The organism is Serratia sp. C2(1) (assembly GCF_036352655.1).
GTDB lineage: Bacteria > Pseudomonadota > Gammaproteobacteria > Enterobacterales > Enterobacteriaceae > Serratia > Serratia inhibens.
Genome location: NZ_JAZFBA010000001.1, coordinates 2,526,292 through 2,583,962 on the forward strand (window position 1 = coordinate 2,526,292; position 57,671 = coordinate 2,583,962).

General features: G+C 56.0%; 50 protein-coding genes and 1 pseudogene (2 of these 51 only partly in view). 25 read left to right on the top strand and 26 right to left on the bottom strand.

Annotated features, from left to right (window positions below; genetic code table 11):
* Positions 1-125, bottom strand: partial view of an iron-sulfur cluster carrier protein ApbC gene (gene apbC, locus V2S86_RS11785; RefSeq protein WP_330762551.1) — the 5' end (the start) only. The gene continues 988 nt to the left of window position 1, outside the view; 125 of the gene's 1,113 nt are visible here — the first part of the coding sequence; its start codon is at positions 123-125; its stop codon lies beyond the left edge, outside the window.
* 160 nt (positions 126-285) lie between these two features.
* On the opposite strand from apbC, the gene metG reads away from it, so the two are divergent.
* From metG to sanA, 8 genes are all read left to right on the top strand, one after another.
* Positions 286-2,313: a methionine--tRNA ligase gene (gene metG, locus V2S86_RS11790; RefSeq protein WP_330762552.1), complete on the top strand. Its 2,028-nt coding sequence runs from the start codon at positions 286-288 to the stop codon at positions 2,311-2,313.
* Between the two features lie 224 nt (positions 2,314-2,537).
* The gene (locus V2S86_RS11795) at positions 2,538-3,614 is read left to right on the top strand and encodes a sugar ABC transporter substrate-binding protein (RefSeq protein WP_330762553.1); all 1,077 of its coding nucleotides are present in this window, start codon (positions 2,538-2,540) and stop codon (positions 3,612-3,614) included.
* Positions 3,615-3,794: 180 nt separating this feature from the next.
* Positions 3,795-5,030, top strand: a complete 1,236-nt coding sequence (locus V2S86_RS11800) for an MFS transporter (RefSeq protein WP_330762554.1) — start codon at positions 3,795-3,797, stop codon at positions 5,028-5,030.
* Positions 5,031-5,168: 138 nt separating this feature from the next.
* On the top strand, positions 5,169-5,576 hold the full coding sequence (locus tag V2S86_RS11805; RefSeq protein ID WP_330763193.1) for a CidA/LrgA family protein: 408 nt from the start codon (positions 5,169-5,171) through the stop codon (positions 5,574-5,576).
* On the top strand, positions 5,573-6,268 hold the full coding sequence (locus tag V2S86_RS11810) for a CidB/LrgB family autolysis modulator (RefSeq protein WP_330762555.1): 696 nt from the start codon (positions 5,573-5,575) through the stop codon (positions 6,266-6,268). Before V2S86_RS11805 ends, V2S86_RS11810 begins: the two co-directional genes overlap by 4 nt.
* A gap of 137 nt (positions 6,269-6,405) precedes the next feature.
* Positions 6,406-7,290, top strand: coding sequence for a cytidine deaminase (cdd, locus tag V2S86_RS11815; protein ID WP_330762556.1), 885 nt, complete (start codon positions 6,406-6,408; stop codon positions 7,288-7,290).
* A 221-nt stretch (positions 7,291-7,511) separates the two neighbouring features.
* Positions 7,512-9,209, top strand: a complete 1,698-nt coding sequence (locus tag V2S86_RS11820; protein WP_330762557.1) for an NAD-dependent malic enzyme — start codon at positions 7,512-7,514, stop codon at positions 9,207-9,209.
* A gap of 167 nt (positions 9,210-9,376) precedes the next feature.
* Positions 9,377-10,120, top strand: coding sequence for an outer membrane permeability protein SanA (sanA, locus tag V2S86_RS11825; protein ID WP_330762558.1), 744 nt, complete (start codon positions 9,377-9,379; stop codon positions 10,118-10,120).
* A gap of 185 nt (positions 10,121-10,305) precedes the next feature.
* Here sanA and mglC read toward each other — a convergent pair whose 3' ends face one another.
* The 7 genes from mglC to V2S86_RS11860 all read right to left on the bottom strand — a co-directional run bounded on the left by mglC (position 10,306) and on the right by V2S86_RS11860 (position 18,868).
* Entirely contained in the window at positions 10,306-11,316 is a 1,011-nt protein-coding gene (mglC, locus tag V2S86_RS11830) for a galactose/methyl galactoside ABC transporter permease MglC (RefSeq protein ID WP_006322189.1), read from the bottom strand.
* 11 nt (positions 11,317-11,327) lie between these two features.
* Positions 11,328-12,836 (bottom strand): galactose/methyl galactoside ABC transporter ATP-binding protein MglA, encoded by a 1,509-nt coding sequence (gene mglA / locus V2S86_RS11835; RefSeq protein ID WP_330762559.1) that lies wholly within the window; start codon positions 12,834-12,836, stop codon positions 11,328-11,330.
* A 176-nt stretch (positions 12,837-13,012) separates the two neighbouring features.
* The gene (gene mglB / locus V2S86_RS11840) at positions 13,013-14,005 is read right to left on the bottom strand and encodes a galactose/glucose ABC transporter substrate-binding protein MglB (protein ID WP_006322185.1); all 993 of its coding nucleotides are present in this window, start codon (positions 14,003-14,005) and stop codon (positions 13,013-13,015) included.
* A 254-nt stretch (positions 14,006-14,259) separates the two neighbouring features.
* On the bottom strand, positions 14,260-15,297 hold the full coding sequence (gene galS, locus V2S86_RS11845) for an HTH-type transcriptional regulator GalS (protein WP_330762560.1): 1,038 nt from the start codon (positions 15,295-15,297) through the stop codon (positions 14,260-14,262).
* Positions 15,298-15,426: 129 nt separating this feature from the next.
* Entirely contained in the window at positions 15,427-16,608 is a 1,182-nt protein-coding gene (yeiB, locus tag V2S86_RS11850) for a DUF418 domain-containing protein YeiB (protein WP_330762561.1), read from the bottom strand.
* A 189-nt stretch (positions 16,609-16,797) separates the two neighbouring features.
* Complete coding sequence (gene folE / locus V2S86_RS11855) at positions 16,798-17,463, bottom strand: GTP cyclohydrolase I FolE (protein ID WP_004942347.1); 666 nt, start codon at positions 17,461-17,463, stop codon at positions 16,798-16,800.
* Positions 17,464-17,710: 247 nt separating this feature from the next.
* Entirely contained in the window at positions 17,711-18,868 is a 1,158-nt protein-coding gene (locus tag V2S86_RS11860; protein ID WP_330762562.1) for a YbfB/YjiJ family MFS transporter, read from the bottom strand.
* Between the two features lie 107 nt (positions 18,869-18,975).
* Between V2S86_RS11860 and ptrR the strand changes: the two genes are divergently transcribed.
* The 3 genes from ptrR to fghA all read left to right on the top strand — a co-directional run bounded on the left by ptrR (position 18,976) and on the right by fghA (position 22,029).
* Positions 18,976-19,893, top strand: a complete 918-nt coding sequence (gene ptrR, locus V2S86_RS11865; RefSeq protein ID WP_330762563.1) for a putrescine utilization regulator PtrR — start codon at positions 18,976-18,978, stop codon at positions 19,891-19,893.
* Between the two features lie 151 nt (positions 19,894-20,044).
* Entirely contained in the window at positions 20,045-21,172 is a 1,128-nt protein-coding gene (locus tag V2S86_RS11870) for an S-(hydroxymethyl)glutathione dehydrogenase/class III alcohol dehydrogenase (protein ID WP_006322179.1), read from the top strand.
* A 14-nt stretch (positions 21,173-21,186) separates the two neighbouring features.
* The gene (gene fghA, locus V2S86_RS11875; RefSeq protein WP_330762564.1) at positions 21,187-22,029 is read left to right on the top strand and encodes an S-formylglutathione hydrolase; all 843 of its coding nucleotides are present in this window, start codon (positions 21,187-21,189) and stop codon (positions 22,027-22,029) included.
* Positions 22,030-22,064: 35 nt separating this feature from the next.
* Here the strand turns inward: fghA and V2S86_RS11880 are convergent.
* From V2S86_RS11880 to V2S86_RS11915, 8 genes and pseudogenes are all read right to left on the bottom strand, one after another.
* Positions 22,065-22,181, bottom strand: a pseudogene (locus V2S86_RS11880) (CcdB family protein); the annotation flags it as partial.
* The gene (gene gsiD / locus V2S86_RS11885) at positions 22,182-23,090 is read right to left on the bottom strand and encodes a glutathione ABC transporter permease GsiD (protein ID WP_330762565.1); all 909 of its coding nucleotides are present in this window, start codon (positions 23,088-23,090) and stop codon (positions 22,182-22,184) included.
* A gap of 9 nt (positions 23,091-23,099) precedes the next feature.
* The gene (gsiC, locus tag V2S86_RS11890; protein WP_330762566.1) at positions 23,100-24,020 is read right to left on the bottom strand and encodes a glutathione ABC transporter permease GsiC; all 921 of its coding nucleotides are present in this window, start codon (positions 24,018-24,020) and stop codon (positions 23,100-23,102) included.
* 52 nt (positions 24,021-24,072) lie between these two features.
* Positions 24,073-25,611 carry a glutathione ABC transporter substrate-binding protein GsiB gene (gene gsiB, locus V2S86_RS11895; protein ID WP_330762567.1) on the bottom strand — a complete coding sequence of 513 codons (1,539 nt, stop codon included), beginning with the start codon at positions 25,609-25,611 and terminating at the stop codon, positions 24,073-24,075.
* A 23-nt stretch (positions 25,612-25,634) separates the two neighbouring features.
* Positions 25,635-27,512 (bottom strand): dipeptide ABC transporter ATP-binding protein, encoded by a 1,878-nt coding sequence (locus V2S86_RS11900; RefSeq protein WP_330762568.1) that lies wholly within the window; start codon positions 27,510-27,512, stop codon positions 25,635-25,637.
* Positions 27,513-27,531: 19 nt separating this feature from the next.
* A complete protein-coding gene (locus V2S86_RS11905) occupies positions 27,532-28,488 on the bottom strand; it encodes an isoaspartyl peptidase/L-asparaginase family protein (RefSeq protein ID WP_330762569.1) in 957 nt (318 codons plus the stop codon).
* Between the two features lie 415 nt (positions 28,489-28,903).
* Complete coding sequence (locus V2S86_RS11910) at positions 28,904-31,006, bottom strand: carboxy terminal-processing peptidase (RefSeq protein WP_330762570.1); 2,103 nt, start codon at positions 31,004-31,006, stop codon at positions 28,904-28,906.
* A gap of 89 nt (positions 31,007-31,095) precedes the next feature.
* Positions 31,096-31,632: a DUF924 family protein gene (locus V2S86_RS11915; protein ID WP_330762571.1), complete on the bottom strand. Its 537-nt coding sequence runs from the start codon at positions 31,630-31,632 to the stop codon at positions 31,096-31,098.
* 113 nt (positions 31,633-31,745) lie between these two features.
* Between V2S86_RS11915 and moeA the strand changes: the two genes are divergently transcribed.
* Together moeA and moeB are read left to right on the top strand one after the other, a co-directional pair.
* Entirely contained in the window at positions 31,746-32,984 is a 1,239-nt protein-coding gene (moeA, locus tag V2S86_RS11920) for a molybdopterin molybdotransferase MoeA (RefSeq protein WP_330762572.1), read from the top strand.
* 2 nt (positions 32,985-32,986) lie between these two features.
* A complete protein-coding gene (gene moeB / locus V2S86_RS11925; RefSeq protein ID WP_330762573.1) occupies positions 32,987-33,742 on the top strand; it encodes a molybdopterin-synthase adenylyltransferase MoeB in 756 nt (251 codons plus the stop codon).
* 53 nt (positions 33,743-33,795) lie between these two features.
* Here the strand turns inward: moeB and V2S86_RS11930 are convergent, their stop codons facing one another.
* Entirely contained in the window at positions 33,796-35,388 is a 1,593-nt protein-coding gene (locus tag V2S86_RS11930; RefSeq protein WP_330762574.1) for an ABC-F family ATPase, read from the bottom strand.
* A 184-nt stretch (positions 35,389-35,572) separates the two neighbouring features.
* A complete protein-coding gene (locus tag V2S86_RS11935; RefSeq protein ID WP_330762575.1) occupies positions 35,573-36,382 on the bottom strand; it encodes an isocitrate lyase/PEP mutase family protein in 810 nt (269 codons plus the stop codon).
* Between the two features lie 91 nt (positions 36,383-36,473).
* On the opposite strand from V2S86_RS11935, the gene V2S86_RS11940 reads away from it, so the two are divergent.
* On the top strand, positions 36,474-37,394 hold the full coding sequence (locus V2S86_RS11940) for a LysR family transcriptional regulator (RefSeq protein WP_330762576.1): 921 nt from the start codon (positions 36,474-36,476) through the stop codon (positions 37,392-37,394).
* 365 nt (positions 37,395-37,759) lie between these two features.
* Positions 37,760-38,191: a hypothetical protein gene (locus V2S86_RS11945; RefSeq protein WP_330762577.1), complete on the top strand. Its 432-nt coding sequence runs from the start codon at positions 37,760-37,762 to the stop codon at positions 38,189-38,191.
* A gap of 64 nt (positions 38,192-38,255) precedes the next feature.
* On the opposite strand, the gene V2S86_RS11950 is transcribed toward V2S86_RS11945, so the two are convergent.
* Positions 38,256-38,756: an AAA family ATPase gene (locus V2S86_RS11950; RefSeq protein ID WP_330762578.1), complete on the bottom strand. Its 501-nt coding sequence runs from the start codon at positions 38,754-38,756 to the stop codon at positions 38,256-38,258.
* A gap of 196 nt (positions 38,757-38,952) precedes the next feature.
* Positions 38,953-39,300 carry an antibiotic biosynthesis monooxygenase family protein gene (locus V2S86_RS11955; RefSeq protein ID WP_330762579.1) on the bottom strand — a complete coding sequence of 116 codons (348 nt, stop codon included), beginning with the start codon at positions 39,298-39,300 and terminating at the stop codon, positions 38,953-38,955.
* A gap of 74 nt (positions 39,301-39,374) precedes the next feature.
* Here V2S86_RS11955 and V2S86_RS11960 point away from each other — a divergent pair, with 74 nt between their 5' ends.
* The 4 genes from V2S86_RS11960 to V2S86_RS11975 all read left to right on the top strand — a co-directional run bounded on the left by V2S86_RS11960 (position 39,375) and on the right by V2S86_RS11975 (position 43,099).
* On the top strand, positions 39,375-40,058 hold the full coding sequence (locus V2S86_RS11960; protein WP_330762580.1) for an ArsR/SmtB family transcription factor: 684 nt from the start codon (positions 39,375-39,377) through the stop codon (positions 40,056-40,058).
* Positions 40,059-40,121: 63 nt separating this feature from the next.
* A complete protein-coding gene (locus V2S86_RS11965) occupies positions 40,122-40,829 on the top strand; it encodes a glutathione S-transferase N-terminal domain-containing protein (protein ID WP_330762581.1) in 708 nt (235 codons plus the stop codon).
* 131 nt (positions 40,830-40,960) lie between these two features.
* Positions 40,961-42,388 carry an alkaline phosphatase gene (gene phoA / locus V2S86_RS11970; RefSeq protein WP_330762582.1) on the top strand — a complete coding sequence of 476 codons (1,428 nt, stop codon included), beginning with the start codon at positions 40,961-40,963 and terminating at the stop codon, positions 42,386-42,388.
* 150 nt (positions 42,389-42,538) lie between these two features.
* Positions 42,539-43,099, top strand: coding sequence for a GNAT family N-acetyltransferase (locus tag V2S86_RS11975; protein WP_330762583.1), 561 nt, complete (start codon positions 42,539-42,541; stop codon positions 43,097-43,099).
* Between the two features lie 6 nt (positions 43,100-43,105).
* Here the strand turns inward: V2S86_RS11975 and V2S86_RS11980 are convergent, their stop codons facing one another.
* Entirely contained in the window at positions 43,106-43,729 is a 624-nt protein-coding gene (locus tag V2S86_RS11980) for a TetR/AcrR family transcriptional regulator (RefSeq protein ID WP_330762584.1), read from the bottom strand.
* 97 nt (positions 43,730-43,826) lie between these two features.
* On the opposite strand from V2S86_RS11980, the gene V2S86_RS11985 reads away from it, so the two are divergent.
* From V2S86_RS11985 to V2S86_RS11995, 3 genes are all read left to right on the top strand, one after another.
* Entirely contained in the window at positions 43,827-44,666 is an 840-nt protein-coding gene (locus V2S86_RS11985; RefSeq protein ID WP_330762585.1) for an NmrA family NAD(P)-binding protein, read from the top strand.
* Positions 44,667-45,100: 434 nt separating this feature from the next.
* Complete coding sequence (locus tag V2S86_RS11990) at positions 45,101-46,678, top strand: malate:quinone oxidoreductase (protein ID WP_330762586.1); 1,578 nt, start codon at positions 45,101-45,103, stop codon at positions 46,676-46,678.
* A 204-nt stretch (positions 46,679-46,882) separates the two neighbouring features.
* Positions 46,883-47,341: a helix-turn-helix domain-containing protein gene (locus V2S86_RS11995; protein WP_330762587.1), complete on the top strand. Its 459-nt coding sequence runs from the start codon at positions 46,883-46,885 to the stop codon at positions 47,339-47,341.
* A 61-nt stretch (positions 47,342-47,402) separates the two neighbouring features.
* Here the strand turns inward: V2S86_RS11995 and V2S86_RS12000 are convergent, their stop codons facing one another.
* From V2S86_RS12000 to V2S86_RS12015, 4 genes are all read right to left on the bottom strand, one after another.
* Complete coding sequence (locus tag V2S86_RS12000) at positions 47,403-48,443, bottom strand: fimbrial protein (RefSeq protein WP_330762588.1); 1,041 nt, start codon at positions 48,441-48,443, stop codon at positions 47,403-47,405.
* Positions 48,440-50,998 carry a fimbria/pilus outer membrane usher protein gene (locus V2S86_RS12005; RefSeq protein ID WP_330762589.1) on the bottom strand — a complete coding sequence of 853 codons (2,559 nt, stop codon included), beginning with the start codon at positions 50,996-50,998 and terminating at the stop codon, positions 48,440-48,442. The genes V2S86_RS12000 and V2S86_RS12005 overlap by 4 nt, the downstream gene beginning before the upstream one ends.
* A 78-nt stretch (positions 50,999-51,076) precedes the next feature.
* A complete protein-coding gene (locus V2S86_RS12010) occupies positions 51,077-51,805 on the bottom strand; it encodes a fimbrial biogenesis chaperone (protein ID WP_330762590.1) in 729 nt (242 codons plus the stop codon).
* Positions 51,806-51,870: 65 nt separating this feature from the next.
* A complete protein-coding gene (locus V2S86_RS12015; RefSeq protein ID WP_330762591.1) occupies positions 51,871-52,428 on the bottom strand; it encodes a fimbrial protein in 558 nt (185 codons plus the stop codon).
* Positions 52,429-52,901: 473 nt separating this feature from the next.
* On the opposite strand from V2S86_RS12015, the gene V2S86_RS12020 reads away from it, so the two are divergent.
* From V2S86_RS12020 to V2S86_RS12030, 3 genes are all read left to right on the top strand, one after another.
* Complete coding sequence (locus tag V2S86_RS12020; protein ID WP_330762592.1) at positions 52,902-53,618, top strand: EAL domain-containing protein; 717 nt, start codon at positions 52,902-52,904, stop codon at positions 53,616-53,618.
* Between the two features lie 22 nt (positions 53,619-53,640).
* On the top strand, positions 53,641-54,231 hold the full coding sequence (locus V2S86_RS12025; protein WP_043913165.1) for a LuxR family transcriptional regulator: 591 nt from the start codon (positions 53,641-53,643) through the stop codon (positions 54,229-54,231).
* 175 nt (positions 54,232-54,406) lie between these two features.
* A complete protein-coding gene (locus V2S86_RS12030; RefSeq protein WP_330762593.1) occupies positions 54,407-56,029 on the top strand; it encodes an FMN-binding glutamate synthase family protein in 1,623 nt (540 codons plus the stop codon).
* A gap of 102 nt (positions 56,030-56,131) precedes the next feature.
* Here V2S86_RS12030 and betA read toward each other — a convergent pair whose 3' ends face one another.
* A protein-coding gene (gene betA / locus V2S86_RS12035) for a choline dehydrogenase (RefSeq protein ID WP_330762594.1) crosses the window boundary here: on the bottom strand, positions 56,132-57,671 show its 3' portion. 128 nt of this gene lie beyond the right edge of the window; 1,540 of the gene's 1,668 nt are visible here — the last part of the coding sequence; the start codon falls outside the window, past its right edge; the stop codon is at positions 56,132-56,134.

The window sequence follows — 57,671 nt, forward strand, 5'->3', positions numbered from 1 at the left end:
TGGTGAATTGCCTTCAGCGCGGTCAGATTGTTTTTTAACGTCGGGTGTTCAAAGGCGGCCAGTACACCGGTCACCAGGGCACGCAGAACTTCAGGGTTGGTCTGCTCGGGGGATTTTGCGCTCATCCCGGCTCCTTGATTTTGAATGGATAGCTTCCCGCTAAGCATATCAGAACTGCAGGTCCGCTGGCGTATGTCTGTGGAAAGAAACCGCCCTAGCCGTAGAGAGCGCGATCGGGTAACATCGAAGACCCTTTTTATTCATTACAGAAAGCAAGTTCTCACTATGGCTCAAGTCGCGAAAAAATTATTGGTGACGTGCGCGCTACCGTACGCAAATGGTTCCATCCATCTCGGCCACATGCTCGAGCACATCCAGGCAGATATCTGGGTTCGTTACCAACGAATGCGCGGCCACGAGGTTCATTTCATCTGTGCGGACGACGCGCACGGCACGCCGATCATGCTGAAAGCTCAGCAGTTGGGCATCCAGCCGGAAGAAATGATTGCGGAGATGAGCCAGGAGCACCAACAGGATTTCGCCGGTTTTGGCATCAGCTATGATAACTATCATTCCACCCATAGCGATGAAAACCGTGAACTCTCGAGCCTGATATACGGCCGCCTGAAAGAAAACGGCTTTATCAAGAACCGGACTATTTCCCAGTTGTACGATCCGGAAAAAGGCATGTTCCTGCCTGACCGTTTCGTGAAAGGCACCTGCCCGAAATGCAAATCGCCGGATCAATACGGCGACAACTGCGAAGTGTGCGGAGCGACCTACAGCCCGACCGAGCTGATCGATCCTAAATCCGTTGTTTCCGGTGCTACGCCGATCTTGCGTGATTCCGAGCACTTCTTCTTCGATCTGCCTTCGTTCAGCGAAATGCTGCAGGCCTGGACCCGTTCCGGCGCGCTGCAAGAGCAGGTAGCGAACAAGATGCAGGAGTGGTTTGAGTCGGGTCTGCAACAGTGGGACATTTCCCGCGACGCACCCTATTTCGGCTTTGAGATCCCGGACGCACCGGGCAAATATTTCTACGTCTGGCTGGATGCGCCCATCGGCTACATGGGCTCCTTCAAAAATCTGTGCGACAAACGCGGCGATCTGGACTTCGACGAATTCTGGCGCAAAGATTCCACTACCGAGTTGTATCACTTCATCGGCAAAGACATCGTTTATTTCCACAGCCTGTTCTGGCCGGCGATGCTGGAAGGCAGTAACTTCCGCAAACCGACCAATCTGTTCGTACACGGCTATGTGACGGTAAACGGCGCCAAAATGTCCAAATCCCGCGGCACCTTTATCAAGGCCGGCACCTACCTGCAACACCTGGATGCCGACTGCCTGCGTTACTATTATGCCGCCAAGTTGTCCTCACGCATCGACGATATCGACCTGAATCTGGAAGATTTCGTGCAACGCGTGAACGCCGATATCGTGAACAAGGTGGTTAACCTGGCTTCGCGCAACGCCGGCTTCATCAGCAAGCGTTTTGGCGGCCAACTGGCCGATAACCTGGCCGATCCGGCGCTGTACCAAACCTTTGTTGACGCAGCGCAAAGCATCGCCGACGCCTACGCCAGCCGTGAGTCCGGCCGTGCAATCCGCGAAATCATGGCGCTGGCCGATCTGGCCAACCGTTATGTGGATGAGCAGGCGCCATGGGTCGTGGCGAAGCAAGAAGGCCGCGATGCCGAGTTGCAGGCAATCTGCTCGATGGGCATCAATCTGTTCCGCGTGCTGATGACCTACCTCAAGCCGGTACTGCCATCGCTGACGGAACGTGCCGAAGCCTTCCTTAACTGCGAACTGACCTGGGATGCGATCCAGCAGCCGCTGCTGGGCCACCAGGTTAATGCGTTCAAAGCCCTGTTCAACCGTATCGATCTGGACAAGGTGAATGAAATGGTCAGCGCTTCAAAAGAAGACATGGCGGCGGCTAACGTGGTCAGCGGCCCGCTGGCTGACGATCCGATTCAGGAAACCATCACCTTTGACGACTTCGCCAAGGTTGATATGCGCATCGCCTTGATCAAGAGCGCCGACTTTGTCGAAGGCTCTGACAAACTGCTGAAACTGCAGTTGGATCTGGGCGGTGAGTCTCGTCAGATTTTCTCCGGCATTCGTTCCGCCTACCCGGATCCGAAAGCGCTCGAAGGCCGCCTGACCATCATGGTCGCCAACCTTGCGCCGCGCAAAATGCGTTTCGGTATTTCCGAAGGCATGGTGATGGCGGCCGGCCCTGGCGGCAAAGAGATCTTCCTGCTCAGCCCGGACAGCGGCGCCCAACCGGGAATGCAGGTGAAGTAACGTCCGTTTTCACTGCCATAAGGGCCAGGCAGCAGCTTGGCCCTTTTTTATTTGTTGCCCTTTCTGCCTGCAAGCGCCCTTCTCCTACCTGAAAAAAATTCATCACCAAGATAATTCCTTATCAAAACTCATCTGGTTATGATGCTTGAACATTACGAATAGACGTCCAGACAGAAAGACTGCTATACAAGGACGATTCCCACCTGCTTTTGGAGCCCATAATAATGAAAACGATAAAGACCCCAATCCTGGCCCTTGGCCTGTTGGCCGCTCTGCCGCTATTCGCCGCAGAATCGTCCACGCCGGCTCCGGTGCCAACCGCCATCGCCCAGCATCAGGGGCCGGTCCGCATTGCAGTGATCCGCAACCTGGGTTCCGACGACAACACCACTCAGTTTCTGGCCGGTGCCATCCAGGAGGGGCGCAAGCTGGGCTTTAAGGTGGATACCTTCCTCAGCAACGGTGACGACGCGCGTTTTCAAGATTTCGTGAACCAGGCCATCAGCCAAAAATATGACGGCATTATTCTTTCGCAGGGCCGTGCGCCCTATTCCACCGAGTTGGTGAAACGCATTGCGGCGGCGGGCATTGCCGTATCCGTGTTTGATACCGACGTCAGCGGCAGCATCCCCGGCGTAACGGTGTCGCAGCAGGATGACGCTTCGCTGGCAAATGAGTCGTTCGGCCAACTGATAAAAGACTTCAACGGGAAAGCCAATATCATCAAGCTGTGGGTCGCCGGTTTCCCGCCGATGGAACGCCGTCAGGCTGCCTACCAACAGTTGCTGAAGCAAAATCCGGGCATACACGAACTGGAATCGATCGGCGCAGTGTCATCGGACGTGCAGGGAGATACCGCCAACAAGGTGGGTGCCGTGCTGGCCAAGTATCCGAAAGGCAAGATTGACGCGATCTGGGGCACCTGGGATGCCTTTAGTCAGGGTGCCTACAAGGCGCTGAAAGAAAACGGCCGTACCGAAATCAAGCTGTATAGCATCGACATCTCCAATCAGGATCTGCAACTGATGCGCGAAGCCAATAGCCCGTGGAAAGTTAGCGTAGCGGTGGATACCAAGCTGATTGGTGCGGTAAACCTGCGCCTGGTGGCGAACAAGATTGCCGGTGAACCTACGCCTGCAACCTATGAATTCAAGGCGGCGTCCATTCCGCAGGCGTTGCTGGCCAGCCAGCCGGGGCCGATCAACGTGGCCGGGTTGGCAAAAATCATCCCGGGCTGGGGCAACAGCAACGATTTTATCCAGCCGTGGTTCGCCACGCTGCAGGCCAAGTCAGGCAAATAATCTCTTCCGCTTATTCCCAGGTAGAGTATGGGCGCTGCATGCGGCGCCCATTAATCGGGGCAACAGCGGCGTGAAAAGCGGCGGTGTAACCTCTTTTTTTCACACTACATCTTCCCAGTCGGCCAAAATGAGCTATGTTATCAATATCGCTCAATAACTGTATGCATAAACAGGTCTGACATGAAGGGATTCCCACCGCTTATCGTCGCATTGCTGGCTAGCTCGTTGGTATTGACCATTGGCCGTGGTGCCACGCTACCGTTCATTACTATCTATCTGACCGGGCATTTCCACCTGTTGCCGAAAAGCGTCGGCATTATTCTGGGTATCAGCCTGACGATCGGCATTTTCGCCAGCCTGTATGGCGGCTATCTGGTGGACAAGTTCAACAAGAACACATTGATCCTGCTTTCCATTTTACTGTTCGCCCTGAGTTTTTTCGCCATCCCGTGGATCCCGCGCCCAGGAGGAATCATTCTGGTACTGGCGATCCTGCATACTGCCTATTCGGTGCTGGGCATCACCATTAAAGCGTGCTTTGCCGACTGGTTGCCGGCCGCACAGCGCATAAAAGCCTTCTCACTCAACTACACGCTGGTAAATGTCGGCTGGGCTGTGGGGTCATCTCTGGGCGTTATGGTGGCCGAGCTGAGCCCGCTGTTGCCGTTCTATCTCTCCGGCGGGCTGGCCTTATTGACGGTGGCGACACTGAGCTTTCGTCTGCGTGGGCAACAGCACCCCGGGCAGCCTGCGGCAGCCGCCCCCTCGCCGATCACACTGCCTGATTTTCGTCAGACGCTGGCCATCCTGCGCAGCGATCGTCGGCTGATTTACTTTACGCTCGGCAGTACGTTGGGGGCGGTGGTATTCGGCCAGTTCACCGGCTACCTGTCGCAATACCTGATCATCGTCTCGAACGCGGCATTCGCATACAAAATCATTGGCGTGGTGATGATCGTCAATGCCTGCATCGTCATCGCCTTGCAATATTTGCTGAGCCGGGGGATGCGTCAGGAAAACATGCTGCGCTGGCTGGTGCTGGGCACCGTGTTTTTCATTGTCGGGCTGATCGGGTTTATGCTGGCGGGGCAATCCGTATGGTTGTGGGCGGTGGCCATGGCGATATTCACGCTGGGGGAGATTATCGTCATCCCGGTGGAATATATGTTTATCGACTTTATCGCCCCACCGCATCTGAAAGGCAGCTACTATGGCGTGCAAAACCTCAGTGCGTTGGGGGGCGCCATCAATCCGGTGATCTGCGGTTTTATCCTCAGCTACGCCGCACCACCACTGATGTTTCTGATGTTGATTGCCGCCGCGTTATTGAGCCTGTTATTCTTTTTCCTCGGCCACCGGCTGGCGCAAAAACAGCATCCAAATGCTCTCGCCACCCCCGTGGAACACGTGGAATAAGATCACGCGCAACCTTTCGCCGGGGCTGTCAACCTGCCCAACGGGCATGGATGTCATAGAGAGAATTCATGGTGTGATTTGTGGCGCAGGTCACGGTTTAATTGTATGATGAATACATCAGTTAAACGGGAAAAGGTGATAGCCAACATGTTCGCATTGTGCTGGAAATACCTGAGGGCAATTGTCCTTATCTACCTCTGCTTGTTTGCCGGCAATGCCATCGCAACACTGCTGCCGATCGCCATTCCCGGCAGCATTATCGGTATGCTGATCCTGTTCGCCCTGCTCTCCAGCCAAATTTTGCCGGCGAAATGGGTCAAACCCGGCTGTCATCTGCTGATCCGCTATATGGTGCTGTTGTTCGTGCCGATTGGCGTCGGCGTGATGAACTATTACAGCCAAATCATCGAGCATCTCAGCCCGTTGGTGGTTTCCTGCATTATCAGCACCCTGATGGTGCTGATCGTCGTCGCCTGCACCTCTCATTATTTTCACCGCGAGCGTAAAATCATCGGCAGTGGCGATCCTGCGGAGGGCAAAAAATGATCCATGAAATCTGGTGGTCATTGCCGTTAACCTTACTGGTCTACTTTGCGGCACGCTGGCTGGCTCAGCGGCTGAAAATGCCGCTGCTGAACCCGCTGCTGGTTTCCATGGCGGTGATCATTCCGCTGCTGCTGCTGATCGGCATTCCCTATGAACGCTATTTTCAGGGCAGCAAAATCCTCAACGACTTGCTGCAACCGGCGGTGGTGGCGCTGGCCTTTCCGCTGTATGAGCAGTTGCATCAGATCCGCGCCCGCTGGAAGTCGATTATCGCCGTGTGCTTTATCGGCAGCATGACGGCGATGATCAGCGGCGGTGCCATCGCGCTGTGGATGGGCGCAACGCCGGAGATTGCCGCGTCGATCATGCCGAAATCCGTCACCACGCCGATCGCCATGGCGGTAGCGGAATCTCTTGGCGGCATCCCCGCTATCAGCGCCGTCTGCGTTATTTTCGTCGGCATCTTCGGCTCGGTATTGGGCCATTCTCTGTTCAGAGTGCTGAAAATCACCACCCGTTCTGCGCGTGGCCTGGCCATGGGCACCGCTTCGCACGCGATAGGCACGGCACGTTGTGCGGAAATGGACTATCAGGAAGGCGCCTTCAGCTCGCTGGCGCTGGTGATTTGCGGGATTATTACTTCGCTGCTGGCACCCTTTGTCTTCCCGATGCTGCTGCATTTGTTCGGTTAATGGGTTGGAAACTTGCGATACATCCCGCATTTATCGTTTTCATTGCATTGCTTTCATCAATAAAGAGACTTAAATCACACTTTATTGCCGCAAGGCTGCCTAAAATGTTATCCCGTTAACCTGTAGAGAGAGTTTCTATGCACCCGCGTTTTCACACCGCTTTCGGCGAACTGTCCGCGACATTGCAATCCGCCCTGCTGCCTTATTTTGATGCGCCTGCTTTCCCGGCCATGTTCGAGGCGCAGCAGGTAGACGCGATCAAGCAGCGCTGCGGGCTGGATGATGATGCTCTGGCATTTGCCCTGCTGCCTCTGGCAGCGGCTTGCTCGTTAACGCCGATCTCCCATTTCCACGTCGGTGCCATTGCCCGCGGCCAAAGCGGCAATCTGTATTTTGGCGCCAATATGGAATTCAGCGGTGCGCCGATGCAACAAACCATTCATGCGGAACAGTGTGCCGTGACCCACGCCTGGCTGCGCGGGGAGCCTGGCCTGGTCTCCATCACCGTTAACTACACGCCTTGCGGCCACTGCCGCCAGTTTATGAACGAACTGAACAGCGGCAGCGGCCTGCAAATTCGCCTGCCCGGCCGTGATCCGGCCACGCTTGGCGACTATCTGCCGGATTCGTTCGGCCCGAAAGATCTGGATATCGCCACGCTGTTGATGGACCGGGTCGATCAGGGCTACCAGTTGACGCTGTCTGACGAACTGGAGAAAGCCGCGCTGGCCGCCGCCAACCAAAGCCATGCACCCTACAGCAATGCCCACAGCGGTGTCGCACTGGAGGCCGAAGACGGCACGATTTACGCCGGGCGTTATGCGGAGAACGCCGCCTTTAACCCGAGCCTGCCGCCGCTGCAAGCTGCGTTGATTCTGCTGAACGTCTCCGGAAGCGACTGCCAGAAAATCCGCCGCGCGGTACTGGCCGAGCCGCAAACCGCTATCCTCACCCAGTGGGATGCTACCCGCGCCACGCTGGAAGCGCTGGGTTGCCAAAACGTCAGCCGCATCACTTTCTAATCCCGATCACGGCGGTGCCGCCCGGCGCCGCTGTTAACAGCCCCGTAAGCCGATTACAATGACATTCACGTCTTAAAACACTTTCTTTAGTTAAATTAGGACGTGATCGTCGATAATTGCGCCAATTTACCTCATGATCCGATAACAATTGCTGTACATATTTTCCCGATCTTTTAGGATCGGCATCATAAAAGCTATCCGATACGTTGAAGAGCAAAACAATGGAACTTGAATACGAAAGCAAACGCCCCCTCTACATCCCTTACGCCGGCCCGATTCTGCTGGAATTTCCGCTGCTGAACAAAGGCAGCGCCTTTACCGAGGATGAACGCAGCCATTTCAACCTGCACGGTTTACTGCCTGAAGCGGTGGAAACCATCGAAGAGCAGGTTGAGCGCGCCTATCGTCAGTATCAGGATTTCAAGAACGACAACGACAAACACATCTATCTGCGCAATATCCAGGATACCAACGAAACCCTGTTCTACCGCCTGCTGGATGCGCATCTGAGCGAGATGATGCCCATCATCTACACCCCAACGGTCGGCGAAGCCTGTGAGCATTTCTCCGATATCTACCGCCGCGCACGCGGGCTGTTTATCTCCTACCCGAACCGCGATCGCATCGACGACATGCTGCAAAACGCCACCAAGCAAAACGTTAAAGTGATCGTGGTCACCGACGGTGAACGCATCCTCGGCCTGGGCGATCAGGGCATCGGCGGCATGGGCATTCCTATCGGCAAACTCTCGCTGTATACCGCCTGCGGCGGCATCAGCCCGGCCTATACCCTGCCGGTAGTATTGGACGTTGGCACCAACAACCCGCAGCGCCTCAACGATCCTCTGTACATGGGCTGGCGCCACCCGCGCATCTCCGGTGATGAATACCACGCCTTTGTCGAAGAGTTCATTCAGGCAGTAAAACGCCGCTGGCCAAACGTGCTGCTGCAATTCGAAGACTTCGCACAGAACAACGCCACTCCGCTGTTGAACCGCTATCGCGATGAGATTTGCTGCTTCAACGACGATATTCAGGGCACCGCAGCAGTCACCCTTGGCAGCCTGATCGCCGCCAGCCGTGCCGCCGGTAGCCAGCTGCGCGATCAAACCGTGACCTTCCTTGGCGCCGGTTCAGCCGGCTGCGGCATCGCCGAGCAGATTATCGCGCAGATGAAATCCGAAGGACTGAGCGAAGACGAAGCCCGCGCCCAGGTCTTCATGGTCGACCGTTTCGGCCTGCTGACCGACAAACTGCCTAACCTGCTCGATTTCCAGAGCAAGCTGGTGCAAAAAAGCGAAAACCTGGCGTCATGGCAGACCTCCAGCGACGCTATCTCTCTGCTGGAGGTGGTGCGTAACGCCAAACCAAGCATTTTGATCGGCGTTTCCGGCCAACCGGGCCTGTTTACCGAAGAGCTGATCCGCGAAATGCACAAGCATTGTCCGCGCCCGATCGTCATGCCGCTGTCCAACCCGACCTCGCGCGTGGAAGCCCGCCCGGAAGACATCATCAACTGGACCGACGGTGCCGCGCTGGTCGCGACCGGCAGCCCGTTTGCGCCGGTGAGCTATAAAGACCAGCTGTTCCCTATCGCCCAATGCAACAACTCCTATATCTTCCCGGGGATTGGTTTGGGCGTGCTGGCCTCCGGTGCGACCCGCGTGACCGACGCCATGCTGATGGCCGCCAGCCGCGCGCTGGCGGATTGTTCGCCGCTGGCGACCGACGGACATGGTGCGTTGTTGCCGGATATCGACGATATTCAGGGCGTATCCAAGTGCATCGCGATGGAAGTGGGCAAAGCGGCGCAGCTGCAGGGAATGGCGGTCGTCACCTCTGAAGAAGCGCTGTCGAAGGCCATTGAACACAACTTCTGGCGGCCACAGTACCGCAGCTACAAGCGCACCTCGTTCTGATTTGCGCAGGTGAAACACAAGGTCCGGCACGCCGGGCCTTTTTTATTGTCAAAAGCGCCTAAAAATGCGGCGCAATACGTGCTTCAGGCAGCGGACAGCTTGCTTCGACCAGTCAGGTAAAGTAGCCTTGAACCCTCTTTTTCAACCCCTGCGCGTAAGGCAACAACATGTGGAAACGCCTGATAATCAGCCTGTTCATCATCATTACGGTGTTGATGCTCTCGGCGCTCGCGCTCGATCGCTGGATCAGTTGGAAAACCGCACCTTACGTTTATGACGAACTCCAGGGGCTGCCTCATCGCCAGGTCGGTGTGGTACTTGGCACCGCCAAATATTACCGTACCGGCGTCATCAACCAATATTACCGTTACCGCATTCAGGGCGCGATTAACGCCTATAACAGCGGCAAGGTGAAATACCTGCTGCTGAGCGGAGACAATGCCCAGCAAAGCTATAACGAGCCCATGACCATGCGCCGCGATCTGATCGCCGCCGGCGTGGCACCCAGCGATATCGTACTGGATTACGCCGGGTTCCGTACCCTGGACTCCATAGTGCGCACCCGCAAGGTGTTCGACACCAATGACTTCATCATTATCACTCAACGTTTCCACTGCGAGCGCGCGCTGTTTATTGCCCTGCATATGGGGATCCAGGCCCAGTGCTACGCAGTGCCGTCGCCGAAAGACATGATGACGGTGCGTGCTCGCGAGATCTTCGCCCGCCTTGGCGCATTGACCGACCTGTACATACTCAAGCGCGAACCGCGCTTCCTCGGCCCGCTGATCCCCATCTCCTCCATGCACGCGGTACCGGAGGATGCCCAGGGTTATCCGGCGGTGTCGCCGGAGCAATTGGTTGAACTGGAACACAAGCTGGCAGCAGAAAAACAAAAGGCCAAACAGCCTTAGCCGCAACGGTGAAAATAAAAAAGGTCGGCATTTGCCGACCGTTTTTTCCATATTTTATACCCTATGGCTTTCGAGTTGCAGCTAGGCGACCAGCTCGCTCATCCCCAGGCGCTTACTTTAGTAAGTAACTGGGGTGAGCTAGTGCAGGTAACAACGCTGCGGCTTGAAAGACGACGGGTATAAGATTATTTCTTCTTGGCGTATTTCAGCGAGTCCAGCGCCACGGCGAAGATAATGATGCCGCCCTTGATGATGTACTGCCAATAAGGGTTAACGCCAATGTAGGTCAGCCCGTAGTTGATGACGGTAAAGATGATCACCCCGGTCACTACGCCCAGCACCGTTCCCACCCCACCGGCAAAGGACACCCCGCCCACCACGCAGGCGGCAATGGCATCCAGCTCATACATAAAGCCGAGGTTGTTGGTGGCGCTGCCGATACGGCCGGCTTCCAACAGGCCGCCGAAGGCATAGAACACGCCGGACAGCGCATAGATCATGATCAGGTTCAACGGCACGTTCACGCCGGAAACCTTTGCCGCTTCCGGGTTACCGCCGATGGCGAAGATATTTTTGCCGAAGCGGGTTTTATTCCACAGGATCCAGACAAAAATAATCGCGATAATGGCGTAGAAGGTAATGTACGACAGCTTAAAGTCGCCAAAGCGCAGGAATCCCTGGGCAAAGGTAGAGAACTTCGGATCGAACCCCGCTACCGGCGAAGCGCCGACAGAATCGTAATACAGCGAGTTGATGCCGTAGACGATGATCATGGTACCCAGAGTGGTAATAAACGGCGTCACATTGAGGTAGGCAATGATCAAACCGTTCACCAGGCCGATCACCGCGCCAACGGCGCACACCAGCAAGATCACCAGCGGAATCGACCAGGTTTCCATATGCGGAAACACCTTATTGACGTTGTCCATCGACTGCAGCAACGTTGCCGCTACCACCGCCGCCAGCCCGACCTGGCGCCCGGCGGACAGATCGGTACCCTGAGTGACGATCAACCCGGCCACGCCCAGTGCAATAATGATGCGCACCGATGACTGGGTCAGGATGTTGCTCAGGTTCATTAAACTGAGGAACGTCGGGTCCTGGATAATAATAATTGCCAGCAGCACCAGCAATACCACGTAAATGCCACCTTCTTTAAAATAGGTGAACAAAGTTTTTTTATTCAGCGCGTTCATAATTCTGATCCTTAAAGGTGCAGGGATGCGAGACGTAAAATTTCATTTTGCGAGGTCTGTTTGGTGTTAACGATGCCCGCAACCTGACCATTACTCATCACCAGTATTCTGTCGGTAATTCCCAAAAGCTCCGGCATTTCGGACGAGACAATAATGATCCCCTTGCCCTTCTTCGCCAATTCCGTCATCAGCTGATAAATTTCGAATTTGGCGCCGACGTCAATGCCGCGCGTCGGTTCGTCCAGCATTAATATTTCCGGTTGGGTTAACAGCCAGCGGCCGATAATCACTTTCTGCTGGTTGCCGCCGGACAGCGAACCGATATGGGTGTGATGACCCGGCGTTTTGACCCGCATGGCGTCGATCACCCATTGGGTGTCGCTTTTCATCCGGGCGTTGTCCAGCAGACCGATTTTATTTTTATAGTTGCGGATATTGGATATCAGCGAGTTGAAGCCCACGTCCAGATAGGCGTAAATCCCGGTAGAGCGGCGCTCTTCCGTTACCAGTGCAAAACCGTGGTTTATCGCTTCATTGGCGCTGTGATTGTTGATGGCCTTGCCATGCAGCTTGATGGTGCCCGCCACTTTCTCGCGGATACCGAACAGGGTTTCCACAATGTCCGTGCGCTTGGCGCCCACCAACCCGGCAATGCCGAGGATTTCACCTTTGTGAAGATCGAAAGAAACATCGCGAATGGAAGGCTGGCGCAATGACGTCAGGTTCTTCACCTCCAGAATCACCTCTTCCGGCGTATTCTGCCTGTCGGGGAAACGCTGACTGAGCGAACGCCCCACCATCATCGAGATGATCTTGTCCATATCCAGCCCTTCCAGCGGCTGGGTAGCGATCCACTGCCCGTCGCGCAGGATGGTGATTTCATCGCACAGCTGGAAAATCTCTTCCATTTTGTGCGAGATATAGACAATGCCGCAGCCGCGCTCTTTCAGCTTACGGATAATGGTGAACAGGTGGTTCACCTCTTTTTCCGTCAGTGATGATGTCGGCTCATCCATAATGACAATCTTGGCGTCATAGGAAAACGCCTTGGCGATTTCGATCATCTGCATTTGCGATACCGATAGCGTACCCACTTTATCCCGTGGGTTGATATCAATATCCAGCTCGTCGAATATTGCCTGAGTATCTTTCAACATCTTGTCTTGATCGACAAACATGCCTTTGGTCGGGTAACGCCCCAGCCACATGTTGTCCATGACGGTGCGCTGCAGGACCAGGTTTAACTCCTGGTGCACCATTGAAACGCCATGTTCCAGCGCCTCTTTTGAGCTTTTGAAATCAATTTCCCGGCCCTGAAAAACAATGCTGCCGGCATCTTTTTTATAAATGCCAAACAGGCATTTCAACAATGTCGATTTCCCGGCGCCGTTCTCCCCCATTAACGCATGAATGGAGTGCGGACGAACGCGCAGGTTAACGTTATCCAATGCCTTGACGCCGGGGAATGACTTGCTGATGTCGGTCATTTCCAGGAGGAATTCGCGTGGGTTGTCGGCCATAAATACACCTGGCTATTATTGTACCCATCAACTTTCAAACCGCAGCCTGGTGAGCTGCAAGGTGAAATTCGTAGGTATAGGCTGTCATTTTAATAAAAAAATTCCCCCGCCTGCGGCTTTCCTGGTGTTGGCGCTGAGCGCACCCCAGGCGGGGTCATTACGGGTTAACTCAGAACTTACTTAACAAACTGAGACAAATTGTCTTTATCTACGCCGACGTAAGGAATGCGCACCACTTTATTTTCGATTTTATATTGGGTGCCGTCGGCGGCAGGTTTGCCCGCTGCCAGGTTTTTCGCCAATTGGAAGGTGGCTTTAGCCTGGTTGTCGGCATCGTTCAGCACCGTCCCCGCCATTGCGCCGGATTTGACCATCGCCAGCGCTTCCGGCAATGCATCCACGCCGAATACCGGAATGCTGGATTTGTTGTGTGCCTTAAGCGCTTCTACCGCGCCCATCGCCATGGCATCGTTGTTGGCGATAACCACTTCAATTTTGTTGGCGTTGGGGCCGGATAACCAGGCGTCCATTTTGTCTTTCGCCTGAGCGGTATCCCACATGGCGGTGTCCATCTGCAGTTGCTGCGTTTTAAGACCGCCTTCGTTCAGCGTCTTCACCACGTAGGTGGTGCGCGCTTCGGCATCCGGGTGGCCCGGTTCGCCTTTCAGCAACACATACTGAATCTGGCCGTCTTTGTTCAGGTCCCAGTTCGGGTTGGCTTTCCAATGCTTGGCGATCAGTTGGCCCTGGATCACGCCGGACTCCTTGGAGTCGGTCCCGACATAAAACGCTTTGTCGTAGCTGTCCAACGCTTTGCGGGAAGGTTCTTTGTTGTAGAACACGATAGGGATATCGTTTGCGCGCGCCTTATCGATAACCACCGGGGCCGCCGCCGGGTCAACCAGATTGATCGCCAGCGCTTTCACGCCCTTGGCGATCAGCACGTCAATCTGGTCGTTTTGCTTGGACTGATCGTTCTGCGAGTCATTCATCAGCAGAGTGACATCCGGAGAGGCCTTGGCGTCTTTCTCGATCGCCTTGCGCACTACCGACATAAAGTTGTCGTCGTATTTATAAATGGTGACGCCAATACGGGTATCTGCATGGGCTGCGGCACCAAACATCATGGCAGCGGCCGTCGCGGCCAGGGTGAAAACCTTCTTATTCATTGTCTGTCTCCGGTTTATGTAGGTCGTACTCGGTATTGAGCCAAAGGTAACCGGCGGTGGGTGCACGACCGGGTCTGGCAGGTTCCCTGTCATCCGTGAATCATGTTATTCCTGAAAAGTGCTGTGTCAGCGCGAGATAAAAACGGCAGCGGCAAGTGCCTTTGCGCCGGAAAACGCCTAGAGCATAGACGGGGCGATGTTAATAATCTGTGAATTTTCTCACAGATTGAAAACGGTTACACAAGATTAAATCTTCAGAGAGTGACCGCCGCCTCACTTTGCCAGGGGGCATCGGAATGGCGACGTACCAGGGTGGGCATAAACAGATGACGGGCCTGGGGCTCCAGCCCGTCAGCTGCGCCCCGCAGGGCCAATTCGGTGGCGAGAGTCGCCATGGTAACAATGGGATAGCGTACCGTGGTCAGTTTGGGGCTGGTGTAGCGTGCAATGGGGATATCATCGAACCCCACTATCGAGAAATTTTGCGGCACTGTGATACCGTTTTCTTTCAGCACCGCCATGGCGCCGGCGGCCATGGCATCGTTATAGGCAAACACCGCGCTCAGGTGCAGGTTGCGTCCAAGCAGTTCGACCATCGCGGCCTCCCCGCCCTGCAGATCCGGCGAACCGTAAGCACGCCAGCTGTCCGGCGTCGCCAGACCCGCCGCGCTCATCGCCTGCTCATAGCCCTGCTGACGCAGCGGTCCGTCTTCGATCGGGTGATTGGAGCCCAGGTAGCCAATACGCTGATGGCCCTGCGACAGCAGAAGGCGCATCGCCATCTCTGCGCCGCTGACGTTATCCAGGCCGACGCAGCGGTGTTCATAGCCGGCGATGATTCGGTTAATCAGCACCATGCCCGGTACCTGCTCGAGAAAGGCGATCAATTCGGCGTCACACAAAGCTTTTGCATGAACAATCAAGGCATTGCATCGCTGGCGAATTAATACCTCGATGGCATGACGCTCTTTTTCCGCCTGGTGGTAACTGTTGCCAATCAGCAGGTATTTGTGGTTTTTCTGCGCCACCGTGTCTACCGCTTTCACCAACGCGCCAAAGAAGGGATCGGAAACGTCCATCACCACCACGCCAAGGGTATCGCTGCTCTGGGTGGCCAAAGCCTGCGCGTTGGCATTGGGCCGGTAGCCCAGTTCCGCTACCGCCTGCAACACCCCTTCACGTGTCTGTTTGCTGGTCAGAGCGCTGTTGTTCAGCACGCGGGAGACGGTCGCCACGGACACGCCCGCGCGTTTCGCCACGTCGCGAATGGTGATTGGGTGAACAGAGGCCATGAAAGATCCTGAGGTCGGGGTCATTGACAGTGGCGCTATCCTACCCCGTTTGTCATCCTCCTCTGCGTGAATTACGTCACAGGAAAGAAAACGTTTACATACATTTTTTTAACCTGCCTGCGCCAGATCTCAGTTCAGCGCCTTGGGTTCTGCCTGGCCGGCGGCCAGGTGGGTCAATTTTCGCCACAGCCACTCTACCGGCCCCTGCGGGAAATAACTCAGCCACAGGTTGGAAAACAACAGGTTAGCCAGCCAGACCAAGGGGACAAACGCCAACAGTTGCAGGCGGTCAAACTGCTGATACAAACCAAAACGATAGAACAGCGTGGTGCAGATCAGCGTTTGCAGCAGGTAATTGCTCAGCGCCATACGCCCGACCTGCGTCAGCCAATGGCCGATACGCAGGCGCGACAGCGTCGGCCAGAAACCGTAACACAGCGCCAGATAGCCCATCGCCTGCAAGGGTGCGCCCAGCTCACGCGGCGCTTGCAATAAAAAGCCGCTCCAGCGGTAGTCCCAGTGCAGATGCCACTGCAAGGCTATCGCCGGCAGTTGGATCAGCAATGAAAGCGGTATCAGCCAGGCTGCCTGCCGCCGATAGTAGCCCGGCGAATAGGTTCCGCGCAGCCAGCCGCTGCGCATCAGCCCCGCGCCAAACAGCATCAATCCCGCCAATTCCCAGCCGTATTGGGCACCAATCGCCAGCAGGCTGGAAGACAGCAGGTCAACACGGCTGCGCCATGCCTCCATGCCCCCCTGCAATTTCCAGAACTTCTCATACTGCAACTCAGCTACGCCTGGCTGCCAGAAACCGCCCGGCTCACCGTGCGAAACGAACCCCAGCAGCAGCAGTACCCCAACGCCAATCAGGTACAGCACCACGCCGGTTTTCAGCAGTTGGTAAGTGTCCTTCGCGTCGCGGATCATCCGCCAGCACACCAGGCCGATTAAGCCGTAGGCCAGCAGGATATCGCCGTCCCAGAGGAAAATGGCATGCCCCAGGCCAAACAGCACCAACCACGACAGCCGCGCACGTATCCAGCCTTTGCCGCGGCGCAGCAGCATCTGCAGGCCCGCGCCGAATAACAGGGCAAACATCGCCAGAAACTTGGCCTGCGCGAAAATATCCAGCAGCGCCCAAGTCCAGGCATCGCGAGACGTCGGCAGCCCCAGATAGGCAGGATTAAGGTAGGCCGCCTTTGGCAAGCCAAAGGCGCTGATATTCAGCAAAAGAATGCCAAGAATGGCGATACCCCGTACGCAGTCCAGCGTGGCGATGCGTGGCAAAGGGGCCGTGGAGCGAGTGTTCATGATTTTACCGCTGTATGCCGGTCATTAAAAAGGCGCCCGCAGGCGCCTGTTATACCCGTCATACTTGAAGCTGCCTCTGTGTTGACTGCGTGCACTTACCCGGATCACTTACCTGAGTAAGCTCATCGGGATAAGCGCCCTTGCCGCCTTGATGCAACGCCAATTATCCAGGGTAGAAATGGCCCGCCATCACCCTTGGTGATGACGCACCGCGCGCAAAAACTCCTGGCGCGTGTTCTGGCTGGACTTGAACAGCCCGCCCAGAGAGGTGGTGGTGGTGGCGCTGGTCGCGTCACGGATGCCGCGTGCCTTAACACAATAATGGACCGCATCGATCGATACCGCCACGTTATTGGTGCCGAGCAAGGTTTGCAATGCCACCAGAATCTGCTGAGTCAAACGCTCCTGCACCTGGGGGCGCTGAGAGAAGAACTGCACGATACGGTTGATTTTCGACAAACCGATGACCGCATCTTTCGGAATGTAGGCCACGGTCGCTTTGCCGTCGATGGTCACGAAATGATGCTCGCAGGTGCTGGTCAGTGTGATATCGCGCACCGTCACCATTTCATCTACCTTCATCTTGTTTTCGATAACGGTGATTTTTGGGAAGTTGGCGTAGTCCAGGCCGGAGAAAATCTCATCGACATACATTTTGGCAATGCGGTGCGGGGTTTCCGCCAGGCTGTCGTCGGACAAGTCGAGATTAAGCAGCTGCATGATTTCCGTCATGTGCTCTTTAATGCGACGTTTGCGCGTTTCGCGATCCAGCACTTCACCACGCAACGGGGTTTCCAGACCACGCTCTTCGAGCGCTGCGTGAACCAGGGCAGCTTCTTTACTTAATGATGTCATTTATTCTCTCCAACGGACTTGAACTCACCCATCCGGCGGCTTTACCGGACAGACAGGTGAATTGCATACTCTCCTGACGGCAGACGTTTCCGTCGTTGATAACGTGAACCCGGTCAAGATTTTGCCCCCACTCTAGATGAGAGTGAGGGGATTATCCAGTGATTGTGTTTCAACCGCAGGTGAAATATTCGCATTTAGCACAATCAGGCCGGCTGCGGGTATCCCGCGTTTTTTGTACGGAATTTAATCACAGCGGCGTCGGTTTTCGCGCCAATTCACGCGCCGGCGTGTTCACCACCAGCAGACCGGCCACGATCAGACCCGCAACCGCCACATACAGCGCCGGCTCCAGCCTGTGGGTCAATGCCGTCGACAGCGCCGACAACGTAGGGCCAACCAGTTGCCCCAACGCATAACCGGTAGTCAACAAACCCGCCATATAACGCGCATGGTTGGGCGCCAACTCCCGGCCATGCTGGATGGACAGCTGCACCACGCTGAGGAAACCGCCGCCGGTAAGTAACGCCCCCAGCGCCAACCCGGCCACACCCGGTACCACTTCCGCGCACAATACCCCCAGCGCCTGCACCCACAGGGTAATGGCCAAACGTGACTGAGTGGTCAGCCGGTGGCGGGTCAGTATGCCGAGGACGATCCCCAAAACCGCCGCACCGCCGAAGATCGGCCAAACGAATTGGGCGAACAGGCTATCGGGAAAGCGCGCCGCCGCCATTTGCGATAAAAAGGTCGCCGGCAAAATATAGCCAAAGCCCGCCAGGCTGTAGCTCCATACCAGCCGTTTCAACGCCGGGGTCAGTTGCAGCGGCTCCGCTGCCACGTTGGGGCGATGCAGCTCGCCGGCACGCGGCAGGTTAATGCTGATGGCGCCAATCAGTACCAGCGCCAATACGCCATACGCTATCCAGGCCTGCGACGCCGTCAGCGCCAGGCCATGAATGCCCACCGCCATCATGCCGCTGATAAAGATGCCGGCGCCTGGGCCGGCGAAGACCGCCGCGCTCAGCGCCGGCCGGCCATAATGTGCCAGCCGCTCGTTGGTCCAGGCCGCCACCAATACCATCGACCAGCCGCTGGCCCAGCCGATGAAAAATCGCACCGCACCATGCCACCACTCGCCCTGCACCACGGCGGAAAGCAGCGTCAAGGCCACCGCGCCCCACACCCCCAGCCACAGCCGGCGCTCAACGTGACGGCTGGCGCGCATGGCGTCGTAAGCGCCGCACAGATACCCCAGGTAGTTGATCGCCGCCACCAGCCCGGCTCCGGTCAGGGTAAACTGGTGTTCGGCAATCATCAGCGGCACCTGCGGGGTAAAGGCGAAGCGCCCAATCCCCATGGCGACGATCAACGCAATAAAACCGCTCAGGGCAATTCTTAAGGCCATGTAGAGTTATCCAGACTGTTAAAAGAAAGTTGCCAGCATCATGCCGCAGTATTAAACTCACAAAAACTGAATAATACTCATCAAGTTCATCACAAAAAGAGAAGACCATGGATCTTACCCAGCTTCGCATGTTCTGCAGCGTCGCCGAAACCGGCTCCGTAGCCCGTGCCGCCGAGCAACTGCACCGCGTGCCGTCGAACCTGACCACGCGCCTGCGTCAGCTCGAACAGGAACTGGGTACCGATCTTTTCATCCGCGAAAAGCAGCGCCTGCGCCTTTCGCCGATGGGCCATAATTTTCTCTGCTACGCCAACCGCATTCTGGCGCTCAGTGAAGAGGCCATGAGCATCACCCATGCCGGCGAGCCGGCGGGTAACTTCGCTATCGGCTCAATGGAAAGCACGGCCGCTACCCGCCTGCCCACTCTGCTGGCAGCCTATCACCAGCGCTTTTCGCAGGTGTCGCTGTCGTTGACCACCGGCACCTCGGGCGAAATCACCGAACGGGTGCGCGCCGGTACGTTGGCGGCGGCGCTGGTCGATGGGCCGGTTCAGTATGACGAACTCAACGGCTGTATCGCCTTCCCGGAACACATGGTGGTGATCTCCTGCCTTGACCACCTGCCTATCCATAACGCTAAAGACGCCAAAGGCGAAACGCTGTTTGCCTTCCGGGCAAGCTGTTCTTACCGCCTGCGGCTGGAGTCCTGGTTCAAGCGCGAAGGCGTGTTGCCGGGCCAGGTTATGGAAATCCAGTCCTACCACGCGATGCTGGCCTGCGTTGCCAGCGGCGCCGGGCTGGCGATGATCCCGCATTCGGTGCTCAGCCTGTTGCCAGGCCATGAACGGGTGAAAGTGCATGCCCTGCCGGATGATATCGCCCAAACCGCCACCTGGCTGCTGTGGCGGCGCGATGCGTTCGGCCCGAACGTGCGTGCGCTGAAAGAACTGATTATTGAACAGGCGGAAACCAGCGCTGTTGACACCACAACCCTCGTTTCATCAGGTGTAGTTGGTATAGCCTGATAAAAAATATAGACCCAAATTAATTGGAGTTGCAGCTAGGCGGCAAGTGCATGAGTTCCCAGGAGCTTACTCAAGTAAGTGACTGGGGTGAGTGCATGCAGCCAACAACGCTGCAGCTTCAAGTAAGAAGGGTAGACCACTGGAGACTATGATGGAAATGATCAAAACCCGCGCCGCCGTTGCCTGGGGCCCGAACCAACCGCTGAAAATCGAAGAAGTCGATCTGATGCCACCGCAAAAAGGTGAAGTGCTGGTGCGGATCGTCGCCACCGGCGTATGCCACACCGACGCTTACACCCTGTCAGGGGCCGATCCGGAAGGCGTGTTCCCGGCGATCCTCGGCCACGAAGGCGGCGGCGTGGTGGAAGCCATTGGCGAAGGCGTCACCAGCGTGGCGGTCGGCGATCACGTGATCCCGCTGTACACCCCGGAATGCGGCGAGTGCAAGTTCTGTAAATCCGGCAAGACCAACCTGTGCCAGGCGATCCGCGCCACCCAGGGCAAAGGCCTGATGCCGGACGGCACGACCCGCTTCTACAAAGACGGCCAGCCTATCTTCCACTACATGGGCACCTCGACCTTCTCCGAATACACCGTGGTACCGGAAATCTCGCTGGCGAAAATCAGTAAAGAAGCGCCGCTGGAAGAAGTCTGCCTGCTGGGTTGTGGCGTCACCACCGGCATGGGCGCGGTGATCAATACCGCCAAAGTGCAAAAAGGCGATACCGTGGCTATCTTCGGCCTCGGCGGCATTGGTCTGTCGGCGATTATTGGCGCGCAGATGGCCGGCGCAGGCCGCATCATCGGCATCGATATCAACACCAGCAAGTTCGATCTGGCCCGCAAACTGGGCGCGACCGATCTGATCAACCCGAAAGACTACGACAAACCTATTCAGGACGTGATCGTCGAGCTGACCGACGGCGGCGTCGATTTCTCCTTCGAGTGCATTGGCAACGTCAACGTGATGCGCTCCGCACTGGAATGTTGTCATAAAGGCTGGGGCGAATCGGTAATTATCGGCGTAGCCGGTGCCGGGCAAGAGATCTCAACCCGTCCGTTCCAGTTGGTCACCGGCCGCGTCTGGCGCGGTTCCGCCTTCGGTGGCGTAAAGGGCCGTTCGCAGCTGCCGGGCATTGTCCAGCGTTATCTGGACGGTGAGTTCGCGCTGAATGACTTTATCACCCATACCATGGGGCTGGAGCAGATTAACGAAGCGTTCGATTTGATGCACGAAGGCAAATCAATCCGCTCGGTTATTCACTTCGACAAAAAATAAGCCAGGAGGCAGAGATGAACTCGTCATTAGAACTTCTCGAAGAGCACCGCATGTTCGGTGGCTGGCAACAGCGTTACCGCCATGCAGCGCAGAGCCTGAATTGCAACATGACTTTCAGCATCTATCTGCCGCCGCCGCGTGACGATAACCCGCCGCCGGTGCTGTACTGGCTGTCGGGGCTGACCTGCAATGATGAAAACTTCACGTTGAAGGCCGGTGCGCAGCGCATCGCCGCCGAACTGGGCCTGGTGTTGGTGATGGCCGATACCAGCCCGCGCGGCGACGATGTGCCGAACGATGAAGGCTACGATCTGGGCCAGGGCGCCGGGTTCTATTTGAACGCCACGCAGGCGCCGTGGGACAAGCATTTTCGCATGTACGATTACCTCAGCGATGAGCTGCCGGCGTTGATCAAGCAGCATTTCAGCGTCAGCGATCGCCAGTCGATCTTTGGCCACTCAATGGGCGGCCATGGCGCGCTGATGCTGGCGTTTCGCAATCCGCAGCGCTTTCGTTCGGTATCGGCGTTCGCGCCGATCGTCAACCCTTGTCAGGTGCCCTGGGGGCGTAAAGCCTTCACCGCCTATCTGGGGAACGATGAAAGCCAGTGGCTGCAATATGACAGCTGCCACCTGCTGGCCACCGGCGCGGAGAAAATGCCGGTGCTGGTGGATCAGGGCGACGGCGATCAGTTCCTGGCGGATCAACTGCAACCGGCGAAACTGGCCGAGCTGGCTCGCCAGCGCGACTGGCCGCTGACGCTGCGGATTCAGCCAGGCTACGATCACAGCTACTTCACCATCGCCACCTTTATCGAAGACCACCTGCGCTTCCACGCCGAACACCTGTTCCGCTGATAAAAAATCCGGGCGGTTTAGCCGCCCGGATTTCATCAGATACCGTCGAAAAGAAAATCTATTGCGGCTTTCACCTTGGTTCGGTATTGGGATGCATCGCAAAATTCAGCGCCCAGGGTGCGAACGGGAATACTTGCCATCTCATGGGTCAGTTACCCCTTCAGTTTCGGATCCAGCGCATCGCGCAGCCCGTCGCCCAACAGATTGAACGCCAGCACGGTGAGGAAAATCGCCAAACTGGGGAAAATCGCCACGTGCGGCGCAATCACCATATCGGCACGCGCCTCGTTGAGCATCGCGCCCCACTCCGGCGTCGGCGGCTGTGCGCCCAGGCCGAGGAACGACAGGCTGGCGGCGGTAATGATGGAAGTGCCGATACGCATGGTGAAATACACCACGATCGACGAAAGGGTACCCGGCAGAATATGCCGCATGATGATGGTCCAGTCCGAAGCGCCGATGCTGCGTGCCGACTCGATATAGGTCAGGTGCTTCTGCACCAGGGTGTTGCCCCGCACCAACCGGGCAAACGCCGGAATGCTGAAAATGGCCACAGCAATAATCACATTGGCCATGCCGCTGCCCATGATCGCCACCACGCCAATCGCCAGCAGGATGCCGGGAAACGCGAACAGCACGTCGCAAATGCGCATGGTGATCCGATCCCACCAGCCCTCATAATAGCCCGCCAACAGGCCCAGCAAGGTACCAATGAACCCACCGGCCAGTACCGAGAACACCCCGGCGGCCAGCGAAATGCGCGTGCCCATCAGAATACGGCTAAAAATATCCCGCCCCAGCGAATCCACGCCCAGCCAATGCACCGGCGAAGGGCCTTCGTTCAGGCGGTCATAATCAAAATAGTTTTCCGCATCAAAGGGGGCCAGATACGGTGCAAACAGCGCTGCCGCCACCAACAGCAACACGAACAGTCCCGCGACCAACGCCACATGCTGCCGGCGGAAACGCCGCCAAAACTCATGCCACGGCGTGCGCACCGCGTTAGGGTTGATCGTCGGCATCGCCTTCAGTGCAGCATTACGTCGCCAATGCTTAATCATGCAGCGCCCTCATTTGTAGCGTATCGCCGGGTTAATTGCCGCATACAGCATGTCCACCAACAGGTTAATCAGAATGAACTCCAGAGAAAACAACAGCACCTCGGCCTGGATCACCGGGTAATCGCGCATCTCGACGGCATCGACCAGCAGCCTGCCCAGCCCCGGCCAGTTAAAGACTTTCTCCACCACGATAGAACCGCCAAGCAAAAAGCCGAACTGCAATCCCATCATGGTCACCACCGGGATCATCGCGTTACGCAGCCCGTGTTTCACCACCACCATGGTTTCTCGCACGCCCTTGGCACGCGCGGTGCGCATATAGTCTTCTTGCATCACTTCAACGAATGAAGCGCGGGTAAAACGCGCCATCACCGCCGCCACCGCCGCACCCAACGTAATGGAGGGCAGAATATAGTGCCGCCAGCTGTCGGCGCCCACCGTCGGCAACCAGCCGAGGTTGACGGAAAATACCTGCATCAGCAGCATGCCCAACGCAAAGGCGGGAAATGAAATGCCCGAGACCGCCAGCGTCATGCCGAGGCGATCCGGCCAACGGTTGCGCCACACGGCAGACACCATGCCAATGGCCATGCCGAAGACCACCGCCCACAGCATGCTGGCGAGAGTCAGCCACAGCGTTGGCATAAAGCGCGAACCTATCTCTTCGCTCACCGGGCGCTTGGACACCATCGAGGTGCCGAAATCCCCCTGCAACGCGTTGACAAAAAAATGGACGAACTGCTGAGGCAACGGCTTATCCAGCCCCAGATCCTTGCGCACCAGTTGCACCACCGCGTCGTCGGCATCCGGCCCGGCCGCCAGCCGTGCCGGATCGCCGGGCAGCAGGTGGACGAACAGAAACACCAGCACCGCGACAATCAGCAGCGTCGGGATCAGACCCAGCAGTCGTTTCAAAAAATAATTAAGCATGTCGGGTTAATCCCCTCACCCCGCCCCCGAATAGAGGGCGGGGATTGGCGCCTTATTTGAGATCGGCATTATCAAAGTTGAACGAGGTATCCGGCATCACATAGAAACCGCTCAGCTGTTTGTTGTTGGCCGACAGCAGGCGTTCGGTCGCCAGGAAGATCCACGGCGCATCGGCCCAGATACGATCCTGCGCATCTTTGTAGAGTTTTTGCTTCTCGGCACGATCGGTGGTCGCCAGCGCGCCGGTCAGATCCTTGTCCACCTGCGGATTGCTGTAAAACGCAGTGTTGAACTGCTTGGGCGGTGCCGCCTGGGTGGAGAACAGCGGCGACAGCGCCCAATCCGCCTCGCCGGTCGACGCCGACCAGCCGGTATAGAACATGCGCACGCCGGTGTCTTTCACCCCGACGCTTTCCACCTGCGCGGCACGCTGGCCGGCGTCCATCGCGGTCACCGTCACTTTAACCCCAACCTGCGCCAGCTGCTGCTGGGCAAACTGCAGCACTTTCTGCGCGGTGCTGTGGTTATGCGAAGACCATAACGTGGTGGTGAAACCGTTCGGGTAACCGGCCTCTTTCAGCAGTTCGCGCGCCTTGGCCGGATCGTACGGCCACGGCTTGTAGCGGGTAGCGAAGTCGATCGCCGGCGGTACCGGCCCTTCCGCCGGTACTGCGTAGCCGGAGAACGCCACTTTGATCAACGCATCCTTGTTGATGGCGTAGTTCAACGCCTGGCGCACTTTCGGATTGTCAAACGGCTTCTGGGTGACGTTCAGACTGATATAACGTTGCAGGATCGACGGGGCCGCCACCACGTCAAGCTTAGCATTGCCTTCCAGCACCTTGGCCTGCTCGTAAGGGATCGGGAAGGCAAAGGTCGCTTCGCCGGTTTGCAGCATCGCCGCGCGGGTATTGTTGTCCACCACCGGGCGCCAGGTGATGCTGTCGAGCTTCGGCAACCCCGGTTTCCAATAGCCGTCGAATTTCTTCACCTTGACGAAGTCGGTCTGGTTCCAGGTAACGAACTGATACGGCCCGGTACCCACAGGATGGAAGCCAATCTCCTTGCCATACTGCTTCAGCGCCGCCGGCGAAATGATCGCCGCCGCCGGATGCGCCAGATTGTTGATAAACGCCGAGAACGGCGCCTTCAGCACGATTTTCACCGTATTGGCGTCCACCACGTCGGTTTTGTCGATCATCTTGAACAGGTTGTAGCGCTTGAGATGGCTGTCCGGGTTGCTGGCGCGATCCAGGTTAACCTTCACTGCCTCGGCGTTGAACTCGGTGCCGTCGTGGAATTTCACCCCAGGATGCAGCTTGAGGGTGTAAGTCAGCCCGTCTTTACTCACCTCGTAGCCGTCCGCCAGCACGTTAACCAGCTTCATATCTTTATCGAAGCCGAACAGCCCCTGATAGAAAGACTTGGCCACCGCCTGAGACAGCGTGTCGTTGGCGTCATACGGGTCCAGCGTGGTGAAGTTGGAAGCCACGGCAATCACCGCATCCTTCGCCGCCCAGGCCGGGCCGGCTCCCACCGCAGCCAGCAGCACGGCGGCCACCAACGCATTACGTTTGAATGTGTGCTTCATGTCGCTTGTCTCTCCTGAGGTCTTTAATAAGCACCGGCGATCGGATGGCGGGCAACAAAGTGCCCCGGCCCAACCTGTACCAGCGGTGCGGTAACGGGTTCATCGCCCAGCGCGCGGATCGGGCTGGGAATTTCATCCACCAACAGCGGTTGGCGTTTGTGAGCATGAGCCGGATCGGCCACCGGTACCGCCGCCATCAGCTTGCGGGTGTAAGCGTGCTGCGGGTTGTCGAACACCGCCCGGCGCGGGCCGATTTCGACGATCTGGCCGAGGTACATGACCGCCACGCGGTGGCTTATACGTTCCACCACCGCCATATCGTGCGAGATAAACAAGAATGCGATGCCGAGCTCACGCTGCAAGTCGAGCAACAAGTTGACGATCTGCGCCTGAATCGACACGTCGAGCGCCGACACCGACTCGTCGGCGATCACCACCTTCGGGTTCAATGCCAGCGCACGCGCAATGCAAATACGCTGCCGCTGGCCACCGGAAAATTCATGCGGGTAGCGCCGCGCATGCTCAGGTTTCAGCCCTACGCGCTCCAGCAACCAGGCCACGCGATCCTCTGCCGCCTTGCCACGTGCCACGTTATGTACCAACAGCGGCTCCATAATCGAGAAGCCGACGGTCAGCCGCGGGTCCAGCGAAGCGTAAGGATCCTGGAAGATAAACTGGATATCGCGCCGCAGGTGCTGCAACGCCGGGCCTTTCAGTTGGTTTATCTGACGGCCGTCAAAGGTGATGGTGCCGTGCTGGCTGTCCACCAGCTTTAACAGCGAACGGCCGGTGGTGGATTTTCCGCAGCCGGACTCCCCCACCAGCCCCAGCGTTTCGCCGGGATAGAGATCAAAACTGACGTTTTCCACCGCATGTACCCGACGGGTGACGCGGTTGAAAATGCCGCTGCGCAGATCAAAGCGCGTGACCAGGTTTTCCACGCGCAGAATCGGTGCTGCTCCAGACGGCACGGTATCCTGCGGCAACCCATTGTCTTCACCGCTGGGCAGAGGGAATTTGGCCGGGAAGTCTTTATCCGCCATCGAGCCCAGCTTGGGTACGGCCGCCAGCAACGCCCGAGTGTAGGGCTGTTGCGGCGCGGCGAACAGTTCGCGCACCGGCCCTTGCTCCACTTGCTCGCCCTGATGCATCACCAGCACCCGGTCGGCAATCTCCGCCACTACGCCCATATCGTGGGTGATGAAAATCACCCCCATCTGCATTTCCTGCTGCAGCACGCGAATCAGTTGCAGGATCTGCGCCTGAATGGTGACGTCCAGCGCGGTGGTCGGCTCGTCGGCAATCAGCAGCGCGGGTTTGCAAGATAACGCCATGGCGATCATCACCCGCTGGCGCATGCCGCCGGAAAGCTGGTGCGGATAACGGTTAAGTACCTCTTTGGCTTCGGGAATGCGCACCAGATCGAGCATACGCAAGGCTTCTTGTTTCGCGGCACGGCCGCCCATCGCCTGATGCAGCCGCAGAGACTCGGCGATCTGCTCGCCGACCGGAAATACCGGATTCAGCGACGTCATCGGCTCCTGAAAAATCATCGCCATATCGGCGCCGCGCAGGGTTCGCAAGGTGCTCTGACGCGCTCGCGCCAGATCCAGCACCTCGCCGTTGCGCCGGCGAAACGGCATAGCGCCGCTGACGATAGCGCCGCCCCCCTGCTCAACCAACCGCATCAGCGCCAGAGAGGTCACGGATTTTCCCGAGCCGGACTCGCCGACGATCGCCAGCGTTTCACCGCGATCGATATCAAATGACAGGTTGCGCACCGCCTCGACGGTATCGCCTTGCTGGTTAAAGCGGATGCCAAGATTGCGTACCGACAGTACGCGCTGCGGTGGCAAAAATAACTCGGCGTCAGCCGCAAGCGGCATTGCAGTATCGGTCATGCACCCTCCTGGCGATCGGTTAGCGATAAATCCCTATGGACGGCGCATCGCCGACATAACCAAAGCCGCGGTACATCCCTTCGCTGTTGAAAGGCAGAGCCACGTTGCCGTGGCGATCGATGGCGATCAACCCGCCGCTGCCGCCCATTGCCGGCAGTTTTTCCATCACCACCCGGTCGCTGGCCTGCTGCAGGCTCAGACCGGCGTACTCGAGCAATGCAGAAACGTCATAAGCCGCCACACTGCGCATGAATATTTCGCCGGTGCCGGTGCTGGAGACCGCCACCGTGGCGTTGTTGGCATAGCAGCCGGCGCCGATGATCGGCGTGTCGCCTATCCGGCCGGCCTGCTTATTGGTCATACCACCGGTTGAGGTGGCGGCCGCCAGATTGCCTAATGCATCCAGCGCTACCGCACCGACGGTGCCGAATTTACGATCGGGGTCTATCGGATCGCCGGCCTGCGCCGCGCCGTCGTGATCGAGCAGCACCCGGCCCTGCTCCGCCTGGGCGCGGTGCAGTTGATCAAAGCGTTCCTGGGTAAAGAAGAAATCGGGGGTAACCATTTCCAGGCCATGGGCAGCGGCGAATTTTTCTGCGCCTTCACCGGCGAACAGCACATGCTGGCTGTTTTCCAATACCGCACGGGCGGCCAAAATCGGATTACGGATGCGGCTGACCCCGGCGACGGCACCGGCGTCGCAGGTGCGCCCGTCCATCACGCAGGCATCCAGCTCATGGGTGCCCTGATGGGTAAACACCGAGCCTTTTCCGGCGTTGAAGAGCGGACACTCTTCCAGCAGCCTGACGGCCTCGGTGACCGCATCCAGCGCGCTGCCGCCCTGGGCAAGAATATTCTGACCCGCGGCGACAATGGAGGACAGCGCCTGAACATAAGCTTGTTCTTTTTCAGCACTCAGCGCCGCACGGGTGATTGCGCCCGCGCCACCATGAATGGCAATCACTGGTTTGCTCATTTGCCTGACACCCTGTGTTGAACCCAACGTTGCAGAAAGAATGCGCTGCACGCGGTATATTATTATTCGGTCTTTTTTGACTATATTTAGCCTGATAGAGGAAGTAAAGCATAACGTCGGCGCCCTCGTTTTAGCGTAGCGCGCTTAGACCGTTTCGCACATTTAAATAGCTTAATAGCATAAAAACAGAGAGTTATGCGGTAGTTTCCGCCACGGAAATAATTGCCGGGTTTTTCATTACTTACGCCGCGTGGATATAAAGCGATCGTTCGATGAAATCAATGGGCAGCAACGCGCTCGTACAGCCCAAGGCTCGCTTTAAAATGATGAGAGCGTCAGGCTACAGGATATATAATTTTGGCCATGATGTTACCCGTCTGCCCAGCCGGCAGAATCACGCTGGCTGGGCATTTCATCAACTTCTCAGCGAATCGTTATTATTACCGGCTAATTTCGCCAGATCTGCAGCGATTCTAGTCGCCTCCTTCAGATCGATATCGTTATCCTGGCTATTAATTTCATCCAGTGAGCTGACTGTTTTTTTACCAAGCTGAGACAAGTTTTCATTAATGGCCTTCAATGCCCTCGAGTTTTCATCGTGAGTAAATTTCTCCCGTAACGCATAGTTAAGCGAGAGAGTGCCTTTGTCGTAGGTCTGGCTTGTTTCATTCATTTTTTTCATTATAGAGTTAACGTTAAAATCCTGTTTCTCTCTACTTTTATACAAAGCGCTTAATTGTGATACATAGCTTTTAGAGTGACCAGATTTTCTATATATCGCTGGCGTGATGGAATCCCAGCCTAGGGCATTCTTGCCAAACCGCTCGCCGATATCGTCATCCCCCATCATAAATGGAAACGCCAAATCCGGCGTTACGCCTTTGCGTTGCGTACTGCTGCCGTTAATTCGATAAAACTTCTGGATCGTATAGGTAATCGCCCCTAACCGTGGCCATTCCGGGTGAAGTTTTTTATCAAATATTCGCCCTAATTCGTGATATTGCTGTACGGTCCCTTTACCATAGGTGGTTTCCCCTACGATAATGCCACGATCATAATCTTGCATCGCGGCAGCGAATATTTCTGATGCGGAAGCGCTTAGCCTATTGACCAAAATAACCATTGGAAAATTTTGATATACCTGAGCATTAGTGCTGGATTCTTGCCATATCTTTCCATTGCTGTCGCGTAGTTGTACCACCGCCCCATTAGGAACAAACAGACCGGAAAGCGCTACGGCCTCACTTAACGGCCCTCCGCCATTATTCCGTAAATCAATCATAATACTATCGATTTCCTGTTGCTTAATTTTCGTCAACAGGGTCTGTACATTAGCGGCCAAGCCCGTATAAAAGCCAGGGATAGTCAACAAACCGACTCTCTTCCCATCAACCATTCTTACGCTAAATTTGGCTGCCTGATCCTCTTGGCGCAATCGTGCGCGAACCAACGTTATAGTATAAGCACCCACGCCACTTTTCGGGAGTACCTTCAACCGAACCTTGCTTCCAACCGTCCCTTTAATTAATGATGTAACATCATTAAGGTTCAACCCTGTAATATCGGATATTGAGTCATTTCCATCACCCACGCCGATAATACGATCACCAACATGCAGTTTATGCGTTTTCGCCGCAGGACCGCCGGGTATTATTGAACCGACCACCACATCGCTGTCTTTAACCAGCTTAAGTCCAATGCCAATACCTTCCAGCGATAAACTGATGTCATCGTTAAAGCTGTCTGCGTGATTGCTCGATAAGTAAGTCGTATGCGGGTCGATCTCACGACAGAATGCATTCATAAATAATTCGAAAACATCCTCACTACTCTCCTGTTTTAAGCGCTTTATAGCGAACTGATAACGATTGGTGAGTATGGATTGCATCTCTGGCCAGCTTTTACCAAGCAGTTTAAGATTCAGTTCATCAGATTTCACCTTCAAAAACCATAGCTGATTGATTTCCGACAAATTACTTGGCCAAGGAGACTGACTTCGGTCAATATCAATCCGATCGCTATTATCAAAGTTCAATGGTTTTTCCAAAAGATTAAGCGCATATTGATACTGTGTTTCCCTGCGCTGCAGCCAATGATTAAATATCAGATAAGCCGTATCCAAGCGCCCGGAACTCAGTTCACCAGCCACATTAAATTGGCGCTGTGAAAACAATGCAATATCTTCACCAGTGAACGTATCGCGATTCTCGTCGAGCATGTTTATATAGGCATTGAATATATTTTTGGAGAAGCTATCATCCAGCACAAAATGTTTATAGTGCGATTGCATGAGTTTTTCCGTTATCCTCTTCCCGGCCACAATTTGCTGCGGCTCTTGAGATAATGCGGAGGAGCTTTGAATACCATTGCCCATTTCTGCCGCCGCAAAATTAATGCTGACCGAAAAAAGCAAAAAAATTACCTTTAATCCATTATATCTATCCATAGCGGTTCCCTTAAAATAATCCAAAGGTACATTTACATTACACCGATAAAAAATCAAATCAAACCATTCCACCTGACATCTCTCCTGCCCTCGACATCACGTCCCTGACAGGCGCCCCCTGCCAGTTGGTTTTTCGTCGGCGGAGCGCAGAGGATAAAGATTTAGAACCCCGAGCCTGGCTGCTGCAAGAATTCTTCTTCTTCCGGCGTAGACATCCGGCCTAATATCGCATTACGGTGCGGATAACGACCGAAACGATCAATGATCGCCTTATGCCGTAATTCAAACTCCAACTGTTCGCCGTTATTCAGTTCGGTATACAGCGCCAGCGCCTGCCGATGAATCACTGCCGATTCCGAATGCATAAAGGGTAAATAGAGAAAACCGCGTTGTTCGCGGCTGAGCTGTTCGCATTGCCCGGAGCGGATCGCCTCTTGCGCCAGCACCAGTGCCATACAGTCGCTGGAAAATGCACGGGGCGTACCCCGATACAGATTACGGCTGAACTGATCGAGCACGATCACCTCCGCCAACCGTCCTTCAATAGTGTCGCGCCAATGCGCCAACTCCCCCGCTGCCGCCGCGTGCCACAGTTCGCCAAAACGCACCTGCAACCGGCTGTCGAAATCATCGTCTTTCTTGAACCACATCACCGGATCGATTTCCTCGAACCAGAAGTCTATGATCTGTTTATGCATAACGTTTCTCCCTTGTTTTACTCAGTGTAGCCCGTTCTACCCTCCGACGTTATCTGCCATAATACCTCCACATTGCCGCTATTTTTCGCGCACCCCGAATACGGAGTTCCTTTATGGATCATTGCCATACTTCCGGTCTCATCTCCCTTGAGCAGGCCCTGGAGAAGATGCTCAGCCAACTCTCTCCCCTGCAGCAGACCGAATCCATCCCCCTGAACGCCGCCGCCGGCCGCATTACCGCCGCGCCGGTGATTTCACCGATCGACGTGCCGCCATTCGCCAATTCGGCCATGGACGGTTATGCAGTGCGTATCGCAGACCTGCATGCCAACGCCCCGCTACCGGTCGCAGGCAAAGCCTTTGCCGGTGTGCCGTTCAACGGTGACTGGCCGGCCGGCACCTGTGTACGCATCATGACCGGTGCACCGATCCCAACCGGCGCCGAAGCGGTGATAATGCAAGAGCAAGCCGAGGTGAGCGATGCCGGCGTTCGCTTCAATGCCGTAGTGCACGCCGGGCAAAATATCCGGTTGGCGGGAGAAGACATCCAACAGGGCGCCAGCGTGTTGCCCGCCGGCGTCAAATTGGGCGCTGCGCAGTTGCCGCTGCTGGCCTCGCTCGGCGTCGCCGAGGTGCTGGTGATCCGCAAGTTGAAGGTCGCGGTGTTCTCCACCGGAGACGAATTGCAGCCGGTAGGCCAGCCGCTAGAGGCCGGGCAAATTTATGATACCAACCGCTTTGCGGTACGCCTGATGCTCGAACAATTGGGTTGCGAGACGCTCGACCTGGGCATTATCCGTGATGACCAGAACGCGCTGCGCGCCGCCTTCGAGCAGGCGGACAGCCAGGCTGACGTTGTGATCAGCAGCGGCGGCGTGTCGGTGGGTGAAGCCGACTACACCAAACAAATGCTCGATGAATTGGGCGAGGTCAGTTTCTGGAAACTGGCGATCAAACCCGGCAAACCCTTTGCGTTTGGCAAGCTGAAGCACGCCTGGTTCTGCGGCCTCCCGGGCAACCCGGTTTCCGCTGCCCTGACCTTCTACCAATTGGTGCAGCCGCTGCTGGCAAAACTGGCCGGCCACAGCGAGTGGCACCTGCCACCGCGCCTGCGCGCACGCGCACTGACGCCGCTGAAGAAGGCGCCGGGTCGCCTGGATTTCCAGCGCGGCGTGTTCGGCAGCAATGCCCAGGGCGAGTTGGAAGTGAGCACCACCGGCCATCAGGGCTCGCACGTATTCAGTTCGTTCAGCCAGGGTAACTGTTTCATCGTGCTGGAGCGCGAACGCGGTTCCGTGGCGGTTGGCGACATGGTGGAAATCGAGCCATTCAACAACCTGCTGAGGAGCTGAACATGCTGCCGGAATTAACCGACGCCGAAACACTGCGCTATAACCGCCAGATTATCCTGCGCGGCTTTGACTTCGACGGCCAGGAAAAACTGAAGGCCGCTCGAGTGCTGATTGTCGGCCTCGGCGGGCTGGGTTGCGCTGCTGCGCCTTACCTGGCTGCCGCAGGCGTCGGCCATTTGACGCTGGTTGATTTCGACACCGTCGCCCTCTCCAACCTGCAACGCCAGATCCTGCATCGCGATGCACGCCTTGGCATGACAAAGGTCGAATCGGCTCGCCTCGAGCTGAGCGCCATCAATCCGCATATCCGTATTGATACCGTAGACGGGCAGTTGAACGACGAACAGATGGCGGCGCACATTGCCGCCTGCGATCTGGTGCTGGACTGCACCGACAACGTAGCGACACGCGATCTGCTCAACCGCCAGTGCCATGCGCAACGCAAACCGCTGGTTTCCGGCGCGGCGATCCGCATGGAGGGGCAGCTCAGCGTATTCACCTACCAGCCGGACGAGCCCTGCTACCGCTGCCTGAGCCGGTTATTCGGCGAGAACGCCCTGACCTGCGTCGAGGCTGGGGTTATGGCACCGCTGGTGGGCACTATCGGCACGCTACAAGCTCTGGAAGCGATTAAGCTATTGGCACAATACGGCCAGCCCCTTACCGGAAAACTGCTGATGTTCGACGCCATGACGATGCAGTTCCGCGAGATGAAATTGCCGAAGAACCCGCAGTGCGAGGTGTGCGGCGGGGATTAACGGATAAAAAAAAGGGCGGGATAATTCCCGCCCTTCTTATTTTATCGCGTGGCTTAAACGATACCCTGGCTACGCAGATAGTCTTCGTAGTTGCCGGTAAAGTCGATAACCTTGGTCGGCGTCATTTCCAGCACACGCGTCGCCAGCGAGCTGACGAACTCACGGTCGTGGGAGACGAAGATCAACGTACCTTCGTACATTTCCAGCGCCATGTTCAGCGATTCGATGGATTCCATATCCAGGTGGTTGGTTGGTTCATCCATAACCAGGATATTAGGGCGCTGCATCATCAGCTTGCCAAACAACATACGGCCCTTTTCACCACCGGACAGCACCTTAACTTTCTTCTTGATGTCATCCTGGCTGAACAGCAAACGGCCCAGCACGCTGCGCACCGCTTGCTCGTCGTCTTTTTCCTGCTTCCACTGGCTCATCCAGTCGAATACCGTCAGGGTGTCATCGAACTCGTATTCGTGATCCTGAGCGTAGTAGCCGATCTTGGCGTTTTCGGACCACTTCACGCTGCCGCTGTCCGGCAGGGCGTCGCCCACCAGCGTTTTCAGCAGGGTAGATTTACCGATACCGTTCGGGCCCAGCACCGCCACTTTCTCACCGACTTCAACCATCAGGTTGAACTTGCTGAACAGCGGGCCGTTATCGAAGCCTTTGGTCAGCGCTTCCACTTCCAGCGCGTTACGGAACAGTTTCTTGTCCTGATCAAAACGGATGAACGGGTTCTGACGGCTTGAGGCCTTCACTTCCTCCAGCTGGATCTTGTCGATCTGGCGGGCGCGAGACGTCGCCTGCTTGGATTTGGAGGCGTTGGCGCTGAAGCGGCTCACGAACGACTGCAGTTCGCTAATCTGTGCCTTCTTCTTGGCATTGTCCGCGACCAGACGCTCGCGCGCCTGAGTGGCCGCAGTCATGTATTCGTCGTAGTTACCCGGATAAACGCGCAGTTCGCCGTAGTCCAGATCCGCCATGTGAGTGCAGACCATGTTCAGGAAGTGACGGTCGTGCGAAATGATGACCATGGTGCTGTTACGATCGTTCAGCACCTGCTCCAGCCAGCGAATGGTATCGATGTCCAGGTTGTTCGTCGGTTCGTCGAGCAGCAGGATTTCCGGATCGGAGAACAGCGCCTGCGCCAGCAATACGCGCAGTTTGAAGCCCGGCGCGATCTCGCTCATCGGGCCGTAATGTTGTTCAACCGGGATGCCTACGCCAAGCAGCAGTTCGCCGGCGCGCGCTTCGGCGGTGTAACCGTCCATCTCACCGTAAGCGACTTCCAAATCGGCCACTTTATAGCCGTCTTCTTCGCTCATTTCGGCCAGACCGTAAATGCGGTCACGCTCTTCCTTCACCGCCCACAGTTCGTTGTGGCCCATGATGACGGTGTCCAGCACACTGTATTGCTCGAAAGCGAACTGATCCTGACGCAGTTTACCCAGGCGTTCGTTCGGATCGAGGAACACGTTGCCGCCGCTCGGCACCAGATCGCCGCCCAGAATTTTCATAAAGGTGGATTTGCCGCAGCCGTTAGCCCCGATCAAACCGTAGCGGTTACCGCCGCCAAACTTGACGGAGATGTTTTCAAACAACGGCTTACTGCCAAACTGCATAGTGATGTTGTTAGTGCTTAACACAGCGCTCGCTCTTCATATCATTGGGAATGTGATTTGGCGCGCATTATGCCATAACGGGGATAAGAGATCGCGGGAAGTTTAGGTGACAATTTGAGCAAAGGTGCGGCGATTGGCCAGGTAAGGAAACCGCCCCGCTCCCCGAACATGCCGAATGCGATAATCCCCCATCCGGCACGCTGACTCGTTAATCGGGAAAATAACCGTTGATGTGCGAGTAAGGCGCTGCATCGCCGAACAGCGGTTCGGAACTGCCATCGGCCAGAAAACCTGCCGCCAATCTGGCGGTGTGCGTCCACAGGCTTTGCGGGATCCATGAGCCGACGCTCACCCGGCGTACGCCAAGCGCGGCGAGTTGCTCCGCCGGCAAAAGACCAGGCCAGGCGATCACATTAAGCAGCAGATCGGTTTGGCCGGCAATTTCGCGGATCTCTTCCGGGTCCGTCACGCCCAAAACAAACAATCCATCCGCCCCTGCCTCGTGGTAACTCTTGGCGCGCCTCAGTGTTTCACTGACCCGTATGGCGGCAGGGACCAGGCTGCGCGCATAAACGTCCGTACGCGCATTGATATAAAGTTTAACTCCCATGCGCTCCGCGACATTGCGCGCCTGGGTGATTTTCTCGCACAGCGCCTGCGGTGAATCCGCCCCATCCTGAATATTGATGCCCACCGCACCGGCGTCAATAAAGCGCGCCACCCGGCTTTCCAGGCTGCCTTCCTCATCCGGGTAGCCACTTTCGATATCCACGCTGAGCGGCACTTTAATGACGCGTGCGATCGCCGCAATGCTCGCCAGGTGCGGGGCGAACGGCAACCTGTCGCCATCGCGATAGCCCAGCGACCATGCGACACCGGCGCTGGTAGTGGCTATCGCTGCGGCGCCTAGGCTTTCAATCAACAATGCGCTGCCGGCGTCCCAGGCATTGGGCAGACGTAATGGGTGTGGTTGACGGTGCAGATTGGCAAAAACGGCGGCGTTATTGTGAGTGTCCATAAGGTTCTCCCGATAAAAAACGCATTCTAACCATCATCAATCTGGATGATAATAGCCGTAAATTTCAGACATTCATTCCCTGGGAGAACGAATGGAAGAACCTTCCCTGCAACTGGTAAAAGCCTTTGTCGCCGTGGCGGAACATCAGAGCTTCGCCAGAGCGGCGCAAACGCTGAATATGACGCCTTCCGCCGTCAGTCGCCTGGTCAAAAAGCTTGAGCAACAGGTTGATATGTTGCTTATCAATCGCACAACCCGGGCAATGTCGCTGACCGAAGCCGGCCAGCGCTACTTCACAGACTGCAGCGCCGCGCTGGAACAATTGAGAATGGCCTACGAGCGAATGCGCGATGAGCAAAGCCAGCCGCGGGGAACGCTGCGTGTCAGCACCTCGCTGTCGTTTGGCCGCCTGCATGTTGCGCCACATCTGGCGGCTTTTATGGCGCAGTTTCCCCAACTGCGAATAGACCTGTTGATGACCGATCGTTATGTCGACATTGTTGCGGAGCGCGTGGCGGTAGCCATCCGCATTGGCCGGCTACCGGATTCAAGCCTGGTGGCGCGCAAGCTGCTCAATAACCGGCGGATCCTGGTCGCCTCACCTAATTATCTGCAACAGCACGGCACACCGACGACGCTTGAGGAACTGCGGCAGCATCAGTGCCTGGTCTCGACGGCAAACCACGACGGCGAGAACTGGCGCCTGTTCGGGCCCACGGGGGAGACGGTGTTTCAGCCCAAGGGCCGAATGCGAGCGGATAATGGCGATGCGGTCAAACAATTTTGTATCGACGGCCAGGGCATCGCATTTCATTCTGCCGTGACGATGGCCGAATCGATACGTTTGGGGGAATTGGTGCAACTGCTGCCGCAATGGACTGGGAGAGAAACCGGGGTTTATTGCGTTTACCCGCCGGGGCCGGTGGGGCCTGCGGTGCGGGCATTAGTCGATTTCCTGGCCCTGAGATGGCGGCAGGAACCTTGCCTGCAAATGCACAAAACAGAAGTTTAAGAAAAAATACCGGGGCTTAGCCATTAACTTCCATAGCCCCGCATTTTGCACTACTGGCGCAAAGTCTGTGCCGGCATCAGGGCATAGCGAGCCTTGTTCAAGACACTTTCATATCCTGGATTGTTTGTATTTCCTCCTGAGTTCAAGAAAACACAATTGTATTCACCACAACGATTATCACCGTAAATTAAACTCATATAAGCTGTTAATAAATCAAGGATGGGCCTCACAGATTCATCATCTAATGAGACAAAGAGCAAACTAATGGCACCGGCATGCTGACTATCAGCCTGATTGCCACCAGGGTGTTCAGGAAAAGGTACAAAAACTGACGCAATAGTTCTGTCCCAGGAGCGAAAAGAAGTATGGATACCCCTTATAATTTGGCGTTACTGACGGGCGCAGGACTGAGCGCCATGGCGGCCCTGGTGCATCTTTGGGTGATCAAGGCGGGGCCGCGCGGATATCGCCTGTGCGGCGCCGGCGATCGTTTTATCCGCGCCGCCGAAGCCGGCAAGACATTTCCGGCCATCGCGACCGCGGGTATCGCCCTGGTGCTGTTTATCTGGGCGCTGTACGCTTTGGCCGGCGCCGGCATTATTGCGCCGCTACCATTGCTGCGCCCCGCACTGTGCTTCATCACCTTTATCTATTTGTTGCGTGGTATCGCCGGCCCCGTTGCGTTGCGCAATACCGGCCGTAGTCACAGCTTCATCGTCATAAGCTCATTGATATGTCTCTGCATAGGTCTGGTTCATCTGCTGGGGCTTATACAGCGTTGGAATGTGCTGGCATAGGTTTCCGGATAACACCAGCTCTGCAACGCAGAGCGAGGTCGCTGTCTATACCGCATGCGCTGATTCAGGCATGCTCGCCGTATCTGACAACACTCAAGCGTTCGTCCTCAGAAGGGGGAACAAAGTAGTGAGTAAGCAGATCGAAAGCCTCTTCGCTCAGCACGAAAGGATGATCGCCCTGTTCATTTCTCAGTTTGATCCGGCTTTTGCATTGCGTATCGCTGACGTCCAGAAAATGCAGACAATGGCTAACGCCGGCGGCGTCCGCCAGTTGTCTGGCCCAAAGACGACGATCCGGCGTGTTCATCGGAAAATCGAGCACCACCGACAGCCCATGACGCAGCAGTTGTACAACATGTTCGCTCAATGCCTGCCGTAGCCGGGCCGAATAGCGGACGTAATCCTGCAATCCGGCCATCTGTTGTTCATACAGCGTCGCCAGCCAGCTGTCTTCAACAATCAATAGCGTTTGTGGCTGCTGCGACAAGTGGTTTGCCAACGTCGACTTGCCTGAACCGGCTTTGCCGCACATCAGATGTAAAACAGCCTGGGGGTGATTTTCCATGACGTCCTCCTGGGTGATGGCCAGCAGGAGGAGAGATTGCCCCGCCTTACTGGCGGGTTTTGGCTTGAAAGAGACGCGCTATCCCACCACTCTGAGAATGGTGATAATAATCTGCGCGAATACAAATCGGTTTTTGTTCATCCACTATCAATAGAATAAAGCCGGGAGTGCTGTCAACAGCAAAACCAGCCTTGCATTAACCTGCGTGATAGCCGCAGCTGTCCTGCGGCGCTTGATCCCGCTGATCCAAACCATAGTCGCGCATCACCTCAGCCACCCGCAGGCGATACTGCGCCAGCACATCATGGCGGCCACGTGCCTGCGCAGCCCGGTGTTGCTCGATATTGCGCCACTGTTTTACCGCCTCTTCGTCCCGCCAAAAGGACAGCGACAGCAACCGCTGCGGATCGGCCAGGCTTTGAAAGCGCTCGATGGAGATAAATCCGTCAATCTCCGCCAACAGCGGCTTTAGCTCTGCCGCCAGTTGAAGGTAGGTTTCACGCTGCCCGTCGGCGGCCTGCAATTCAAAAATAACGGCAATCATAGAGAGCTCCTGTCAGGAAGAATAACCCTATCCTAAGGCTAGACCTACAGCCATACTTCGCCTAATCTCGAAGTATGAATGACATCGATATCGAAGATCGTCTGGCAGCTCTGACTGCCGCTATCGCCGACCGTACCCGTGCGCGCATGTTGTGCCTGCTGATGGACGGGCGCGCCTATACCGCCACCGAGCTCAGCGCCGCCGTGGACGTCGCCGCCTCTACCGCCAGCGGGCATTTGGCGCGCTTGCAGGAACAGAGGTTGATCGCCTGCGTCAAACAGGGGCGCTATCGCTATTTCCGCCTGGCGGGGCAACCGGTGGCCGATGTGCTGGAAACGCTGATGGCGCTGGCCGGCGTCGAACGGCCGGCGGTGAAAAGCACGACTCCCACCTCGCTGCAATTCGCCCGCACCTGCTACGATCATATGGCCGGTGAAGTGGCGGTAAAACTGCATGACCGTTTGCATCGGTTGGCCTGGCTGGTGGGCGAGGAAGACTACCGGCTGAGCGAGGCGGGGCAGGCTGCCCTGACGCGGTTGGGCGTCGACTGCACGCCTGCGCCTTCGCGGCGGCGCTTCGCCTGCGGCTGTCTGGACTGGAGCGAACGCAAGGCTCACCTCGGTGGCGCACTTGGCGCAGCGATGCTTGACGCTTTTCTCGAGCGTGGCTGGATAAGGCGCCGGCTCGATAGCCGCGAGCTGCAACTCACCACCGCCGGCAAGAATGCTCTGAAAGCACATTTTGACCTCACGCTTTAGCCCCGCAACGCGTTAGCGTTGGTGCAATACTCAATAGGCAAACCGTCAACCCGAGGACTCCTCATGCTCGATCAAACACAATTCCCCATCACCAAACTGTGGCCGGCGCAGCATCCGGAACGCCTGCAGCTTTACTCCTTGCCGACGCCTAACGGCGTAAAAGTCTCCATAATGCTGGAGGAAATCGGCCTGCCGTATGAAGCGCATCTGATCGATATCGGCAAAAATGAAACCTGGACGCCGGAATTTCTGTCGCTGAACCCGAACGGTAAAATCCCATCGATTATCGATCCCGATGGCCCAGGCGGTAAGCCGCTGCCGCTGTTTGAATCCGGTGCCATCCTGCTGTATCTGGCAGAGAAAAGCGGTCAATTCCTGCCGCAGGATCCCGCGCAGCGTTACGAAACCATCCAATGGGTATTTTTCCAGATGGCCGCGGTCGGCCCGATGTTCGGCCAGCTCGGCTTCTTCCACCGCTTCGCCGGGCGCGAATACGAAGATAAACGCCCGCTGGAGCGTTATAAAAATGAATCCAAACGCCTGCTCGGCGTGCTGGAAAGCCGCCTCGAAGGCCGTGACTGGATCATGGGCGAGGATTACACCATCGCCGATATTTCACTGCTGGGCTGGGTGCGCAACCTGATCGGCTTCTACGAGGCGCGCGAGCTGGTGGAATTCGACAGTTTCCCACGGGTGGGGCAATGGCTGGAGCGCGGTTTGGCACGCCCGGCAGTCCAACGCGGCCTGAATATTCCCGCCCGCAGCGAATAATTTATTGCCTGGGATAGCCGCCGGCTATCCCATTTCAGCCCCCCGTCTCGTCATAAAAGTGTCACACCTCTGCACTACTCTCCCTGCCTAACAAATTGATATATTTTGAATTATGACAAGGAGCTTTCCCCATGCAGCAATCCCTTTCCCTGATCGCCGGTGCCGTGTTATCCGCCCTGCTTTGTTCTGCCGCCTTCGCCGATGAAACACCGGCCAATACCGCGGGTCTTTCCGAGCGCGCGGCGCGCGGCAACATCGTGGAGCCGGGCGGCGCACGCCGCCTGAGCGGCGATCAAACCGCCGCGCTGAAAGCCTCGCTGTCAGACAAAACGGTTAAAAACGTGATTTTATTGATCGGCGACGGCATGGGCGATTCTGAAATCACCTCGGCGCGCAACTACGCAGAAGGCGCGGGCGGCTATTTTAAAGGCATTGATGCCCTGCCGTTGACCGGCCAATACACCCATTACTCGCTGGACAAGAAAACCCACAAACCGGATTACGTGACAGACTCTGCCGCCTCGGCGACCGCATGGTCCACCGGCGTAAAAACCTATAACGGCGCGCTGGGAGTTGACGTCAACGGCAAGGATCAGCCGACGCTGCTGGAGATCGCCAAGGCGGCGGGCAAAGCCACCGGTAACGTCTCCACCGCCGAGTTGCAGGACGCCACACCGGCCGCGCAGGTCTCGCATGTCACCTCACGCAAATGTTACGGCCCGGAAGAAACCAGCGAAAAATGCGCCACCAACGCGCTGGAGAATGGCGGCCGCGGCTCGATCACCGAGCAATTGCTCAAAACCCGCGCCGACGTCTCGCTGGGCGGTGGAGCGAAATCCTTTAATCAGCTGGCGAAAAGCGGCGAATGGCAGGGAAAATCATTGAAAGACCAGGCAACTGCGCTGGGTTATCAGTGGGTGGAAAACCTCGACGGCCTGAATGCCGTCAGCGTAGCCAATCAGCAAAAACCGCTGCTGGGGTTGTTTGCCGCCGGCAATATGCCGGTGCGCTGGCAGGGCCCGAAAGCCTCGCATCACGGTAATATCGACCAACCGGCGGTCACCTGCGAGAACAACCCGGCACGTACTGCCGATATCCCAACGCTGGCGGCAATGACCGAAAAAGCGATAGACCTGCTGAAAAACCAGCAGAACGGTTTCTTCCTGCAGGTGGAAGGCGCCTCGATCGACAAGCAGGACCATGAAGCCAACCCTTGCGGCCAGTTCGGCGAAACGGTCGATCTGGATGAAGCGGTACAAAAAGCGCTGGCCTTTGCCCGCGCCGACGGCAACACGCTGGTGATTGTCACCGCCGACCACGCCCATTCCAGTCAGATTATTGCCGTCGATGCCAAGGCTCCAGGCCTGACGCAAACGCTGACCACCAAAGATGGCGCGCCAATGACCATCAGCTACGGTAACTCGGAGGAAGGCTCTCAGGGACACACCGGCACTCAGTTGCGCGTTGCCGCCTACGGCCCTCATGCCGCAAACGTCGTGGGCCTGACCGATCAGACCGACCTGTTCTACACCATGCGTGACGCTATGGCGATCAAGTAAGTTGGTTGCCAGGTAGCTAGCGCTACCCCTTCTCCTCCGGAATATCAGGGGGAGAAGCGGCTTTAACAGGTTAAAAATGATCGATTAACGGCTATATTCACCCTCACGTCTTCACTTCGCGCCCAAGCGCCCAGATGAAAGGATGAACCCTTGCAGTTGATTAGCCTGCCATTGACTACCGAACGCCTGCGGCTACGCCGCTTTACCCCTGTCGATCTCAACGCCTACGCGGCTTATCACCGTCTGCCGGCGGTTTATCGTTATCTGTACGCCCCCACGCCGAACGACGCGCAGTTGGAAGAACAGCTTTCCCAGGCGGTGGCTTCGCGTTTCAGTGAGGATGGCGATATCTTTTATTGTGCGGTCACCCTGCAAGACAGCGGGGAATTGATCGGTGAAGTGCTGCTGAAACTGGCCAACCGCGAGGCATTGCAAGCAGAGATCGGCTATATCTTCAACCCGGCCTACGCCGGTAAAGGCTACGCCGCAGAAGCGGTGCGCGCGGTGCTGGAGCGTGGCTTCAGCGAAGTGGGCTGCCACCGCATCTTTGCCCGGCTCGACGCCGCCAACCGGGGCTCGATCGGCGTGGTCGAGCGGCTGGGCATGCGCAAAGAGGCGCACCTGCGGCAAAACGATCGTTTCAACGGCGAGTGGGGCGACGAGTTTATTTACGCCTTGTTGAACGAAGAGTGGCAGCGCAGGCTGCCATAACGCGTTCTAGGCATCTGCCAGCACCTTCGCCGCCATTTGCTTATAACTCTCCACCAGTTCGCGGCCCTCATCGGGGCCGGTACTGACCGCCAGGCGCATCGTCGCCTCTCCCAGATGCATCAGCAGAAAAGCGGCATTTTCAACGGCAACGGGATCCGCCTGTGGCCGCAAACGCCGTATCGCCGCCGCCAGCAACGCACCGTTCAGCCGGCTTTCCGCCACCTCTTCCTCGCGCAGGGTTTTGCTGGCCTGCGTCGCCGCCCAGATATCCCGCATGACGGGCTCGGCCATAAACAAGGCATAATATTCGTCAATCAGGCAACCAAAAGCGTCGATCAGTTGCGGAAAATCCTGCACCTGAGTTAAACACTGCTCAATGCATTCGCGCGCTTCCTGGTTATAACGCTGCGCCAACACGCGCACGATCGCGGTCTTATCCGGAAAGTACTGATACAGCGCCCCAATGGAAATACCGGCATTTTGCGCCACTTCGCTCATGCGCATCGCATCGCTGCCCTGCTGGGCTATCAGTGCGGTGGCGCAGCCCAGGATCAGCTCCACCTTCTCGCGGCTCCGCGTCTGGCTGGGTTTCCGCCGCAACGCGGGCGGATTTTTTTGCTTGTCATTCATCAGCATCGTCCTTTGAACCAAAAACTGCCTTGACAATAATACGAGGGTTTATCATATTTACAAAACATGAGTAACACTCACATTTTGGAGATGAACGATGGATAACAGCGACAAGACCTCACCGATACTGGTTTTAGGCGCCACCGGTAAAACCGGCAGCCGTGTAGCAGCGCGTTTGCAACAACAAGGCGTGGCAATACGGGCCGGCCATCGTGGCGCAGCCATTCCTTTTGACTGGGAGGACAGCGGCAGTTGGCAAGCGGCCTTACAGGATGTGAAAAAGCTGTATCTCAGCTTCCAGCCCGATCTGGCCGTGCCGGGTGCCATCGACACCGTTGAACGTTTTTGCCGACAGGCGGTAACGGGCGGCGTGCAAAAGATCGTGTTGCTCAGCGGGCGCGGAGAAGACGAAGCCCGGCAGGCAGAGGAAGTGGTCGAGCGCAGCGGCGCGGACTGGACGATATTGCGCGCCAGCTGGTTTATGCAAAACTTCAGCGAAAGCTTTATTCTCGATGAGCTGCTGAACGGTACGGTTTATTTGCCGCCGGGCGAAATTCCAGAACCCTTTATTGATGCCGACGATATCGCCGACGCCGCAGTCGCCGCTCTCACTCAGCCCGGCCACAGCAATACAGTGTATGAGTTAACCGGCCCGCGACTGATGACGTTTGAACAAGCCATTAACGAGATTGCCGCCGCCAGCGGACGCGAGATTCACTACCGGCAGGTGCCGATAGCCGATTACGTCGGTTATCTGCGCGAAGCGCAATTGCCGGAGGAGATGGTCAGTTTGCTGGAGTATTTATTCAGTACGGTGCTGGACGGGCGCAATGCGTCACTGACCGACGGCGTTCAACGCAGCCTTGGGCGCCCGGCGCGTGATTTCAGCACCTATGCCGTCGACACGGCAACCCGCGGTATTTGGCAACCGCGCTAATCGGATTCTGGTCGCCTCACGGCGGCCATTTTCTTTTTGTTACCGGCTAGTCTTTGCAATTGATCGTTAAATATTGTGTGATAAGGCAATATCGTTTAAATCGGCGGCAATTAAACCCTGCTAATTTAGCGGTTATATTTAGCCCGCAATAATAAATGAATTATTCCTGCCTATATTCCTCTTTTTTTAGTTACAAAAGTAGTTTTTAACATTCTCGCAAACAATAATATCCCCTCAGTAACCTGAGTTGAACAATCCGCCTCCAGATGGCTTGTAATAATCCACTTTTCGTTAAAGAAAACTATTAACAAAAAGACATTATCACTGCAATTCGGCTGATGCCGAGCGGTCTGTTTTGACTTATTTCCAGGGTAACTCCCGATAAATTCTTTCACCTGCAATGAGTAGAATTTACACATAAGAGATTTGATTTAATGAGAAAAATACTCGTCCTGATCTTCTGTCTGAATCTGTTCGGCGTCACGCAACAGGCTGCAGCAGAAGAGAATAAGACCGTCGATGTGGTACTGATTGGCGGCGGCATCATGAGCGCCACCCTGGGGACTTACCTGCATGAGCTGGAGCCGAACTGGTCCATCGACATGTATGAGCGCATGAGCGGCGTTGCGGAAGAAAGTTCCAACGGCTGGAATAATGCCGGTACCGGCCACTCCGCTTTCGCCGAAATGAACTACACCCCAGAGAAAGAAGACGGCACCATTGATATCAGCAAAGCCGTGGTGGTTAACGAGTCTTTTGAAATTTCTCGTCAGTTCTGGTCTTATCAGGTGAAAAATAACGTCCTGAAAGATCCAAAATCCTTTATTAACAGCGTACCGCACATGAGCTTTGTCTGGGGTGACGATAACGTCAACTTCCTGCGCAAACGCTATGCGGCGCTGCAGCACAGCACCCTGTTCCGTGGGATGGAATACTCCGAAGATCCCAACCAGATTAAACAGTGGGCGCCGCTGGTGATGAACGGCCGCGATCCGGCGCAGAAAATCGCCGCGACCCGCATGCCGCTGGGTACCGACGTCAACTTTGGCGTGATCACCCATCAACTGGTGGATACGCTGACCAAAAATCCTAACTTCAAGCTGAATCTGAGCCATGAAGTGCGCGATATCAAACGCAACGCCGACAACACCTGGCGCGTCACCGTGGCCGATCTGAACCGTGACGGTAAAGAAACCACCGTTAACGCCAAGTTCGTGTTTATCGGTGCAGGCGGCGCATCCCTGACGCTGTTGCAGAAATCCGGCATTCCTGAAGCCGACGGCTACGGCGGTTTCCCGGTCGGCGGCCAGTTCCTGGTGACCACCAATCCGGAAGTGGCGAATCAGCATCTGGCCAAGGTGTACGGTCTGGCCAGCGTAGGTTCGCCGCCAATGTCGGTTCCGCACCTGGATACCCGCATGCTGGACGGCAAGCGCGTCGTCCTGTTCGGGCCGTTCGCCACCTTCTCCAGCAAGTTCCTGAAAAACGGTTCGCTGTTCGATCTGCTGCACTCGCTGAGCACGTCTAACTTGATGCCGATGACCCACGTCGGGCTGGATAACTTCGACCTGGTGAAATACCTGGTTGGCCAGTTGATGATGAACGACGATGACCGTTTCGCTGCGCTGAAAGAGTACTTCCCTGAAGCCAAACAGGCCGACTGGAAGCTGTGGACCGCCGGCCAACGCGTGCAAATCATCAAGAAAGACGATGAGAAAGGCGGCGTATTGCAGTTCGGCACCGAAGTGGTCAGTTCCGAGGACGGCAGCATCGCCGCCCTGCTCGGCGCATCACCGGGCGCCTCTACCGCGGCGCCAATCATGCTGCACCTGATGGAAAAAGTGTTCAAAGATAAAGTGGCGACGCCGGAATGGCAGAGCAAGCTGAAAGAGATCATTCCATCCTATGGTCACAAGCTGAACGGCGATATTGAAATGACCAACAAGATCCGCGGCTACACCAGCAGCGTCTTGCAGTTGGACTATATCGAAGTGAAGCCGGAAACTAACTGACAGACGTTCGTTCCCCCTTCCATCAAGGCCGCCTCGCGCGGCCTTTTTTGTTTCCCCACGGCTGGAAAAGCACGTTTAGCCACCTTTATCCTCCCAGTTAACACTTGCGTAACCCGGTTCTGCGGCCTATTATCAAAGAACTATCTTGGATAATTACTCTTACCTACTGTGACCTGAATGCCGTACCGCGGGAGAACTTAAACAATGGATCGCGTCAATATCATTCACGATTTGCTGAACTGGATTGAAACTCACCTGGATCAACCGCTGCTGTTGGACAACGTGGCGGCGAAGTCAGGCTACTCCAAATGGCACCTGCAAAGGATGTTCCGCAGCACCACCGGCCATGCGCTGGGCAGCTATATCCGCGAGCGCCGCCTGTCCCAGGCCGCGCAGGCGCTGCGTTCGACTCCACGCCCTATTCTCGACATCGCCCTGCAGTTCCATTTTGATTCCCAACCGTCATTTTCACGCGCGTTTAAAAAACAGTTCGGCAAAACGCCGGCGGTATATCGCCGCACTACGCGCTGGGACGTGGTGGAAATGCGTCCGCAACCCATCGCGCCGCTGAACGGGCACCGGCACGAGTCGCCGGGCGTGCATGTATGGTATGCGGGGAAATGCGTGGATAGCCCCTGCACTCATTGGATGGGCCTGCGCTGAGACGGCCACAAAGCAAAAAGCCAATGGGCAACCCCATTGGCTTTTTTAATGCCCGCAATACTCAGTTGTATTCGATGGTAAAGGTGGCGGTCGACTTGATATTACCGCCTTTGATCGTGGTACCGGTACGGTAGTAACGGGCTTTCAACGGCAGGGTCAGGGTATTGGCCTGGTTCGGCACGGTACGGCCGGCATTGACCGCATCGCCATTCTTGATAGGCTGCGTCGTGGTGCCCGTCAACAGCTGCACGGCAACGCCGGAGGCCGTATTGGCACCGGGCTGCGATTTGATCACGCCAGGTGCATTGGAGGTATCCTGATCGTAATTGAAACGCACATTCACAATCCCCTGCCCGGCACTGCCCGGCAACAGATCTTCACCGACGCCGCCAACGCAGTTGATGTTGATATCAAACATTTTTTCACCCTGGGTTGAGCCAACGCCGCCAAAAGAGGCTGCCGTGACGCTGTCCAGATTGACGACCTTGTCCTTTGAGCCACTGTCGACGTTACAGGTCGAGGTGACAATCGTCAGGCTGTTGGCGTCGACAATCGATTGCAGCAAGGGCAACCCAGGACCGCTACCATCCATATAATAATTGGTATATAGCCCGGTAGTCAGTTGGCCGGTGCCTGTCTGAGCCGCCGTTTTCACCACATCGATCTTGAAGTAACCGCCGTTCAGGTTAACGGTCGTGTTCCCGCCCAGCCGTAAGGTATGCGGGTAAAAGGTGCTGATCGATCCTGCTTCACGATACAAACGGATGCCAATCCCCGGAATATTGGTGCTCCAGACGTTGGAAAGAGTAGAGCGGCTCCCCTGCAATATCTGGCCGATGGCGCTGCCGCCACTGCTGTTGCAACGACCGATGCCATTCACGGCATTAATCGGGAACTGGCCGGTGACCAGGGTATCACCGACCTGGCTGCCAGGCGTGACCAGCACGCGCCCGAGCTTCATATTGATCACCTGCGCCTTGTAACCGCTGGTGACCGTACAGCTGGCATAAGCGCTATGACCGGCAGCCATCAACACGCCGAACAGCGCCAACCGTTGGACCGCCGTTTTGTTCAGCGAAAGAACACGCGTTAATTTCATCATTTGCAACTCGCTTCAATAATTTCGTAGTCAGTATTGCCCTGCGCTTTCGCGCTGTAGCTGACAGAACACTGCTGCGTCGGCTGCGTGCCCCATTTCACCTGTAACAACCCTTTCTTCGCTTCCGTACGCAAGTAGATACGGCTGCCCTGGCCAACGATACCCACCACCTGATTACGGGTGTCCAGCACTTCCGAGCCAAACGGCAATGCGTTGCCGTCCGGGCCGAGAGCATGGATGATCAACGCCTGGCCTTTGGTGGTCTTGAACTCCAGCCGTGCGATGGCGCCGGCGTAAGGCGCAATCTGCTGGCTGCTGCTTTCCAGTTCCACATCGCGCGACATGCCGCCTGGATCGAGCGTTACGCTGGTCATGCGGTATGGCGCCACATAAGGAACCACCGCATAGCCGTTGTCATCGATACGCACGCCCGGCGAGTTGGTCACGATAGCCCCGGCGGCGTCCGGCGCCTCTACCAGCACCATGGTCTGGCCGCGCTGCGGCGTCATGGTCACCCCACCGCTGTGGGCCACTACGCTGCCCGATGCGCCGATCGACGACTGACGATAATCCTTGCCGTAGCTGTAAGAGCCGTTCAGCGTCGAGAACCGGCTGCGGTATTCGCCGCTTACGCTGCTGTTGGTACCGCCGGATTGATCGTTGGCCAGCGTCGCGCTGTAGCTGACGTTGTTATCTTCACCGGTAGAACCGTTGATACCCACGCGGCTGCTGTCGTAGCCGTTATCGGTATAGCCCAGTGAACTGTTCAGGCTCAGAGTCTGCGAACCCACGCTGAACGGGATCGACAGCGTCAGGTAATAACGGGTCTCATCGCGGTTATACATGTCCGAGGTACGCATGGCGGACAGACCATAGGTGACGCGGCCATAATAGTTGTTATAACCCACCTGATATTGCTTGGTGCTGCCACCCCGGTTCCAGTAATCGCGGACCGAACCGGTGATATACAAAGAGCCGAAATTATCGCCCAGACCCTGGTTCAGGGTCAGTTGGTATTCGCTGCGCTGGCGGTTAACGGCGTCGGCGCTCAGGTTCTTGCGTTCGTTGTCTCGCGAGTAAACGGCATCACGCAACGAAAGGTAACCGGAGGTGGAATAACGGTAAGCGGCGATAGTGAAGTTGGTGTTGGTTTCAGTCATCAACTTGCTGTAGCTGAGCTTATAGCTCTGGCCGGATTGGTCGCCCTGCTTCAGGCGAGTATTGGCCTGGGTCACATCCAGAGCAAAGGCGCCGATCGGCGTTGCCACCGCGCTACCCAACAGCACGGCGCTGTAACCGTCACTGGCGATAGCACCGGTGTAGCCGGTGATGATATTGGTGAACCCGCGCTGATAAGTCGCCTGGAACATATCGGGTTCCTTGCTCAAATTATCATCGCGCACTCGGCCGGCTGTCAGGGCATAACGCTGGATCCCCGGGCGCAACATCTGCGCTACCGAAGCGTATGGCACGCTGAACTGGCGTTTGCTGCCGTCGGCCTCGTTGACGGTGACGTTCAAATCGCCGCCGTAACCGGTAGGGTAAAGATCGTTAATCACGAATTCACCCGGGGCAACGGTAGTCTGGTAGATCAACTGATTATTCTGGCGGATCTCCACCAGCGCGTTACTCTGCGCCACGCCACGCACTACGGGCGCATAACCGTTCAGCGAGTCAGGCAGCATGCGGTCATCAGTCGCGACCTGCACGCCGCGAAAACCGATAGAATCAAAGAAGTCGCCGCTGGTATAGGTATCGCCCAACGTCAGCATGCCGCGCACGGCCGGGATGGCGCGCTGTGCGTAAGTGGCGGTGTTTTGCCAATGGGTACTTTCGTTGGAGCGCCAGTTGACGTTAGAGTCGTGGCGCAACTGCCAACCGGCCACGTTTAACCCGGCGTTCAGGGTCAGGTAGGCATTGGTTGAATCCGCGTTGCTGCCGTTGGCAGAACTGTGGGTATTAAAGGCATTAAAATTATACGACAGGCTGCCGGCGGTAATGCCGCGATCCCAGAATTTCGGGTCAACGTAACCACGCGCACTGCGGCGCAGCGATGCCTGCGGGATACTGATATCCATCCGCAGCGAACTGGTATCAAGGCGATAATAGGCTTCCGGCACCCACTGCGACAGGCTTTTACAGGTATCGGTATTGACCGAGGGATCGCTGCTCAACGCCGCAGTATCCACACCGAACTCATCCAACGACAGCAGAGAAAAACAGGTATCGGCACTGTTTTTACCCGGCACGTTTTTGAAATCGATACTTTTCTTGCCTTTCCACTCCCCGTTAACATAAACGTCGAGCGAGTATTTGCCTGCCAGAATAGGGTTACCGTCGCGGAAACGCGAAAGATCGACCCCTTGCGCCTCCCCAATCAGAAAGCTGCTGTTGAAGGACGCTTCAACCGGTGCGGCGGGCTTTTTGCTGTCGGCAGCGATTTCCGCCCGGGCAAAGCCGGGGGCAGCCAGGAAAAGCGCGCCACCGGTCAACAACAGAATCGATTTATAGTTAAATAGCGCCAGTTTAATGGCCGCAGAGATAGGCAACTCTTTCATATAAAAGCATTCCTTTACCAAATTAAGCTCACCCCGCCGACAGCTTGCGCTCGGGGATATGAGTCTCTCTTCCAAGAGTTACTTTTGCTTATTCTTAGTGCGGGACACGCGTCCGCCAAAATCGTTGATGGTGGTAAATGCAACGTCCGCAATGCGCGAGCTGTCACCGGAAAACGACAGCGTTTTTTCCTGGCCTGGGGCCAGCATGTCGCCGTGTGGCGCCAACGGCACTTTTTTCTGGTTGACGACGGCATTGATTTCGGTGAACGACACGTAATACGGCGTTGGATTTTTCACGCTGACGCCGGCACCGCTAAAGCGCCACTGCAGTTTTTCAGGCGCATCGTTCGCTTCGCCGGTCAGGCCGGCCGGACGATACAGCAGTTTGACGCGGGTGCGGAAAGCCACCTGTAAAAAGTTCTCAGGCGTGCTGTTGTTTGCCCCGGTCGGCGCAGGAGGGATCTCCAGTACGTTCAACCAGAACAGGGATTCTTTGTCTTGTGCCAGTGCTGACGTGGTCAGTGAAACACGCAGCGCCTGGCCAGTCGCCGGTTCAACACGGCTGATTGGCGGGGAAACGATAAACGGCGCCTTGCTGTTCTCTGGCGTGGTTTTCGCATCGCCTTCGTCAATCCAGGATTGGATCAATGCCGGTGAAGTTCCATTATTTGATAATTGGACGGTAACTTCCCGTTGTTTTCCCGGATAAATAATACGCGTACCGTTAATGATGACACTGGAAAAAACGCTGCTGCTGAATAGCGTGGCGATCAGCAATACGCTGTATTTTTTAAATGATTTTTTCATTATTTTATCACTACGGTAGGGAAAAACGGCGGGAGTATTATCCCCCGCCCGAATAAGAATATGACTTATTGGTAAATGATGGTGTACTGAACGCTTGAAGTCACATCACCAGCGCCGGCAGCATTGGTCGCGTAATATTCAGCGTAGTAGTTCAGATCAGCAGAATCGCCTTCGTTAGCAACGGTAACCCACTGAGAGTTATTCTGTGCACCGTTAGTGCCGGCTGCCAGAATTGGCAGGAACTGGTTGTTGCTGCCCAGCAACTGAATTTGCACGTTAGTCGCTGCATCAGCCTGCGCCTGGTTGTTCAGACGGCCAGTGTTGAAATCAACCGTTGCGCCTGGTTCGAAATAAGTGGCTACCTGGCCTTTAGAACATTTGGTCAGATTGATTGCAAATGGAGTACGGCCGGCAGTCGCGCTCTGAGTTGCCAGAGTTGAAGCAGAAACAGTTGGCAGAGTTACGGTGAAATCTTTACCGCCTGGAGTGCTGATAGTACAAGTCTGGTCAGTCACTTTACCGTTGAAAGTAATAGTACCGTCAGCCGCTTGTGCAGAGAAAGAAGAAATAGTAGCGGCGCTTACAGCCAATGCCAATACGGCAGACAGTTTAGAAATTTTCATATTTAGACTCTCGATGAATTAATACAACTATTAAGTACATTCAGCGATGCTACTCCTTGTCAGGAATGAAGCCCCGATGAATCCATTGCCCGGCGAAATATAGACTAGGCGCATTCTTATTGTTAAATCGTTTATAACATTCATATCCTCCCTCTTGATAGGAAAAAACTATCAACAAATACCTATCGATCGATGTTGACGATTTAACTGAATAGGAATAATCTGTGTTTTGAAAAGCCAGGCAGTGCAACATTTTACTTTAAACCATAATTATCAGGATATTATCCTGTAAATTTACATTTAGTTACCTTTGAAATCATTTGGACTTCACGAAAAATTGCGCGTTTAATGGTCTGCGAGCGACCGGACACGTCCCGGTGACGACAAATAAGATAATTACCAACAAACAGCGTGTTTTTAATTTTTTTATCCTTAAAAAACAATCTGTTATATATAAATCAAGGGATTGGGGAATGCGTAGTTCTTTTAGAGCGAAAAATAACGGAATTAATTACGTTTTTCAGCCGATGTTCGGAAAATACGGACAATTGCTGGCCGTTGAATGCTTGTCCCGATTCACTTTCAATAGCGAATATGCTCATTTCTCCCCTGAGCAGTTTTTTCGTTCTGCCGATAGCGCCACCCGGATTGACATTCTGTTAGAACAAGTCAGTCTGATAGAAAAATATAATCAATGGTTTCTAGAAAATCAGGTTATTGCCACATTGAATGTGGACGATCATTCTCTGAGGTCGCTGGCCAACGACCATTTTGCAGAAAGAATTCGCGCCACTCATTGTATTCATTTTGAAATCAGCGAGAACTCAACCCGGCTGGTGAAAGATCGGGTTCATGGCGATCCTTCGCTGAAAAGTTATTCATTTTGGCTGGATGATTTTGGTTCTGGTTACGCCGGTTTTTCCGCGTTGTATAACAGCCAGTTCCGCTTCGTTAAGCTCGACCGTTTTTTGTTATGGGATTTTATGAAAAAGTCCGGCGGCGACGGCTTAATGCGCGCTTTATTGCGTTTTTTTTACCTTAATCATTACAAGGTAATCATCGAAGGAGTTGAAACTCCCGACCATAAAAAATGGCTGGACGAAATGCCATATTACGCACTGCAGGGAAAGCTGTGGAAGGAATCCGACATCAAGGATTTGAATTCGCTTCTTACAGCTGAATACTTTTAACTCATTATTGGTATCTGCCATTATGTCTAAAAACAATGTCCTTGTTATTAGTGAGTGCAAGTACAGCTATGTCGGCCTTTCGGTGTTAGTGAAAAAACATTACGGCAAGTACGATATCAGACTGTTTTCGGATTTTATGCAGGGTGGATCCAAGGCGGAAAAGATAATTAAGCACGATATCGCGCTGATCTTCACTTCGCAAAATCTTGAGCAAAGCGTCAATGTCATTGAAAGCCTGGTGTCAATGCATCAGCAATACAATACCAAAACGCGGATCCTGGTGTTTTACGATGATGAACGCGTGGTGAAACTCCTGTCGATACTGGGCATTTCCGTTGAATTGGTCTCAACCCGCATTCCACTTTATTCGCTGCAGGAAAAAATACAAAACCTGTTGGAAAGCAAAGAGGCAGGCGGAATAAAAATGCAGAAAACCCGTGAGCTTAGCCCGGCGGAAAGCGATGTCATCTTCAACCTGCTGCGTGGCGACAGTCTGCTGCATATTGCTCAGAAGCGCGGCACGCACCCCAAAACCATTTTCTCGCAAAAATACAGCGCGATGAAAAAACTGCGTTTGCGCAGCATGAGCACCATCTTCGTCGCCGGAAAATGACCCTTCAGGCTGCTATCTTGCGGCCTGGCTTCATGGTACCAGGTTAAATTAATGTAACAATAAGCGACAAAGCAGCAACAGCCACATAACACTCCTGTCTATTGATTACGATTTGCCCACGGGGCTTTCCCGCGAGTCATGTCGTCTGGATTAAATAAAAACATCAGGAGATGTTATGAAATCATCCTTGTTCAGCCGTTATACCTGCTTTGTTTTGAGCATATTGCTTGCGCTGGCGTCATTGGCGCTATCGCCGCAACGGCCCTGGTTCTGGTTGCCGACACTCCTTTTCGGTTGCCTGAGCGCACTGGGCATTTACGATCTGACTCAACAACGCCACGCCATCTGCCGTAACTACCCAATCATCGGCCGCCTGCGCTTTTTCTTCGAATTTATCCGCCCGGAAATACGCCAGTATTTACTGGAAGAAGATAACGCGCAGATCCCGTTCTCACGCACTCAGCGCACGCTGGTCTATCGCCGCGCCAAAAATGAGATGGGCGACAAGCCGTTCGGTACACAACTGGACGTTTATCAAACCGGCTATGAATGCATCGGCCATTCCATGCGCCCGGTGGCAGCCTCCGATCCCACCAGTTTTCGCGTGGCGATCGGCGGCCCGGATTGCCGCCAGCCCTATTCCGCTTCGATCTTTAATATCTCCGCCATGAGCTTCGGCGCGCTGTCGGCCAACGCCATCCGCGCCCTCAATCTTGGTGCGGCAAAAGGCAATTTCTATCATGACACCGGCGAGGGCAGCATCAGCCGCTATCACCGTGAGCACGGCGGCGATCTGGTGTGGGAACTGGGCAGCGGCTATTTCGGCTGCCGCACCGCCGACGGCCATTTCGATCCGCAGCGCTTCGCCGAGCAGGCAAAGAACCCGCAGGTAAAAATGATTGAAATCAAACTCAGCCAGGGCGCCAAACCGGGCCATGGCGGCATTCTGCCGGCGAAAAAAGTGGATGCGGAAATTGCCGCCACGCGCGGTGTGCCCGAAGGGGAAGACTGCATTTCTCCAGCCTCGCACAGCGCCTTCACCACTCCGGTGGAAATGATGCATTTTATCCAGCAACTGCGTGAACTGTCCGGCGGCAAACCGGTGGGGTTTAAGCTGTGCATCGGCCACCCGTGGGAATTTGTCGCCATCGCCAAGGCGATGCTGCATACCCAGATTTTGCCGGACTTTATCGTCGTAGACGGTAAGGAAGGCGGCACCGGTGCCGCACCGCTTGAGTTGTCCAACTATATGGGCATGCCGTTGCGCGAAGGATTGCTGTTCGTCCACAACACCCTGGTGGGTTGCGGGCTGCGCGACAAGGTTAAAGTCGGCGCCAGCGGCAAAATCATCAGCGCCTTCGACATCGCCAGCGTGCTGGTGCTGGGCGCCGACTGGGTGAACTCGGCGCGCGGTTTCATGTTCGCCGTCGGCTGCATTCAGTCGCAAAGCTGCCACACCAACCATTGTCCGACCGGCGTCGCCACTCAGGACCCTTTGCGGCAGAAAGCATTAGTGGTGCCGAACAAAGCGGAACGCGTTTACCACTTCCACCAAAATACGGTCAAAGCGCTGGCGGAAATGCTGGCCGCGGCCGGCGTCAGCCGCCCGGAGCAGTTGACGTCTCACCATATGCTACGCCGCATTACCTCGACCGAAATCAAGGTCTATGCGGACATCTATTACTACCTGGAGCCGGGCGCATTGCTGGAAAAAGAGATTAAAAGCGACTTTTACGCCCGTATGTGGCGCATGGCGACGCCAAACAGCTTCGATCAGGCGATCTCGCTGCCGGCTTAGCAGAAGAGGGAAAGTATTGCCCCCTCGCCTCAGGGGAGAGCATTGGAGAGGGGGTTGCTTGCTACGGCAGCCCTCCCCCTCAGCGGCGAGAGGGCATGTAGGTTACGGCTTGCGCGCCGGGGCGTCGCCGGCCACGTAATACTCTGCGGTACTGCGCGGCAGCGGCGCACGCCGGCGAATGTTGTCGGCAATCTTCTCGGCAATCATTATGGTGGTGGCGTTCAGGTTACCGGTAATGATCAGCGGCATGATGGAGGCATCCACCACCCGCAACCCTTCCATGCCGTGCACCCGGCCCTGGCCGTCAACCACCGCCATATCATCTTCGCCCATTTTGCATGAGCAGGAAGGGTGAAAGGCGGTTTCGGCATGCTCACGCACAAAAGCGTCCAGCTGCTCGTCGGTCTGTACCTCCGGCCCCGGGCTGATTTCGCGCCCGCGATACTCGTCCAGCGCCGGTTGCGCCATGATTTCACGCGTAATGCGGATCGCATCGCGGAACTCCTGCCAGTCTTGCTCCGTCGCCATATAGTTGAACAGGATGCTCGGATGCTGACGCGGATCTTTCGATTTCACCTGCACCCGGCCACGGCTTGGCGAGCGCATCGACCCGACATGCGCCTGGAACCCGTGTTCTTTGACCGCGTTGCTGCCGTTGTAATTAATCGCCACCGGCAGGAAGTGATATTGGATATTCGGCCAGGCGAACTCCTCGCGGCTACGGATAAAGCCGCCGGCTTCAAACTGGTTACTGGCGCCAATGCCGGTGCCGTTGAACAGCCACTCTGCGCCAATCTTCGGCTGGTTGAACCATTGCAGTGCCGGATACAGCGACACCGGTTTTTTACAGGCGTACTGCAGATACATTTCCAGGTGATCCTGCAAGTTCTCACCGACGCCCGGCAGATCGTGCACCACCTCAATATCCAGGCTTTTCAGCAGCGACGCAGGGCCAACACCGCTGCGTTGCAGGATCTGCGGCGACGCAATCGCCCCGGCGCACAGCAGCACTTCACGCCGCGCGCCGGCGCTGGTGATCTGATTGCCGTCGCCCTGCAAATAGTCGACGCCCACCGCGCGTTTGCCGTCGAAGCGGATGCGGTCGGTCAGCGCATGGGTCACGATTTTCAGATTTGGGCGTGAACGCGCCTGATCCAGATAACCGCGAGCGGTGCTGGCGCGGCGGCCTTTCGGCGTCACGGTACGATCCATCGGGCCGAACCCTTCCTGCTGATAGCCGTTCAGATCCTCGGTACGCGGATACCCTGCCTGCACGCCGGCTTCCACCATCGCGTGGAACAGTTCATTGTTGCCGGCTTTCGGGGTAGTGACGCTGACCGGGCCGTCGCCGCCGTGGTAATCGTTCGGTCCGATGTCGCGGGTCTCCGCCTTGCGGAAATACGGCAGGCAGTCCAGATAGCTCCAGTTTTCCAGACCCGGCGCCTTTGCCCAGTTGTCGAAATCCATCGCGTTGCCGCGGATGTAACACATGCCGTTGATCAGCGAAGAGCCGCCCAGGCCCTTGCCGCGGCCGCATTCCATACGGCGGTTGTTCATGTGCGGTTCAGGATCGGTTTCGTAGGCCCAATTGTAGCGGCGGCCCTGCAGCGGGAAGGCCAGCGCGGCCGGCATCTGCGTACGA

What these genes read in the sequence shown, in the direction of transcription:
- mglC (WP_006322189.1), bottom strand. Translation starts at nt 11,316, where the DNA reads ATGAACGCGCTGAATAAAAAAACTTTGTTCACCTATTTTAAAGAAGGT.
- V2S86_RS12020 (WP_330762592.1), top strand. Translation starts at nt 52,902, where the DNA reads ATGCGTAGTTCTTTTAGAGCGAAAAATAACGGAATTAATTACGTTTTT.
- V2S86_RS11985 (WP_330762585.1), top strand. Translation starts at nt 43,827, where the DNA reads ATGGATAACAGCGACAAGACCTCACCGATACTGGTTTTAGGCGCCACC.
- galS (WP_330762560.1), bottom strand. Translation starts at nt 15,297, where the DNA reads ATGGCCTCTGTTCACCCAATCACCATTCGCGACGTGGCGAAACGCGCG.
- V2S86_RS11915 (WP_330762571.1), bottom strand. Translation starts at nt 31,632, where the DNA reads ATGCATAAACAGATCATAGACTTCTGGTTCGAGGAAATCGATCCGGTG.
- yeiB (WP_330762561.1), bottom strand. Translation starts at nt 16,608, where the DNA reads ATGAACACTCGCTCCACGGCCCCTTTGCCACGCATCGCCACGCTGGAC.
- V2S86_RS12010 (WP_330762590.1), bottom strand. Translation starts at nt 51,805, where the DNA reads ATGAAAAAATCATTTAAAAAATACAGCGTATTGCTGATCGCCACGCTA.
- moeA (WP_330762572.1), top strand. Translation starts at nt 31,746, where the DNA reads ATGGATCATTGCCATACTTCCGGTCTCATCTCCCTTGAGCAGGCCCTG.
- cdd (WP_330762556.1), top strand. Translation starts at nt 6,406, where the DNA reads ATGCACCCGCGTTTTCACACCGCTTTCGGCGAACTGTCCGCGACATTG.
- V2S86_RS11960 (WP_330762580.1), top strand. Translation starts at nt 39,375, where the DNA reads ATGAATGACATCGATATCGAAGATCGTCTGGCAGCTCTGACTGCCGCT.
- metG (WP_330762552.1), top strand. Translation starts at nt 286, where the DNA reads ATGGCTCAAGTCGCGAAAAAATTATTGGTGACGTGCGCGCTACCGTAC.
- V2S86_RS11795 (WP_330762553.1), top strand. Translation starts at nt 2,538, where the DNA reads ATGAAAACGATAAAGACCCCAATCCTGGCCCTTGGCCTGTTGGCCGCT.
- V2S86_RS11990 (WP_330762586.1), top strand. Translation starts at nt 45,101, where the DNA reads ATGAGAAAAATACTCGTCCTGATCTTCTGTCTGAATCTGTTCGGCGTC.
- mglB (WP_006322185.1), bottom strand. Translation starts at nt 14,005, where the DNA reads ATGAATAAGAAGGTTTTCACCCTGGCCGCGACGGCCGCTGCCATGATG.
- V2S86_RS11810 (WP_330762555.1), top strand. Translation starts at nt 5,573, where the DNA reads ATGATCCATGAAATCTGGTGGTCATTGCCGTTAACCTTACTGGTCTAC.
- V2S86_RS11905 (WP_330762569.1), bottom strand. Translation starts at nt 28,488, where the DNA reads ATGAGCAAACCAGTGATTGCCATTCATGGTGGCGCGGGCGCAATCACC.
- V2S86_RS11820 (WP_330762557.1), top strand. Translation starts at nt 7,512, where the DNA reads ATGGAACTTGAATACGAAAGCAAACGCCCCCTCTACATCCCTTACGCC.
- phoA (WP_330762582.1), top strand. Translation starts at nt 40,961, where the DNA reads ATGCAGCAATCCCTTTCCCTGATCGCCGGTGCCGTGTTATCCGCCCTG.
- V2S86_RS11870 (WP_006322179.1), top strand. Translation starts at nt 20,045, where the DNA reads ATGGAAATGATCAAAACCCGCGCCGCCGTTGCCTGGGGCCCGAACCAA.
- V2S86_RS12025 (WP_043913165.1), top strand. Translation starts at nt 53,641, where the DNA reads ATGTCTAAAAACAATGTCCTTGTTATTAGTGAGTGCAAGTACAGCTAT.
- V2S86_RS11965 (WP_330762581.1), top strand. Translation starts at nt 40,122, where the DNA reads ATGCTCGATCAAACACAATTCCCCATCACCAAACTGTGGCCGGCGCAG.
- V2S86_RS11940 (WP_330762576.1), top strand. Translation starts at nt 36,474, where the DNA reads ATGGAAGAACCTTCCCTGCAACTGGTAAAAGCCTTTGTCGCCGTGGCG.
- gsiC (WP_330762566.1), bottom strand. Translation starts at nt 24,020, where the DNA reads ATGCTTAATTATTTTTTGAAACGACTGCTGGGTCTGATCCCGACGCTG.
- V2S86_RS12005 (WP_330762589.1), bottom strand. Translation starts at nt 50,998, where the DNA reads ATGAAAGAGTTGCCTATCTCTGCGGCCATTAAACTGGCGCTATTTAAC.
- V2S86_RS11800 (WP_330762554.1), top strand. Translation starts at nt 3,795, where the DNA reads ATGAAGGGATTCCCACCGCTTATCGTCGCATTGCTGGCTAGCTCGTTG.
- gsiB (WP_330762567.1), bottom strand. Translation starts at nt 25,611, where the DNA reads ATGAAGCACACATTCAAACGTAATGCGTTGGTGGCCGCCGTGCTGCTG.
- V2S86_RS11995 (WP_330762587.1), top strand. Translation starts at nt 46,883, where the DNA reads ATGGATCGCGTCAATATCATTCACGATTTGCTGAACTGGATTGAAACT.
- V2S86_RS11955 (WP_330762579.1), bottom strand. Translation starts at nt 39,300, where the DNA reads ATGATTGCCGTTATTTTTGAATTGCAGGCCGCCGACGGGCAGCGTGAA.
- V2S86_RS11935 (WP_330762575.1), bottom strand. Translation starts at nt 36,382, where the DNA reads ATGGACACTCACAATAACGCCGCCGTTTTTGCCAATCTGCACCGTCAA.
- V2S86_RS11980 (WP_330762584.1), bottom strand. Translation starts at nt 43,729, where the DNA reads ATGAATGACAAGCAAAAAAATCCGCCCGCGTTGCGGCGGAAACCCAGC.
- V2S86_RS11860 (WP_330762562.1), bottom strand. Translation starts at nt 18,868, where the DNA reads ATGGCCTTAAGAATTGCCCTGAGCGGTTTTATTGCGTTGATCGTCGCC.
- V2S86_RS12000 (WP_330762588.1), bottom strand. Translation starts at nt 48,443, where the DNA reads ATGATGAAATTAACGCGTGTTCTTTCGCTGAACAAAACGGCGGTCCAA.
- V2S86_RS12015 (WP_330762591.1), bottom strand. Translation starts at nt 52,428, where the DNA reads ATGAAAATTTCTAAACTGTCTGCCGTATTGGCATTGGCTGTAAGCGCC.
- fghA (WP_330762564.1), top strand. Translation starts at nt 21,187, where the DNA reads ATGAACTCGTCATTAGAACTTCTCGAAGAGCACCGCATGTTCGGTGGC.
- folE (WP_004942347.1), bottom strand. Translation starts at nt 17,463, where the DNA reads ATGACATCATTAAGTAAAGAAGCTGCCCTGGTTCACGCAGCGCTCGAA.
- sanA (WP_330762558.1), top strand. Translation starts at nt 9,377, where the DNA reads ATGTGGAAACGCCTGATAATCAGCCTGTTCATCATCATTACGGTGTTG.
- moeB (WP_330762573.1), top strand. Translation starts at nt 32,987, where the DNA reads ATGCTGCCGGAATTAACCGACGCCGAAACACTGCGCTATAACCGCCAG.
- ptrR (WP_330762563.1), top strand. Translation starts at nt 18,976, where the DNA reads ATGGATCTTACCCAGCTTCGCATGTTCTGCAGCGTCGCCGAAACCGGC.
- V2S86_RS12030 (WP_330762593.1), top strand. Translation starts at nt 54,407, where the DNA reads ATGAAATCATCCTTGTTCAGCCGTTATACCTGCTTTGTTTTGAGCATA.
- V2S86_RS11950 (WP_330762578.1), bottom strand. Translation starts at nt 38,756, where the DNA reads ATGGAAAATCACCCCCAGGCTGTTTTACATCTGATGTGCGGCAAAGCC.
- V2S86_RS11900 (WP_330762568.1), bottom strand. Translation starts at nt 27,512, where the DNA reads ATGACCGATACTGCAATGCCGCTTGCGGCTGACGCCGAGTTATTTTTG.
- gsiD (WP_330762565.1), bottom strand. Translation starts at nt 23,090, where the DNA reads ATGATTAAGCATTGGCGACGTAATGCTGCACTGAAGGCGATGCCGACG.
- mglA (WP_330762559.1), bottom strand. Translation starts at nt 12,836, where the DNA reads ATGGCCGACAACCCACGCGAATTCCTCCTGGAAATGACCGACATCAGC.
- V2S86_RS11945 (WP_330762577.1), top strand. Translation starts at nt 37,760, where the DNA reads ATGGATACCCCTTATAATTTGGCGTTACTGACGGGCGCAGGACTGAGC.